The organism is Streptomyces mutabilis, from assembly GCF_046628145.1.
GTDB classification, from domain to species: Bacteria; Actinomycetota; Actinomycetes; order Streptomycetales; family Streptomycetaceae; genus Streptomyces; species Streptomyces mutabilis.
In genome coordinates this window covers 3,473,118-3,528,050 of sequence record NZ_CP176874.1, presented here as the reverse complement: position 1 = coordinate 3,528,050, position 54,933 = coordinate 3,473,118, and the positions used below count along the sequence as shown (strand labels likewise).

Genomic DNA, 54,933 nt, shown 5'->3' with positions numbered 1-54,933 from the left:
TCGGCGCCGAGCTGGTCAAGGAAGTCGCCAAGAAGACGGACGACGTCGCCGGTGACGGTACGACCACCGCGACCGTTCTCGCCCAGGCCCTGGTCAAGGAAGGCCTGCGCAACGTCGCGGCCGGCGCCAACCCGATGGCCCTGAAGCGCGGTATCGAGAAGGCCGTCGAGGCCGTCTCCGCCGCCCTGCTGGAGCAGGCGAAGGACGTCGAGACCAAGGAGCAGATCGCCTCCACGGCCTCCATCTCCGCCGCCGACACCCAGATCGGCGAGCTGATCGCCGAGGCCATGGACAAGGTCGGCAAGGAAGGCGTCATCACCGTCGAGGAGTCCCAGACCTTCGGTCTGGAGCTGGAGCTCACCGAGGGTATGCGCTTCGACAAGGGCTACATCTCGGCGTACTTCGCCACCGACATGGAGCGTATGGAGGCCGTCCTCGACGACCCGTACATCCTGATCGCCAACTCCAAGATCTCCAACGTCAAGGACCTGCTCCCGCTCCTGGAGAAGGTCATGCAGTCGGGCAAGCCGCTGCTGATCATCGCCGAGGACGTCGAGGGCGAGGCCCTGTCGACCCTGGTCGTCAACAAGATCCGCGGCACCTTCAAGTCCGTCGCCGTCAAGGCCCCGGGCTTCGGCGACCGCCGCAAGGCCATGCTCGGCGACATCGCCATCCTCACGGGCGGCGAGGTCATCTCCGAGGAGGTCGGCCTCAAGCTGGAGAACGCGACCCTGGACCTCCTGGGTCGCGCCCGCAAGGTCGTCATCACCAAGGACGAGACCACCATCGTCGACGGTGCCGGCTCGACCGACCAGGTCAACGGCCGCGTCAACCAGATCCGCGCCGAGATCGAGAACAGCGACTCGGACTACGACCGCGAGAAGCTCCAGGAGCGTCTGGCGAAGCTGGCCGGCGGCGTGGCCGTCATCAAGGCCGGTGCCGCCACCGAGGTCGAGCTCAAGGAGCGCAAGCACCGCATCGAGGACGCCGTCCGCAACGCGAAGGCGGCCGTCGAGGAGGGCATCGTCGCCGGTGGTGGCGTGGCCCTGCTCCAGGCCTCCCAGGTCTTCGAGAAGCTGGAGCTGACGGGTGACGAGGCGACCGGCGCCAACGCCGTGAAGCTCGCCCTGGAGGCCCCGCTGAAGCAGATCGCCGTCAACGGTGGTCTCGAGGGCGGCGTCGTCGTGGAGAAGGTCCGCAACCTGACCGTCGGCCACGGCCTGAACGCCGCGACCGGTGAGTACGTCGACATGATCGCCGAGGGCATCATCGACCCGGCGAAGGTGACCCGTTCCGCGCTGCAGAACGCCGCCTCCATCGCCGCGCTGTTCCTGACCACCGAGGCCGTCATCGCCGACAAGCCGGAGAAGGCCGCCGCGGCCGGTGCTCCGGGCGGCATGCCGGGCGGTGACATGGACTTCTGATCGACCGGTTCCGGTTGATCGACCGTCCAGCACGGACCGAGGGCGGCACTCCCCGACAGGGGGGTGCCGCCCTCGGGCGTTTTCCGGGGTCGTTCCCCCTGTTCAGGGTCGTTCCCCTATTCGGCCTCGCCTTCCGGGCCGTCCGTCCCCTGCGCCCCGCCGGTCTTGTCGGGCACCAGGGCGAGGCTGATGATGTGCCGGACGCGGCCGTCCCCGGCCCCGTGCCCGGTGCGGCGGGCGACCACGGCCTCCAGTTCCTCCACCAGCTCGGCGAACTCCTCGGGCGTCGCCCACACCGCGCCCTGCCGGTACAGGACGCCCTCGCGCGCGGGTTCGGTGTCCTCGCGCGCGAGGTAGCGGTCGAAGTCGGCCATCATCGCCCCGGTGAAGACGGTGAAGGCCTGCCGGTGGTCCTCCTTGGACATGGCGGTGCGGGCGTCCTCGTCGACGAGGGCCTCGTCCTGCCGGACCCGGTAACTGCGCTCGACGGTGCCGCGCACGCGTCTTTCGTGCACCACCTCCAGGATGCCCGCCTGGGTGAGGGTGGCGACGTGCCGGTACATGGTGGCCGGCGAGACGTCGGGCAGCCGGTCGCGCAGCTGTGCGGTGGTCAGCTCGCCGGCGCCGACCAGGGTCTGGAGGATGCGCATCCGGACGGGGTGGAGGAGGAGGTTCGCGGTAGCCATACTCTATGGTCTCACGTCTGATAACGTTCTCGCCGTTGAGAGTAATCGGTCGCGGCCGGTTGCGCGCACGAGAGCGGCGGAGCCTTGCCCGAGATCGACATGACGGTCGCCGCGGGCGACGGGACTCCGCTGGCCGGCACCCTGACGCTGCCGTCCGGCCCCGGTCCGCACCCCGCCGTCCTGCTGCTGCACGGCTCGGGCCCCCTGGACCGCGACGGCAACACGCCCAAGCTCGTGATGGACCTGGGCCGGCCCATGGCCGACGCCCTCGCCGCCGCGGGCATCGCCACCCTGCGCTACGACCGGCGCGGAGCCGGGGCGACCCCCGGCGACTGGCGGGCCGCCGGCTTCACCGGCAACCGCGAGGACGCCGCCGCGGCCCTGCGCGCCCTGGCCGCCCGCCCCGAGAGGACTGTGACCTGCGCCACTGATGGCGGGCGGCCGGAATGAGCGGGGCGGGTGGCCCGGTTGTCACCGGCAGGTTCATGCGTATGCACATACCGACCGGTACCTCCTGAGGAGCCCCCACGTGACCGTCACCGCCGTCGACGCCGCCTCGCGCGCCGCCCAGATCCTCGCCCGCCCGGCCACCATCAACGGCCTGACCGTGCCCAACCGCATCGCGATGGCCCCGATGACCCGGATGTTCTCCCCGGGCGGCATCCCCGGCGAGGACGTGGTCTCGTACTACTCCCGCCGCGCCGCCGCGGGTGTCGGCCTGATCGTCACCGAGGGCACCTACGTCGGTCACGACTCCGCCGGACAGAGCGACCGCGTGCCGCGCTTCCACGGTGAGGAGCAGCTGGCCGGCTGGGCGAAGGTCGCCGAGGCGGTGCACGCGGCGGGCGGCACGATCGTGCCGCAGCTGTGGCACATCGGCATGGTCCGCGAGCAGGGCGACCAGCCCTTCCCCGACGCCCCCGCCGTCGGCCCCTCCGGCCTGCGCATCGGCGCGGACGAGGCCACCGGCAAGGCGATGACCCAGCGCGACCTGGACGACGTCATCGGCGCCTTCGCCCAGGCCGCCGCCGACGCGGAGCGCATCGGCTTCGACGGCGTGGAGATCCACGGCGCCCACGGCTACCTCGTCGACCAGTTCCTGTGGGCGGGCACCAACCGCCGTACCGACGCCTACGGCGGCGACCCGGTCTCCCGCACCCGTTTCGCCACCGAGATCGTGGCCGCCGTGCGCGAGAAGGTCTCCCCCGAATTCCCGGTGATCTTCCGCTACTCGCAGTGGAAGCAGGACGCCTACGACGCCCGCCTCGCCGAGACCCCCGAGGAGCTGGAAGCCATCCTCGCGCCCCTCGCCTCGGCCGGCGTCGACGCCTTCCACGCCTCCACGCGCCGCTACTGGCAGCCCGAGTTCGACGACTCCGACCTCAACCTCGCCGGCTGGACCAAGAAGCTCACCGGCAAGACCGCCATCACGGTCGGCTCGGTGGGTCTGGAGGGCGAGTTCACCAAGTCCTTCCAGGGGGAGGGCGCCGCGCTGGGCAGTCTCGACAACCTCCTGGACCGCATGGAGCGCGACGAGTTCGACTTCGTCGCCATCGGCCGCGCGCTGCTCCAGGACCCGCAGTGGGCGGAGAAGGTCCTCTCCGGCCGCTTCGACGAGCTCGCGCCGTTCGACGCCACCGCTCTGAAGACCCTCAGCTGACCCCGGCGGGCCGGGCCCGCCCCGGCCCGCACCGGCTGCGCACCGCGGCGTAAGGTCCGTGGAATCACCAACTACTGCCGTACGTACGTCCAGCGGCGTCCAGTGAGGGAGTGATCCATGACCGACCCCGAGGTCCCGGAACCCGTGGTGCGCACCGCCGCCGGTGCGGTGCGCGGACGACGGGAGGACGGCCTGACCGTCTTCCGCGGCATCCCGTTCGCCGAACCCCCCGTGGGAGAGGCCCGGTTCGCCGCCCCGCGCCCCGCCCGCCCCTGGGACGGCGTGCGCGAGGCGTTCGCCTTCGGCCCGCCGCCCCCGCAGGACGTGGGGATCGCGGGCCCGGCCGCCGCCCTCCCCGAGGGCGACGACTGGCTGACGGTCAACGTCTGGACCCCCGCCCCCGACCCGGCGGCACGCCGCCCGGTGATGGTGTGGATCTACGGCGGCGCCTACCGGATCGGCCACGCCGGCAGCCCCGGCTACGACGCCCGCCGCATCGCCGAGGACGGCGACCTCGTCGTCGTCACCCTCAACTACCGCGTAGGCATGGAGGGTTTCGCCCGCATAGAGGGCGCCCCCGCCAACCGGGGCCTGCTCGACCAAGTGGCCGCGCTGGAGTGGGTACGGGACAACATCACCGCGTTCGGCGGCGACCCGGAGCAGGTCACGATATTCGGCGAGTCGGCGGGCGCCGGCTCCGTGGCCTCCCTGCTGGCCATGCCCCGCGCCGCCGGCCTCTTCCACCGCGCCATCGCCCAGAGCGTGCCGGGCACCTTCTTCTCCGACGAACTCGCCCGGGACATCGGCACCGTCCTCGCCGCCGAGCTGGGCCTGCGCCCCACCGTCACCGACCTGGCGGCCGTCGACCCGGCCGAGCTGGTCAAGGCGGGCCAGACCCTCGCCCCGCGGATGCCCCAGTACGTGGACCGCTGGGGGCAGGCCGCGCCCACGGTCACCCCGTACTCACCGGTCGTCGACGGCGACGTGCTGCCGGTGACGCCGTGGCAGGCGCTGGCGTCCGGCGCGTCCCGGGACGTCGACCTGATCGTCGGCCACAACCGTGACGAGAACCGCCTGTTCACCGCCATGGCGGGCAAGCTCGGCCAGATCTCCGACGAGCGCGCGACCAAGGCGCTGCGGCTGTACGCGCCGGGCGGTGAGGACGCCTACCGCGCCGCGTACCCCGGCCGGCCCGCGAACGACCTGTACGAACGCGTCCAGACGGACTGGCTGTTCGCCATGCCGTCCCTGCACCTGGCCGAGGCCCACCTCGCGGGCGGCGGCCGCTCCCACGTCTACGAGCTGACCTGGCCGGCCCCCGGCAACGGCGGCGCCCTCGGCGCGTGCCACGCCCTGGACGTGCCCCTGCTCTTCGGCACCTTCCGGGCCGACCTCGGCCCGCTCCTCTTCGAGGGTGGCGAACCCTCCGCCGAGGCGCTGGCCCTCTCCTCCCGCTTCCGCACCTCTTGGACGTCCTTCGCCCGCACCGGCGACCCCGGCTGGCCCGCGTACGACACGGAACGGCGCCTGGTCCAGGTCCTGGACGCGGAGCCGTCCGTCGCGCCCTACCCGGAGGAGGCGTCGCGGCGCCTGTGGGAGGACCACGAGTTCGCTGCGCTGCCCCTGCTGGAGTCGTAGGGCTCGAAGGCGTCAGGCCGGGGGTTTGTGGTGGGGGTGGTCTCGAAAACGGATGACACTTCGGGTCGAAGTGTCATCCGTTTTCGAGGGGTGTCCCCAGGCCCCCGGGCCCCTGGGCCTTCTTGCCCGCCCGGCGTCGCGCCGCCGAGACGGCGTGGCGTGCCGCCACCGGCCTGTCGCGCTCCCGTACGCCGGGTGGGTACGCAGTCGGCGTGAGGCCCGGCGTGGCTGGGCCACCACTTTTCCGGGCCGCTCGCTCGCTTCTGACCCGTGGTGGAGCGAGCCGAGTCAAGGGTGGGCCGCCAGGCCCATCGCCGAAGGCGACGCGCAGCGCCCTTTACTCGGGTCGCGGAGGCACGACACTGGCAAGGAAGCGAGTGGCCCCGACGGTCACTTGGGGGTTGGGGCTGCCTTGATGGCGCCGACGAAGGCCGACCAGGCTTCGGCCTGGAACGTGACTCTCGAGCCGGGGTTCTTGGAGTCGCGGACGGGGATGACCCCCGAAATGCCGGTGGCGATTTCGAGGCAGTCGCCGCCGTCACCTGCGCTGTGGCTGGACTTGCGCCAAGTGGCGCTTCGGGGGCTGGCCTCAGGGGTGCTGTTCATGTTCGTAAGTCTGCGCCACCGACTGGATCAGGGCCAGGGAATCGGGCGGGGAGAGCGCGGTGGCCTGGAGGAGGCTGAACGTCAGTGTGTGGCGCGCGACCGTGGCCGGGTCGTCCAGCAACTTCCCCGTGTCCAGTCCCTCCACGAAGCAGAGCGGCGGGGCGTCGGCGAACTCCATGAGCTTCAAGGAGCCTCCCATCGCGGCATGCGTCCCGGCGCTGAAAGGGAGTACCTGCGCAATGACCCGGCGGCGGCTCATCAGGCCCGCCACATGTCGGAGGGCCTCCGCCATCGCCGCGGCGCCACCAACCGGCCGCCGCAGCGCCGCCTCGTCAAGCACCACCCACAACAACGGAGTTGTTGGGTTGTCCAGCAGACGGGCCCGCTCCATGCGGATGGCCACCAGCTCCTCGATCTCGCGATCGGTGGCCAGGGGCCGGTAGACGCGGAACAGGGACTCGGCGTAGGCCGGCGTCTGGAGGAGGCCGGGGACGAGCAGCGGCAGATAGTGCCTGATCGTCGTGGCGACGGCCTCCGCCTCCGCCGCCTCCGCGAAGTGCTCGGGATACCTCGACTTCGCCGAAGCCGCGCAGTTGCGCCGGAAAAAGTCCTCCGTCCCGAGGACGTCGTCCAGCATCCGCGCGTACTCCGGTTGCATCCTCCGCGTACCGGACTCCAGTTGTCCGATGAACGAGCCGCTGACGAACAGCCGCCCGCCCAGCTCCTCCTGGCTGAACCCGGCCTTCTCGCGGGCGTGGCGCAGCTCCGCGCCGAGCAGGGCGCGAGGGGACGACGAGGGGTCGAGGTCCTTCGGTCCAGGCATGGTGACGAGACTCCCGGTCGTACAACGAGGGTTGTTGGGGCGCCCTGTATGGGCAGGTTAGAGCCGCGACCGCCACGCTGTGTCGCGAATCGGGAACTCTGTGTGGAGGTGAGGAAGCGTGCGGTCGACCGAAGAAGTCGTCGAGAGCCTGCGGCAGGCCCTCGTGGATGCCGGCATCGTGCTGCCGTCGCTGTGCGTCGATCCGGTGACCGGTGCGAGCGAGGAGCCGTTCGCGCTGGTGGACCTGGGGCGTTGCAACGTCCGGGTCGCGGAGCGGCTGGCGTCGGTGGTGCGGGGCGAGCGGCCGGCCGTCGGTACGCACGCCGTGGACGCGCGGGACGGCCGGGTGGGGGAGGTCCTGGCGCACGACGGCGGTGACGTACGGCTGCGTCCCGTCGGCGGCGGCCGGGAGTGGGACTGCCCGGCCGCCTCGCTGGTGGCCGCGCGGCCGGAGGAGGTGATGCGGGCCCGGCTGCGGCGGACCAACCACGAGAGCGCGCGGTCGTAGCGGGCACCGCGCCGCGTTGCCGTCAGGCGGGTGGCCAGCCCCGCAGGGCCATGTCCGCCACCCGCTGGAGGTCCTCCTGGGTCGCGCCGCCGGCGGCCTGGACGGAGATGCCGTTGGCGACGGTCATGAGGTAGCGGGCGAGGTCCACGGGGTCGGTGCCGGGGGGCAGGTCGCCCTCGTCGACGGCCTGCCGGAAGCGGTCGCCGAGGCGGGCGACGCCTCCGTTGCGCCAGTCGGCGAGCAGGTTCCGGACGGGGAGGCCCGTGTCACCGGCGGCGAGGGAGCCCTGGACGCCGAGACATCCGGGCGGGCAGCCGGGGCGCGTGCTGGTCCGGACGGCGCCGTTCAGGAACGCGGTGGCCACCTCGCGGGCGGTGGGCTCCCGCAGGGCCCGGGCCACGTACGCGGCGGGGCCCTCCTCGTACCGCTCCAGGGCCTTGCGGAACAGGTCCTCCTTGTTGCCGAAGGCCGCGTACATGCTGGTGCGGGTGATGCCCATGGCGCTGGTCAGGTCGGTGAGGCTGGCGCCCTCGTAACCCTGCTTCCAGAAGACCCGCATGGCCTGTTCGAGCGCCTCGTCGGCGTCGAAGCCCCTCGGCCTGCCGACCGGCCCCTTCCGTCGCGTCTCCATGGCCCCCAGTCTACGTCTTCGGTACCGGTCGGTGCAGATTGCGCTACGGTCGAATTCGGTACCGAGCGGTACTGAAATCTCGTGGAGGGTACTCGTCATGGGACAGCTGGAAGGCAAGACCGCCGTCGTCACCGGCGGCGGCACCGGGATCGGCCTCGCCACCGCGGAGCGCCTGGCGGCCGAGGGGGCGCACGTCTTCATCACCGGCCGGCGCAAGGCCGAGCTGGACGCGGCCGTGGAGGCCATCGGTGCGCAGAAGGCCACGGCGGTGGCCGGGGACGTGACGGACCTGGCCGACCTGGATCGGCTCTACGAGGCGGTCCGCGCCCGGGGCCGGGGGCTGGACGTGGTCTTCGCCAACGCGGCGACCGCCTCGCTGGTGCCGCTGGAACAGATCACCGAGGAGCAGTACGACCAGATCTTCGGCGTCAACGTGCGGGGCGTGCTCTTCACCGTGCAGAAGGCGCTGCCGCTGCTCAATGACGGCGCGTCGGTGATATTGAACGCCTCCACGGCCGGTGACAACGGTGCCGAGGCGTTCAGTCTGTACGCCGCTTCCAAGGCCGCCGTCCGGTCCTTCGCGCGGGGCTGGGCCAATGAACTCAAGGGCCGCGGCATCAGGGTCAACGCCGTCTCACCGGGCCCGGTCGACACCCCCGGGATCAGGAACCTCTTCGGTGCGCAGAACGCGTCGGACGTCCGGACGAAACTCGCCACGGACACCGCGATCGGGCGGATGGGGCGCCCCGAGGAGATCGCCGCGGTGGTGGCCTTCCTCGCCTCCGAACAGAGCAGTTTCGTCCTGGGGGCCAACTGGTACGTCGACGGTGGTGAGAACCAGATCTGAGAGCCGGATCCGACCGGGTGAGAGCCAGTCCTGATCCGGCGGGGGCCCGGCTCGGACGGCCCGGCTCAGATCCCGCCCATCGGCTCGATGTCCACCCGTACCGGCGTCCCCCACACCCGCAGCACCTCGTAGTCGGTGAACTCGTGGACCAGCCGGTACGCCATCGCCGCGCGGGGGGCCCGCAGTTGGGCCGCGATGTACAGCTCGGCCTCGCGGCGGTCCCGGCGCGGGGTGCCGCACAGTTGCCACGCCTGGCCGTTCCACAGCTCGGGCAGCCAGCGCTGCTGGGGCTGCGGCCGGTCGCCGCGGACGCCGTAGCGGGACTGGACCGGCTCGGTCGAGGGCCGGGCCGGGAGCGGGCCGCCGTTGTACTCGGCGCGGCGGGCGGTGCGGCGGCGGGTCTCGCAGAGGAGGCAGAGGTCGGGGGCGGCCTTGTCGACCGGGCCGTTCGGGTGCTCGGGGCAGCGGGTGCTGGGGGCCGCCGTCCCGACGCTCTCCTCCAGCAGGTCCAGCGCCCGCTTCAGGTCCGCGCGGACCTCGTGCAGCTTGGCGTCCGGGGTGTCGGTGCTCAGGGCCTCGCCGTGCTCACCGAGGAGACGCAGGGCGCGGCCCAGGGCGGTCAGCTGGGCGTGGTTCATGTTCCTCAGGGTCGCACACGGGGCGGGCCGCGCCGTCGGGCAGACCGAAGAAGTACGTCGCCAGGAAGCCGACCACGTACCCGGTGAGCAGCCCGCCGCCGTACACCCCGGCCGTCACCGCCCAGCCCCCGCCGCCCGCGAGGAGCGGGAACAGCGCCCAGCCCGACGGGCCGATCGCCGTCGCCCCCACGTCGGTGCCGAGCATCGCGAACAGGCCGACGAGGGCGCCGCCCGCCGCCCCGCCCACGCAGGCGGTGAGGAAGGGGCGGCCGAGGGGGAGGGAGACGCCGTAGATCAGGGGCTCGCCGACGCCGAGCAGGCCGGCCGGGAGCGCCGATCTGATCGTCGTGCGGAGCGTGGTGTCGTGGCGGAGGCGGACGTAGACCGCCGCCGCCGCGCCGACCTGGCCCGCGCCCGCCATGGCGAGGATGGGGAGCAGGACCGTGTGGCCCTGCTGCTCGATGAGGGTGGTGTGGATGGGGATGAGGGCCTGGTGCAGGCCCAGCATCACGAGGGGGAGGAAGAGGCCGCCGAGGACCAGGCCGGCCAGGGCGCCCGTGGTCGTCAGGAGCCAGTTCGCCGCTGTGCCGATGGCCGTGGCGACCTCGCCGGCCGCGTACATGAGGACGTAGAGGGTGACGAGGCCGGAGACCAGGACGGTGAGGGTCGGGGTGAGCAGGACGTCCAGGGTGCCGGGGAGGCGGGCGCGGCACCACTTCTCGACGTACGTGCCGAGCATCGCCGCGGCCAGTGCGCCGAGGACGCCGCCCTGGCCGGGGGCGAGTGCCGCCCCGAACGCCGTCACCTTCGCGACGCCCGGGTAGACGACGACGGCGGCGACCGCGCCGCCCAGCACGGGCGTGCCGCCGAACTCCTTCGCCGTGTTGTGGCCGACGAACACCGCGATCAGTGCCATGAAGGCGGAGGAGAGGGCGGCCAGGGCGGGGGTGAGGGCCGGGAGCCAGCGCAGGTTCGTCAGCAGGCCGGCGACGCCCGCGACGATGCCGCAGCCGATCAGGGCGGGGATGAGGGGGACGAAGATGTTCGCGACGCGGCGCAGGGCCGTCTTGAGCGGGGTCGCGTTGCGGGCCTTCTGGCGCGCCTTCAGTTCGGCGCCGCGCCGGGCGAGGGCGTCCGCCGTGCCGCCCGGTGACCGGTCGGTTCCGGCGCCCGCTAGGCCGTGGGGTGTCCCGTCCGTAGCGCCGTTCGGTGACCGGTCCGCCCCGATGTCCGTCGCGCCGTTCGGCGTCCCGTCCGTCCCGCCGCCGTCCTCCCCCGCCAGCAGCGCCTCGAAGGCCTCCGTCACCCGGCCTACCACCCCCGGACCCAGCACCACCTGGTACGAGTCGCCGTCCTCCACCACCCCGAGCACCCCGGGCAGCGCCCGCAGCGCCGCGTCGTCCACCCGGGAACGGTCGGCCAGGCCCAGGCGGAGGCGGGTCATGCAGTGGGCGACGGAGGTGACGTTCGCGGCGCCGCCGACCAGGGGGAGCAGCGCTGCGGCCGTGGAGTGGGGGTCCTTGTGCACTCCCCGAGCGTGCGGTCAGGCCTTGGCCGCCGCCAGCGCGGCACGCAGGTGGCCGCCGGAGTCCTCCAGAAGGCGGGCGGCCGTCGGGCCGTCCACGTCGGCCAGCAGGGTCAGGATCGCGTGCTTGACCTCGCCGTCGGTCGCGGTCAGGGCGCGCTCGATCTCGTCGTCGGCGGCGCCGGTGGCGAGGGCGACGATACGGCGGGAGCGGGCGCGCAGCTTCTCGTTGGAGGCGCGGACGTCCACCATCAGGTTCCCGTACGTCTTGCCGAGGCGGATCATCGTGATCGTCGACAGCATGTTGAGGACCAGCTTCTGCGCCGTACCGGCCTTCAGGCGGGTCGATCCCGTGATCAGCTCGGGTCCGGTGACGACCTCGATGCCGTGCTCGGCGGCGGCGGCCAGGGCGCTGCCGCTGTTGCAGGCCAGCCCGACGGTCAGGGCCCCCCGCGCGCGGGCGTGCTCGACGGCGCCGACGGCATAGGGCGTGCGGCCCGACGCGGAGACGCCGACCACCGTGTCGTCGGCGGTCAGGCCGAGGGCGTCCAGGTCCGCGCGGGCCAGCTCGGCCGAGTCCTCGGCGCCCTCGACCGAGGTCACCATGGCCTGAGGGCCGCCCGCGATGAGGCCGACGACCTGACCGGGGGCGGTGTTGAAGGTGGGCGGGCACTCCGAGGCGTCCAGCACACCGAGCCGGCCGGCGGTACCGGCGCCCGCGTAGACCAGCCGCCCGCCGCGCGCCATACGGGCGGCGATGGCGTCGACGGCGGCGGCGATCTCGGGCAGCCGCTCGGCGACGGCGGCGGGGACGGCGGTGTCCTCGCCGTTCATCACGCGGGCGATGTCGAGGGTGGGCATCCGGTCGATCTCGGCCAGCTCGGGGCGGAACGCCTCGGTGGTCAGCGTCTCCAACTGGGAGCGGAGGTCGGCGTGGTGGGGGGTTGAGGTCATGACGGAGCGGCTCTCTTCGGTCACGTGTCGAGTTTCGGTCGATCCAGCTTGCCCAGGGGCGCGGGGCCGCATCGACTGCGGCTCCGCCGCACGGGCGCGATCACCCACGGACGGCCCGCGGCCGCCCGCGACGATCGGCCCCTACGGTCTCCCGCGCGCCCCGTGCCGATGAGCCAGCGCCTCGTAGGACGCCGCCAGAGCCGGCGCGGCCGACTCGTACGTCCGCTGCGCCACCCCCACGAACAGGCAGTCCACCACCAGCAGCTGACTCGTCCGCGACGACATCGCCGCCGGCCGCAGCTCGCTCTCCCGGGACGTCGACGTGGTCAGCACGTGGTCGGCGTACTGGGTGACGGGGCTGTCGGGACGCCCGGTGACGGCGACGGTCGTCGCACCGCGCTCGAAGGCGACCCGCAGCGGTTCGATCACGTCACCGGTCGAACCGGAGTGCGTGATCGCGATGGCGACGTCCCCGGCCCGCAACTGCACCGCGTTGGTGACGGCGAGGTGCGGATCACCGGGCGCGTGGGCTATCAGCCCTATGCGCAGGAGCTTCTGGGTGAGGTCCTGGGCGACCAGGCCGGACGCGCCGAGGCCGTACACGTCGGTGCGGCGGGCGGCGGCGAGTGCGGTGACGGCCGCGCCGAGCTGGACGGTGTCCAGGCCGGCGGCGGTGTCGGCGAGGGTCTGCTGCTCGTCGTAGGCCAGCTTGGCCACGACGTCCGCGATCGGGTCGTCGACCGCGATGTCGGTGGTGATGGCGGGCGCGCGGCCGGACTGCTGCTGGGCGGCAAGCCCGGCGAGCGCGAGGCGCAGGTCCCGGTAGCCGGGGTAGCCGAGCAGCCGGGCGGTGCGTACGACCGTCGCCTCGCTGGTGCCGGTGAGTTCCGCGAGGCCGGTGACCGTGAGGGCCGCGCAGCCGGCCGGGTCGCCCGCGACGGCCTCGGCGACCCGCTGCATGGAACGGGTCATCGACGGTGCCAGCGTGCGGACCTTGGCCGCCAGTGCGCCGGGTGCGGGAGGAGAGGCGAAAGTTTCCTTCACGTCATCGGTCACTCGTGAAAGATATTTTCGTTTCTGTGCGGGGGTCAAGAGTGCGCACAATGGGTGCATGGACCCCATCAGCCCCCTGGAGCAGGCGCTGCACGCCGCGCGCGCCCTCGTGCTCGCCGACCTCGTGGCGGGCCAGGTCGCCGAGCCGGACGTCGTGTCGCTGGTGGAGGAGTCCGTCGCGCAGCGCCGCTGGTGGGTGGAGCAGTGGCCCGAGGGCACCGAGTTCGTCGCCGGACTGGTCGCGCAGGACGTGCAGGACGCCCTGCTGGAGCGGTACGGCCGCTGGCCGCTGTGCCCGGTGTGCGGCTCCGGCGACCCGCACGCCCTGGACGTCGAGCCGGAGTTGGGCCCCGACCCGCACTGGGTGTGCGGGAAGGCGGGTGTGAAGGTCGCGGCGGTCGGCTCGCTGGGCGGGGCCGGCGGCGGCCCGCAGCCGTCGTGAACGGATCGGGGGCGGCCCGGTGACCGTCTACATCGATCCGCCGACCTGGCCGGGCCACGGCCGCATGTGGTCGCATCTGGTCAGCGACGTCTCGTACGCCGAACTGCACGCCTTCGCCGAGACGCTGGGCGTGCCGCGCCGCGCCTTCGAACGCGACCACTACGACATTCCCGCCCATCGGTACGCCGACGCGGTGTCCGCCGGTGCGCTGGAGGTCAGCAGCCGCGAGGTGGTGCGGCTGCTGCACGGGGCGGGACTGCGCCGGCGCAAGGGGGCCGGCTCCGGCGCTCAGCCGCGCAGCTCGTAGGTGAGCAGTTCCTCGTCCTCGGCGACCAGGCGGTAGCCGGCACGGGTGACGACCGCCTGTGAGCGGACGTTGGTCCGGTCGATCTTCGCGCGGAGCGCGGTGCCGTTCCGCCGTGCCGGTGACCATGCCGACAGCGCGCGCAGCGCCTCGGTGGCGTAGCCACGGCCGCGGGCGTCCTCGGCGAGGTCGTAGCCGACCTCGGCCCGCCCCTCCTCGTCCGGCGGCCCGTGGAAGCCCATGGCGCCGACCGCGCGGCCGTCCTCGCTCCGTACGAGCACGAAGACACCCCACTCCGGCTGGTGCACACCCGCCTCGTACGCCTTCAGCAGCATCCCCGCGGCGTCCCGGGTGCCCTGGTAGGGGCCGCTGTCGACCCACGCGAACCCGCCGTCCCCACCGGCGGCGAGGTCGCCGGCGGACGCGGGGGTGACGCCCTGGAGGGTGAGCCGGCCGGCGGGGATCACGATGTTGTTCTTCCAGCGCCATTCGGTGACCGGGACGCGTCCGGGCAGCTCACCGCGGCCGGTGGCCCACAGCAGGGTGCACCAGGGGTCGGTGCCGGGCTGGACGTGCGGGAAGATCCGGGCGAGGACGTCGGCGCAGAGCCGGGCGGGCGGTTCGTAGGTGAGGCCCAGGCCCTCGGCGATGTCGTGGGTGTGGACCAGTACCTCGGTGACCCCCATCGCGGCGAAGCCCTCGCGGTTCGCGCTGCGGAAGGGGTACGGGTGGAAGGCGCGGACCTCGCGCGGGGTGGTGCGCAGGGTGGCGGCGAACAGGGCGCCGGCCGTCTCGATGACGTGCAGGCAGCCTTCGTTGCCGGTGCCGTCGTCGAGGGTGATGTCGAAGGGGACCCATGCCTGCGTGGCGCGTCCGGCGAGCTGGCCCGCGTAGGCGATGAGGACGCCCGCGATGTGCTCGGCCGTCTGCCGGCAGTTCCACTCCGGCCGGCCGGCCCGCACCGCCTCCCAGTCCCGGTCCGTCGCCGTCCGCAGCAGCGCCACGGCGCCCGCGACGGCCTCTTCCACCTGTTCCCCGCCCATGGTCAGCATGCGGGGCAGGCTACGGGGCCGGGTCGCCTCCGGGCGACAGCATTTCCAGCTCGCCGGTGAGGTTGTAGCGGGCGGTCGCCTCCCACTCGCGGCGGCCGTGCGGGGTGTGGAACAGCCGGGGGAGATCGAGGAGTTGGCGGAGGACCGCGGCGCGGCCCTCGCGGAAGGCGTCGTCCGGGACGAAGTGGTACTCCTGCCGCACGGCCGCCGTGTACGCCGCGTACGCCGACGGCGGCGAGGCGAGGATCGCCAGGTCCGCGTCGCACAGCACCTGCCCGTCGCGGTCGTCCCCGGCGGGGGAGTGGGTGACGGTGAGCCTCACCAGCCGGGCCACCTCGGCGGTCTTCCCCGCCGGGACCCCGGCCTCGGGCAGGGCGCGCTCGGCGAGACGGGCGGAGCGCTCCTCGTTCTCGGAGCGGTCGGGGAGGTAGACCGCGTCGTGGAACCAGGCCGCGAGCCGCACCGCGTCCGGGTCGTCGGCGTACTCCTCCAGTACGTCGACGTGGTCGAGCACCGCCGTGAGGTGCGCGAGCGTGTGGTAGCGCCGCTGGGGTTCCTGCCAGCGGGCGAGCAGGTTGTCGGCGTACGGCGCGGGGTCGGGGCCGGAACCGGGAGCGCGGGCTCCGTCCAGGGCGCGGGCGAAACGGGAGCGCAGGGCGTCGAGGTCGGCCATGGGCCCATTCTCCCAGCGGGGAGACCACCAGCTGCGGTGAAGCCTCTAACTGAATCTTGGCCTTGCAGGCACGCAGGCACGCAGGAGCGGAAAGGGCGGCGGCCATGACGCAGGCGCGCACCGGGACCCCGCGCGAGCGCTACCGCAGCCAGGTGCGCGCGGAGGTCAAGGAGCACGCGCGGGAGCAGATCGCCACGGCCGGTGCCTCAGCCCTCTCCCTGAACGCGATCGCCAAGCGGATGGGCATGAGCGGGCCCGCCCTCTACCGGTACTTCGCCGGCCGCGACGAGCTGATCAGCGAACTCGTCAGGGACGCCTACCGCAGCCTCGCCGACACCTTCCGGGACGCCGCCGCCTCCGGCGCCGACCTGACCGGACTGGCGCACACCATGCGCTCCTGGGCGCTCGCCGACCCCCAGCGGTACTTCCTGGTCTTCGGCACCCCCGTCCCCGGCTACCACGCGCCCGCCGACGTCACCCAGATCGCCTCCGAGACCATGGCCGTCATCATCGACGCCTGCGCCGCGCTGCCGGGCGAGGGTGACGCGCCGACGGCGTTCGACGCCCACCTCGACGGCCACCGGCAGTGGGCGGACGGACACCCGGCTCCCCCCGCGGCGCTGCACCGGGCCCTGTCCTTCTGGACCCGGCTGCACGGCGTCCTGTCCCTGGAGCTGGCCGGTCACTTCACCGGCATGTCCTTCGACCCGGCGCTCCTCTACGCCGCCGAGCTGGACGACCTGTCGGCACACTGACCGCGGGGCCGCCGCGCCCCTAACGTGGAGCCATGACGACTCCTGCTGACGTGCACGACGTACGCGACCCCGAACGGCCCGGGCGGCTGCTGGCCATCGAGCGGGACGAACTGGTGCCGCTGCTGCGGTCCCGGGCGGACGGCGACTTCGCGCTGCCGGTGGCCGCGTGTCCCGGCTGGACCGTGCGGGACGTGCTGGCGCACTGCTCCTCCGCGCTGATGAGGGCGGTGGAGAACCGCTTCGAGGACGGCGTCTTCTCGCCCGAGTCCAACGACCGCGACATCGCCGAACGCGCCGACTGGCCCAACGCCCGGGTCGTCGACGAACTGGAGCGCGGCATGGCCGAGGCCGGTCCGGTGATCGGCCGCGCGGGCGGCGCCCTCGACATGCTGGCGCTGGGCGAGTGGGTGCACGCGGGTGACGTGCGGGTGGCCCTCGGCGAGCCGGGCGCGTACGCGGGGCGCGGACTGCCGGAGGCGCTGGCGCTGCTGGGCACGCTCACCCGCGACCGCGGCCACGTACCGCTGCACGCCGACCTCGACGACGTGGACGAGCCGCTGAAGCTGGGCGGGGCGAGCGGTGAGCGGCCGCCGGGGCGGTTCATCGGGGACGCGGCGACGCTGGTGCGGCTGTACGCGGGTCGGCCGGTGGACGGCGCGGCCGGCTACGAGCTGGCCGGGGTGGAGGCGGCGGAGCTGAACCTCTTCGGCGGCTGAGCGGCGCCGGGTGGCGGCGCGGGGGAGTCCTGGCCGGCCATGGGGGCGTAGTCTTGGATTGGACTAGACCTGTAGCAGGCCGACGAATGGGGTCCCATGAGCAAGCGTGCAGTCCTGGAGGTGATCGCCCTCGACGTCGAGGACGCGGTCGCCGCCCAGGCCGGAGGCGCGGATCGCCTCGAACTGGTCACCGACATGGCGGCCGACGGACTCACCCCGTCGGCCGAGACCGTCGCCGCGATCCGCGCCGCCGTCGACATCGACCTGCGGGTGATGCTGCGGCTGGCGGACGGGTTCGCCGCCGGGGACGTCGAGCGGCTGGTGGGGGTCGCCGGGCGGATGCGGGAGGCCGGGGCGACGGAGTTCGTGCTCGGGTTCCTCGACGCGGACGGTGACGTCGACCTCGCGGCGGTGGAGCGGGTCGCCGGGGCGCTGGAGGGGTGCCGGTGGACCTTCCACCGCGCGATCGACCGCGCCGCGGACCGGGACGCCCTGCGCAAGCAGCTCGCGGACTTCCCCGGGCTGGACACGTACCTCACGGCCGGGTCGGCGGGCGGGGTCGACGACGGGCTGAGCGTGCTGCTCGCGGAGGCGCGGCGGCGGGGGGAGCCGGGGTACGAGCAGCAGCTGCTGGTGGGCGGCGGGCTGCGTCTGGAGCACGTTCCCGGGCTGCTGGACGCGGGGATCGACGGCTTCCACATCGGCGGGGCGGCGCGGCCCGCCGGGTGGGACGGGCCGGTTTCGGCGGAGGCGGTCGGGGAGTGGCGGCGGGTGCTGGGGGGCTGAGGGTCGGCTGCGGGACTGAGCGTCGGCCGGGGGTGCGCCTGCGTCGGTGCTCGCGTGGGGGGTGGGTTGCGCGGCCCGGCGTTGCGGGGTGCCTCCCCCACTCTCGGCTTCGCTCGAGCGGGAGGTGCCCCCACCGCCCACCCGTGCCGCCCCAGCGGCACGACTGCCCGCAGCTGCGGCAGCCACGGCAGCCACGGCAGCCACGGCAGCTACGGCAGCTACGGCAGCTACGGCAGCTACGGCAGCTACGGCAGCTACGGCAGCTAGGGCAGCTGCGGTAGCCAGGGCAGCCACGGCAGTTACCGCAGCTGCGGCGGCAGCTCCGTCGCGTGGGTCACGATCAGGCCCGACACCGCACGGGTCAGGCACACGTACAGCCGTCGCAGTCCCGTCCGTTCGTCCGGTTCGCCGTCGACCACGGCCCGTGGCTCGTCCAGGACCACGTAGTCGTACTCCAGACCCTTGGCCAGCGAGGCCGGGACCAGGGTCAGGCGGGTGGTCCGCGTCGTCTCCTCACCGGGACCGACGAAGCCGACCCCCGCCGCCCCGAGCGCCGCCGCCAGCTCCGGTACCCGCGCGTCGGCGGCGATCAGACCCACCGACCCCTCCCGCTCCAGCAGCTCGCGGCAGGCCGCCAGCACGTCCGCCGTGCCCTCGGCCGCCTCACGGACCTCGAAGAACCCCGGGTTCTCACGGATCGACGCCACCGGCGTCAGGCCCGGCGCGATGTGCGGCAGCAGCCGGGACGCGTACGCGATCACGTCCGTCGGCACGCGGAAACCGGCCGTCAGCTCCTCCACCACGGCTCCCTCCTTGCCCAGGTGGGCCAGCGCCTCGGCCCAGCTGCGGGTCGCCCACGGCGTCGTGCCCTGCGCCAGGTCGCCCAGGACGGTCGCCGAGCCGGTGGTGCAGCGTCGGCCCACCGCCCGGTACTGCATGGGGGAGAGGTCCTGCGCCTCGTCGAGGACGACGTGCCCGAGGGAGTGGGTGCGCTCGATCAGGTCGGCGGCCTCGTCGATCAGCACGGCGTCCGCGGGCGACCACTTGGCCGACTTCACCGAGCGGGCCGGCTTCACCCACAGCACCGCCTTCTGCTCCTCCCCGGTGAGGATGCCCTCGGCGTGCTCGGCGAGGAAGTCCGCGTCGGTCAGGAGGCGCAGGACCAGCTTCGCGGGGTCGACCTGCGGCCAGACGGTCTTCACCACCGCCTTCACGGCGGCGTTGCGCGCCACCGCGTTCTGCACCCGGTCGTCCGGCGCCTCACCGGCCCGCTCCATCTGCACCAGCACGGCGTGCGCGATCCGCTGCGGAAGGGCCTCGCGGGCGGCGCCGTAGCGGATGTCGCGGGCGAGCAGCTCGCGGACGATCTCCTCCAGCTCGTACGCCGCCACCCGCCAGCGCCGCGAGCCGCGCACCACCACGACGCCCTCGGTGGGCATGGTGACGTGCGAGTAGAGGGCCCGCCGCAGCACCCGCGCCATCCGCGCGTCGCCCTTGATCACCGCCGCCGTCGCCTCGTCCGCGCCGCGCACCTCGACGTGCGCCACCAGGTCGTCGACGGTGGCCTGGCGGACCGTCAGCTCGCCCAGGGCCGGAAGGACCTGCTCGATGTAGTGCAGGAAGGACTTGTTCGGCCCGATCACCAGCGTCCCGGTCCGGGCCAGGCGCTCGCGGTGGGCGTAGAGGAGGTAGGCGACCCGGTGCAGGCCGACGGCGGTCTTCCCGGTGCCGGGCCCGCCCTGTACACAGACCGACCCGGACAGCCCGGCGCGCACGATCTCGTCCTGCTCGGGCTGGATGGTCGCCACGATGTCCCGCATCGGACCGACGCGGGGCCGCTCGATCTCCTGCTGGAGCAGCTTGCTGGTGGTCGCGGCCTCGGTGGGGTCCGACAGGTGCTCGTCCTCGTACGCCGTCAGGTCGCCGCCGGTGTAGCCGAAGCGGCGGCGCAGGGCGACGTCCAGCGGGTTCTTCTTCGACGCCTGGTAGAACGGCTGCGAGACCGGCGCCCGCCAGTCGATCACCATCGGGTCGCCGTCCGCGTCGTGCACGTGCCGGCGCCCGACGTAGAAGCGCTCACCCTCCGCGCCCTCCGCCTGCTCGGCGCCGGGCGCGTGCAGGTAGTCGAGCCGGCCGAAGAACAGCGGGGTCTCGCTCAGGTCGGCGAGCGCCTTGACGCGCTCCTCCATCTGGTTCGCCAGCACGGCGGCGTTGACCCAGTTCGCGGTGACGTCGGTGATGTCGAGGGACTCGACGTCCTCCCGCATGGCGCGCAGGGCGGAGCGCGACGCGGCGAGGTGGGAGCGCTCCTTGGCGAGGGGGTCGTCGTGGACGGGCGTGGACAAGGGGGTGCCTCCGGATGACCTGCGGTGTGGTGGGCGCGGTTTCCGCGCGGTGGGCCGGCCGGTTTCCGTCCGGTCGGCGGCGCTCCGTGGGGAGGCGGGCAAGAGCGGAGATTCTAGGGGAGCGGCGGCGGCGCGGGCCAACGGTTTTTCCGTGTCCCGCCGTTCCGCCCCGTCCGCCCCCTAGGGGATCGCGTACTCCGCTCTGGGGGATGCGCTCCCTCCACGGTCGTAGCGGCAGGCGGCGGGGGTTCGGCCCGCAGACCGATGCCGGTCGGGGGCGGGCGGTCGCACCATGGAGACATGAGCGCAGCAACCATCTCCCCCGCCCCGGCACCGGGCCGCGCGTCCGGTGCCACGCCCGTGGCCGGCAGCCACCGGCACCGGCTCGGTGACGCTCTGCGCGCCGTGCGGGTGTTCGCGGGCGCCGCCTTCGACGTCGTCATCCTCGGCGAGTACGGCGAGGAGGCCGGCGTCCGCCGCCGGTGACGCCGCGTCCTTCGGCGGTGGTGCCCGTGTCCCTCGCCGGTGGCGCCGCGTCCGCCGCCGCGCGGACTGAGTAGGCACGCGTACCGGTCTGAGTACGCACGCCGGTGCGCGGGGCACGCCCGCGCGGCTTGACTGGCCGCATGAACCCACAGCACCCGACGGCATGGCCGCCGTACCCGGCCGCCTGGCGGAACCCACGGGACCGGCGGGACCGCACGGCGTGGATCGCGCCGACCGTCGCCACCGTGCTCCTGACGGTTCTGGTACCGGCGGCCGCGTTCCTCGGCCTGCTGTCGGTCATGGCGACCGACAGCTGCGGCACCGACTGCTCGCGGGCGCTGACGACCTCGCTGACGCTGATCTACGGCACCCTGTTCTTCGGCGCCTTCCTCACCCACGGAGCCTGGGTCACCGCCTGGGCTCTGCCCTGGACCCGGCGCTGGACCGCCCTGCGGATCTGGATGGCCGCGCTGTCGCTGCTGCCGCCGGTGTGCGTCCTGGTCCTGGTGTTCACCCTCCCCGGGGCCTGACCGTCCCGCCCGGAGCCCGGCCGGGCCTGACCCGGCCGGGTGTCCGCTCAGCTCTCCGTCAGCAGCTCGTCCGCGTCCACGATCCGGTACGCGTAGCCCTGCTCCGCCAGGAAGCGCTGGCGGTGGGCGGCGAAGTCCTGGTCGAGGGTGTCGCGGGCGACGACCGAGTAGAAGTGCGCCTGGTGACCGTCGGCCTTCGGCCGCAGCACCCGGCCGAGCCGCTGGGCCTCCTCCTGCCGGGACCCGAAGGTGCCCGACACCTGGATCGCGACCGTCGCCTCCGGCAGGTCGATGGAGAAGTTCGCGACCTTCGAGACGACCAGGACGCTGATCTCGCCCTGCCGGAAGGACTCGAAGAGCTTCTCCCGCTGGGCGTTGGACGTGTCGCCCTTGATCACCGGCGCGCCCAGGTGCTCGCCCAGTTCGTCGAGCTGGTCGATGTACTGGCCGATGACGAGGATCTGCTGCCCGGCGAAGCGCCGCACGATCGCCTCGGTGACCTTGCGCTTGGTGTCGGTCGTCGCGCAGAAGCGGTACTTCTCCTCCGCCTCGGCGGTGGCGTACGCGAGCCGCTCGGAGTCGGTGAGATTGACCCGGACCTCCACGCAGTCGGCGGGCGCGATGTAGCCCTGCGCCTCGATCTCCTTCCAGGGCGCGTCGAAACGCTTCGGACCGATGAGGGAGAACACGTCCGACTCGCGGCCGTCCTCGCGGACGAGGGTCGCGGTCAGACCGAGGCGGCGGCGCGCCTGGAGGTCGGCGGTGAACTTGAAGACCGGCGCCGGCAGCAGGTGCACCTCGTCGTAGACGATCAGACCCCAGTCCCGGGAGTCGAACAGCTCCAGGTGCGGGTAGACGCCCTTCCGCCGCGTCGTCAGCACCTGGTACGTGGCGATGGTGACCGGCCGGATCTCCTTCTTCGTGCCGCTGTACTCGCCGATCTCGTCCTCGGTCAGCGACGTGCGCTTGACCAGCTCGTGCTTCCACTGCCGGGCGGAGACCGTGTTGGTGACCAGGATCAGCGTCGTCGACTTCGCCTGCGCCATCGAACCGGCGCCGACCAGCGTCTTGCCCGCGCCGCAGGGGAGCACGACGACACCGCTGCCGCCGTGCCAGAAGTTCTCCACGGCCTGCTTCTGGTACGGGCGCAGCGCCCAGCCGTCCTCGGCCAGCTCGATCGGGTGCGCCTCGCCGTCGACGTACCCGGCGAGGTCCTCGGCGGGCCAGCCGAGCTTCAGCAGCGTCTGCTTGATCTGCCCGCGCTCGGAGGGGTGCACGGCCACCGTGTCGGGGTCGATGCGGGCGCCGACCAGCGGCGCGATCCGCTTCGACTTCAGGACCTCCTCCAGCACCGGCCGGTCGGTGGTCGTCAGGACCAACCCGTGCGCCGGGTGCTTGGAGAGGGTGAGGCGGCCGTAGCGGTCCATCGTCTCGGCGATGTCGACGAGCAGCGCGTGCGGCACCGGGTAGCGGCTGTACTCGACGAGCGCGTCGACGACCTGCTCGGCGTCGTGGCCCGCCGCCCGCGCGTTCCACAGGCCCAGCGGGGTCACCCGGTAGGTGTGGATGTGCTCCGGCGCGCGCTCCAGTTCGGCGAAGGGCGCGATGGCCCGACGGCAGTCGCCGGCCTGCTCGTGGTCGACCTCGAGGAGCAGGGTCTTGTCGGACTGGACGATGAGCGGACCATTCACGGGCGGCACCCTTTCGCGTGCGTACGGCCGACAGCGACTCGACGGATCGGCCAAACGTCCAGTGTGCCTGATCGCGCGGCCGGGCTACCTGAGACTGATGTTGTTGATCAGCGGGCCTTCGACGGTGACCCCCTCCGTGACCAGGGACTCCACACCGGTGGCCGGCAGCGGCAGGGGAAGTGCGGCGGCCTTGGGAGCGAGCGCGCCGAACAGCGCGGCGGCGGTGATCAGGGCGGCGACGGAGACGGCCACGGCGGAGCGGGCGGCGGAGCGCGCGGTGTCGTGTGCGGTGCCGTGGGCGCTGTCGTGTGCGGTGGTGTCGTGGTCCGGATCGCGGAGCTCGGAGCGCATGACGTGCCTTTCGGGAGAACCGGGAGAACCGGGAGAACGCGGGAGAACCGCGGGGGAGGGGATGAGGAGCGGGCCGGGCCCAGGGGGACTGAGACCCGGCCCGCCGTCAGGGGACGTACGCGAACGAAGGGGTCAGGAGGCGATCAGAGGGTCAGGCCTCCACCGAGGTCGATGCCGACCGCGGCGGCCTCGGCGGCGAACGCCGCGATCAGCGTGGCGGTGGAGGTCAGGACGGTGGCGACTCGACGTACGGCACGCATCGGATGGTTCCTTTCGGTTCGGTGAGCAGGACACCCGGTGGCTGCCCGACCGCCGAAAAATCGATGCGGAATATGAAAAAAGCTCCCTCGCAGGTGCTAATCACCCGGCGTGGCGTGCATGATCCCGCCGTTACCCCCGAAAGAGGGGCGCACCGGGGCGCGTTCAGGGCGCGTCGTCGGCGAGTTCGGCCACGCCGGTGATCCGGTGCAGCGGATACGTGCGCACCTCGTCCGCCGTGTGGTCGTACGCCGTCACGAAGCCGCCCTCCACCCGGATCGGGGCGATGACGCGCTGGCTGGCGGCGCCCTCCGCGTTCACGTAGCCGATCCACAGCGCCTCGCCGGTCAGCACGGCCGCCTGCACGGTGGCGAGGGTCTCGGCGGCACTAGTGCGGGGCAGCTCACCGCCCGCCGCCGGGCCGCCGTCCGCACCGTCCGCGTGCCCCGGCCTGCGCGGGGCCGTGGAGGCCAGGTCGCCGGCCCGGATGGCACGGATCGCGGCCGTCAGCAGCGTGTCGTCGGGGACCGGCGGACCGTCCGGAACGGGCTCCGGCGCCGCCCGCGGCGGAGTGCGGCGGGCGTCGGCGCGGGCGATCAGCACATCGCCCGCGGCGGACTCCGCGGCCGGCGCGAACCCCATCGCGCGCAGCCCCTCCAGCAGCGCCGCCGGGTCGGTCTGCGCGGCCAGCACGGTCGGCGCGAGGCGGCGCAGACCGAGACCGGCGGCCCGCTTGTCGGCGAGGATCTCGTCCAGCGTCGCGTCGTCGTCGCAGCGCACGTACGCCGAGGCCGCGCCCACCCGCAGCCGCCCGTGCCGGCGGGCCACGTCGTCGATCAGGTAGGCGAGCGGCTGCGGCACCGGCGTACGCGAGTGCCGGGCCAGGAAGGCGTGCAGGTCGGCGGCGGTCCGGCCGGCGTCCAGCGCGCGGCGCACCGAGCCCGGCGTGAACCGGTAGACGGTCGCCCCGCCCTTCGACTCCACGTCCGCGAGCACCCCCAGCACGTCGGCCAGCTCCCGCTCCAGGGGCCCCGGCGCCACCGCCGTCAGGTCGGCCTGGAGCAGCACGTGGTCCAGCGGCTCGGGGAACAGCGGCGCGAGCAGCCGGGCCGCGGCCGCGGTGGCGGCGGCCCGTTCGGCGGGGGTCGCGGGGGCGGGCGCGGGGGGCGTGCGGTGGTGGTGCACGGGGAGCTTGTCGCCGGGTCCCTCGGGCTCCGGCTGAGCCGCCGGGTGCGCGGGCTCCGGCGCGCCGATCAGCGCCCGGCCGGGCGCCGCCAGCGCCCCGCGCCCGGTGACGCCCAGCAGCTCGGCCTCGGACAGCGTCCACCGGGCGAGCCGGCTGCGCAGGTCGTCCTCCCGCTGCTCCCCCTGTTCCCGCTGCTCCCGCTGCTCCCGCTGCGGCCCGCGCAGGGGCCGCTCCCAGCGCAGCCTGGCCAGCACCGACTCCGCGTCGGGCGCGGCGCCCTCGGGCAGCCCCGCCAGCAGGGCCAGCACCCGGTGCCGTACCTCCGGCGCCGCCGAACGGTCCAGGTTCGGCCCGAGCGCCGAGAGCGTACGGTCCTTCGCGTCCCGCCCGCCGACCAGTCCCGAGGTGCGGGTGGCCGTCAGCCACGACTCGGCCAGCCGCGCCCAGCGCTCGGCGGGCGGCAGCTCGCGCCACTCGTCGTACGCCGGGGTCGCCGCGTACCGCTCGTCGGCCTCCCCGTCGGAGGCGACCAGCCCGGCCGCGTAGGCCAGCTCCACCCAGAAGGCGGCGACCGGCTCGGGCACGTCCAGGGCGACGGCCGTCCGCTTCAGGTCGCGCACGCTCAGCCCGCCGGCCCGCAGCACCGTCGGGCCGCCCTCGTCCCACTCCTTCAGCAGCTCCTCGACGGTCGCCAGCGCCGCCAGCGCCTGTCCGGCCGCGGTGGCGTCCACAACCTGTGGACGGTGCGTGGCCGCCGCCTCCACCGGCGGCGGCACCGGCTCGGGCGTACGGTGCGCCCGCCCCGCGCGCAGGTGCAGGGCGACCTCCCGGGGCAGGACGACGGTGCCGGGAGCGGTCGGCAGCAGCAGGCCCCGGTCCAGCAGCGCCCGCAGGTGCGGCGCCGGGTCGTGGGTGACCTGACCGTACGGCGGGCCCCACACCAGGCGGTCCAGCACCTCCCGGGACTCCCTGGGCAGCGCGGCCAGGAGCGCCGCCGTCCGCGTCCGGTCGGCGAACAGCTCGCCCAGCGCCGACACCGCGGAGACGGAGTCGTGGGTCGAGGCGAGACCGACCGCGGCGAGGATCTCCTGGATCCGCCCCGGCGACATCCCCGCCGTCGCCTCCCGCACGGTGGGGCCGAGCCCCGTCGGCGAGGGGTGCTGCGGGGAGGGCGCGAGCAGCTCGCGGGCGGTGCGCACCAGCCGCAGCCGGTCGTCGGCGCCCCACACCAGGGCCTGTTCGCGCAGCAGGGCCACGGCCCGGGGGAGGGCCGCGGTGACGGCCGGGTCCCCCTCGTCACCGGCCATGAGCCCGAGCAGCTCCGCGTACGGCGCCGGGTCCGCCGCCACCGCCAGCGCCTGGGCCGTCTGCAGCGCGAACCGGTCCAGCCGCTCCAGGGCCCGGACGACCGAGGCGCGGGTGCCGGCGCGGGTGGCGAGCTGCGTGAGGTCCGTGGGGACGGGGGTGACGAGGTCGGGACGGCTGCGCAGGAGGGCGGCCAGCGAGACGTCGTCCCTGACGCGGAGCGCCTCCGCGAGGGACCGGGGGGCCGCGGACTTCTCCTCGGTGCTCATCCGGCCCACGTTAGCGGGTGGGTACGACGGTGGGGTGGCGCGTGCGCCGGTGACGTGTGCGGTGGTGTCCGCCGGGCACGGGATGATTCGGTACCTTCGTCCGACGGGGTACCACAACACACCGCCCCGGAGGGGTCTGTGGGGATCGAGAGCGACCAGGTCGTCTTCGAGTATCTGAGCCGCGTCGGCGACGTGGCCCAGCAGCGGCAGCTGCCGTCGGCCACCCGCATGCGGCTGGTGTCCGAGCTGCGCAACGAGATCGACCGCAGCCGGGCGAAGACCACCGTGGACAGTCCCGCCGCCGTCCGTCGCATCCTGGACCGGCTGGGCAGCCCCGACGACGTCGTGGACGCGGCGGGCGGCGCGAGCGGTGACCGCCGGCCGCCGGTGCCGCCGCCCGCCGCCGTGCCCGAACAGCCGGACGGCGGGCCGCGCGAGAAGGAGAGGCGCAGGGGCCTGCGCCGCGCCGTCCCGCGCCCCACCGCACCCGAGGCCGCCCCCGCCGCCTCACCGGCGTCCGCCGCCTCCCCGCCGCACCTGGCGGGCGCCCACGAGCTGGGCGACAGCGCGGCGCGGCGCGACTGGTGGCGGGTGGACAGCGGCCCGTACGGGGGCATCGGCGACCAGGTACCCGGGTTCGTCGGCGGGGTGGAGATCCCGGACCTGCTCAAGCCCCCGCCGAAGGAGCGGGACGAGGCCGAGCGGAAGGAACGGGAGCAGCGGGCCGCCGAGAAGGCCGAGGCGGTGGAGGAGGCCGCCGAGCCGGTCGCCGCGGAGACGGTCGCGGTCCGGCGCCGCCGCCTGCCCCGCCTGTGGCCCGAAGGCGGCTGGAACAACCCCCTGCTGCTCCTGGCCGCCGCCCTGCTGATCGCCGGTGCCGTCATGGGCAGCCTGGTCCCGATGGGCCTGGGCTGGCTGATCGCCTACCTCTCCCGGCGCCTGACGCCCGCTCAGTCGAAGTGGGCGGTGCTGGGCCTGCCCGGCACGGTAGCCGCGGCCGGGGCCGTGTGGCTGTGGGGCCGCACGGAGGGCCGCTGGGGCGATCCCATCGCCGAGGGCCGGATGAACGAGGCGGTCACCGAGACCTGGCCCTGGGTCCTGCGCACCGCGGCCGTGGCCACGGCCCTGTACCTCCTGTGGCGGGCCCGTCGGCCACGGGGCTGAGCGTCGGGACGCGGTGCCGGGCGGCGCCGCGTACGGCGGACCGTCTCCCGGCGGGCCCGCACCGGCCCACTCGGCACCGGCCTTCGGCGCCGGCCCACCCGGCACCGGCGTACCACCCGGCACCGGCGTACCGCCCCGCGGGCCCCGTCGGCCCGCCCGGCACAATGGAGCCCATGGCCTCCACGACCCGCCCCGCGCCCACCGTCGGCTTCGATCTCGACATGACGTTGATCGACTCGCGCCCCGGCATCCGCGCCTGCTACGTGGCGCTGACCGAACGGACCGGGACGTACGTCGACGCCGACCTGGCCGTCACCCGGCTCGGGCCGCCGCTGGCCGAGGAGCTGGCGCACTGGTTCCCGGCCGAGGAGATCGAGGCCGTCGCCGACCTGTACCGGGAGATGTACCCGACGTACGCCGTCGCCGCCACGCCCGCGCTGCCCGGTGCCCGCGAGGCCATCGCCGCCGTCCGCGAGGCGGGTGGACGGGCGATCGTCGTCACCGCCAAGTACGAGCCGAACGCCAAGCTGCACCTGGCGCACCTCGGCATCGAACCGGACGCCGTGATCGGCGACCTGTGGGCCGAGCAGAAGGCCGTGGCGCTGCGCGAGCACGGCGCGGACGCGTACGTCGGCGACCACCTCGGCGACGTCCGCGGCGCCCGCGCCGCGGGCGCCCGCTCCGTGGCCGTGGCCAGCGGGCCGTGCAGCGCCGAGGAACTGCGCGCTGCCGGTGCCGACGTGGTCCTCGGCGACCTGACGGAGTTCCCGCAGTGGCTCGCGGACTACCGCGCGGCCGGCGCCGACGGGGCGGACGCCGCCCGGGCCTGACGCCGGCCCGCCGCGATCGACTGGAAGACCCCGGCGCCGGCGATGAGGAAGCCCACCCCCATCAGCATGCTCAGCACGAACATGTAGGTGGGGAACGGCGTCGTGCCCAGCAGCAGCGGGGCCACCGTGACCAAAGTGGCCACGGTGCCGATGAAGAAGACGATCGCTCCGGCGCGGATCAGTCGGTCACCGGGCGCGGCGGAATTCGTTTGGGTTTTGTCACGCACCCGACCAGGGTAGTTCCCAGCCCTGAGGAACAGCCGGGGGACGTCTTGTCACCGGCCCGAAGACCATTAGCCTGGGTACCGGCGGGTCGGACGACCCGCCCAAGTGCTATCAAGAGCCGTTTCCGAGCAGTTTTCCGACGAGTACGAGGACGAGGACAGACGTGCCTACCGGCAAGGTCAAGTGGTTCAACAGCGAGAAGGGCTTCGGCTTCCTCTCCCGCGACGACGGCGGCGACGTCTTCGTGCATTCCTCGGTCCTCCCCGCCGGAGTCGAGGCACTGAAGCCGGGGCAGCGAGTGGAGTTCGGCGTGGTCGCCGGGCAGCGCGGTGACCAGGCGCTCTCCCTCACCCTGCTGGACCCGGCCCCGTCGGTCGCGGCCGCCCAGCGCAAGAAGCCCGACGAGCTGGCGTCGATCGTCCAGGACCTGACGACCCTCCTGGAGAACATCACCCCGATGCTGGAGCGCGGCCGCTACCCCGACAAGGCCGCCGGCAAGAAGATCGCCGGCCTGCTGCGGGCGGTCGCCGACCAGCTCGACGTCTGACCTCCGCCCGCTACGGGAACGCGAGCGCGTCCGGGCCGAGGGCCGGTACCAGGCCCTCGGCCGCCGCGCGGGTCAGCAGGCCCCGGATCGCCGCGTAGCCGTCCTCGCCGAGGTCGGCCGTGAACTCGTTGACGTACAGCCCGATGTGCTGGTCGGCGACGGCCGGGTCCATCTCCTGCGCGTGCTCCATCACGTACGGCCGGGACGCCTCCGGGTCGTCCCAGGCGGCCCGGACCGAGGCGCGCACGGACTCGGCCAGCCGCGTCAGCGTCGCCTCGCCCAGCGACCGCTTGGCGATGATCGCGCCGAGCGGGATCGGCAGTCCGGTGGTCCGCTCCCAGTGCTCGCCCATGTCGGCGAGCTTGTGCAGCCCGTAGTTCTGGTAGGTGAAGCGCGCCTCGTGGATCACGAGCCCCGCGTCGACCTTCCCGTCCCGCACCGCCGGCATGATCTCGTGGAACGGCATGACGACGATCTCGCCGACCCCGCCGGGCACGGTGTCCGCGGCCCAGAGGCGGAACAGCAGGTAGGCCGTCGAGGTCTCGCTCGGCACCGCGACCGTGCGCCCGCGCAGGTCGGCGTCGGCCTCCCGGGTCAGCACCAGCGGGCCGCAGCCCCGGCCCAGCGCGCCGCCGCAGGGCAGCAGGGCGTACTCGCCGAGGACGTACGGCAGCACGGCGTACGACACCTTCAGCACCTCGAACTCGCCGCGCTCGGCCATGCCGTTGGTGATGTCGATGTCCGCGAACGTCACGTCGAGCGCGGGGGCGCCCGGGACGCGGCCGTGCGCCAGGGCGTCGAAGACGAAGGTGTCGTTGGGGCAGGGGGAGTACGCGATCCGAAGCGGCTCGGTCTGCATGGGCTCAGTCGTCATGTGGGTTCCAACTCGTGAGGACGGGTGCGAGCTTCCCGAAGGCGTCCGTCAGGGCCGCCAGCGCGTCGCCGATGCGCCAGGCGGCACGGTCGCGCGGGCCGACCGGGTTGGAGACCGCGCGCAGTTCCAGCACGGGCACCCCGTGCGCGGCGGCGGCCTCGGCGACGCCGAAGCCCTCCATGCCCTCGGCCAGGGCGCGCGGGTGGCGGGCGCGCAGCAGCGCGGCGCGTTCGGCCGTACCGGTGACGGTGGACCCCGTCAGGACGGTGCCGGGGCGGGCGCCGGTCGCGGCGGCGACGGCGGCGACGAGAGCGGCGGGCGGGTGGTGGGTGACCGTGCCGAAGCCGAGTTCGGTCACCGGCAGGAAGCCGTCGGCCGTCTCGGCGCCCAGGTCGGCTGCGGTGATCTCGTCGGCGACGACGAGCGAGCCGAGGGGCGCGTCAGGTGCGAAGCCGCCGCCGATACCGGCCGAGACGACCAGCCCGTAGGGGGCGCCGTCGAGCGCCGCGGCGGTGAGGGCGGCGGCGGTGGAGGCGGCGGCGAGGGCGGGACCGACACCGGCCGCCAGGAGGTCCCAGCCCTCCGGGAGGCGCCGCAGCGTCACCCCGGGACGGGGCACCTCGGCGCCCGGCTCCGGGAACGCCCGAGCCACCGCGTCCCGTTCGACGGGGACCGCGGTGGCCACGAGGACGCGCACGGGGGACGTGGTCAGTCGTCCTTCTTCAGCCGGAAGGACCACAGACCCGTGGCCTCCTGGCTGTCGTCCTTGCCGTCGCCGGCCTTGATGGTGACGAGCGTCGAGTCGCCCTGGGCGCCGTACTGGGCGTTGAAGAACACGCTGCCCGGCACGGTGCGGTAGGTGTTGTCCGTGTCGTCGGTCAGCTGCTGACCGTTCATCAGGATCGTCCAGCGCTCGTCCGCGACCTCCGGGTCCACGCCGAAGCGGACGGTGTCGTCGGGGTTGACCGTGATGGACTCGACGTCGTCGTTCTGGAGGCACTTCTGGATCTCGGCGGTCTCCAGGGTCTTGCCCTCGCCGCCACAGGTGGCCTCGGAGCTGACCGAGTCGCTGCCGACCGTGACCGTCGACATCGGGGTCGGCTGGTCGCAGGCGGACAGCAGGAGCAGTCCGGCGGATACGGCGCCGGCGGCGGCGACGGCGCGGCGGCGTCGCACAGCGGATTGCAACGTGGTCATGGTGCGAAGGCTATACGGCGCCCCCGGCCCGCCCCCCACCTGGGTACGGCGTGGCGTGGTCACGCCACCCTCGCCCGGGCCGCCCCCTTGTGCCGGGCCGAGTCGATCAGCCCCCGTACGGTCGTCAGCCACCCGGCGGCGATGATCGCCGCTCCCACCGCGAGGCCCAGCGTGCCGTTGAGCGGCAGCACGATGCCGACCGCACCGCCCAGCACCCAGGACACCTGGAGCAGCGTCTCCGAACGCGCGAACGCCGAGGTGCGGACCTGCTCCGGGACGTCCCGCTGGATCAGCGCGTCCAGCGACAGCTTGGCCAGCGCCTGCGCGAACCCGGCGACCGCCGCCAGGCACGCCACCAGCACCGTGCTGAAGAACACCGCGGCGATGATCCCCGTGCCCAGCACCACCGCGACCACGGTCACGATGATGATCTCCGGGGCCCGCGACCGCAGCCACGCCCCGACCGCCGTGCCCAGCGCGTTGCCCGCGCCCGCCGCGACCCCCACGATGCCCAGCGACACGGCCGCGCTCTGCCCGGACAGCGGATGCACCCGCAGCAGGAAGGCCAGGAAGAAGATCAGGAAGCCGGACAGGCAGCGGATCGCGGCGTTGGCGGCCAGCGCGTGGGTCACCGCCGGGCCCACCGTGCGCAGCCCGGGACGCTTGACGGGCTTGCGGTGCGGGCCGTGCAGGTGCCGTTCGTCGGCGGCGAGCAGCGCCCGGTCCTCGCCCCGCGCCGAGTCCACCTTCCGCGGCAGCGTGAACGACAGCACCGTCCCCGCCACGAAGATCACGAAGGCGCCGTACAGCGGCCAGCGCGGCCCCACCGCCTGCAGCCCCGCCGCGATCGGCGCGGCCACGCCGGTGGCGAGCAGCCCGCACAGCGTGACCCGCGAGTTCGCCTTCACCAGGGAGAACCGGGGCGGCAGCAGCCGCGGCACCACCGCGCTTCTGACCACGCCGTACGCCTTCGAGGCGACCAGCACGCCGAGCGCCGCCGGGTACAGCTCGATGCCGCCGCTGATGACCGCCCCGGACAGCACCAGCGCGAGCAGCGCCCGCGCGCCCATCGCGGCCGCCATCGCCGCGCGCCGGCCGTGCGGCAGCCGGTCCAGGAGCGGGCCGATCACCGGCGCGAGGAGCGTGAACGGCGCCATGGTGATGGCCAGGTAGAGCGCGACCCGCCCGCGCGCCTCGTCGGTCGGCACGGAGAAGAAGACGGTGGAGGCGAGGGCCACGGTGATCATCACGTCGCCGGCGCCGTTCACGCCGTGCAGCTCGATCAGCTTGCCGAGGCCGGACTCGCCGGCGCCGTGCGCGTGCGTCGCCTTCCGGATGCCGCGCGCCGTTCCGGTCACCGGCAGGCGCAGCGCCCGGCCGACCGCACGGAACCGGGAGCCGGGACCGCGTCCCCGGCTCCCGCCCTTGAACTCCGTACGTGCGGCTGCCACCCCGTCATAGTGCCCCGGAAGCCGGGGCTGTAGCGTCGATACGGCACGTATGGCGGCCATCGAGTCGGGTGACGGCGGCGCCGCCGCCGGGCCGGCGCGACCGGGGAACGTCAGGCCGTACCCCGCCGAAACTCCCGTCGGTGTAGGCCCAGCGCACAGGAGCAGGTAGCGTGCGTAGCGCGCCGTGGCGAACGTTCTCGGCCGCGCGCCTTACGGCCATCCCGCAGAATGGATGACGTAGGTGCGCCCGAGCGCGATCGGGCGCGGACGTCGACGCGGTCCACAGGTCCGCTCCGTCCGCCCCTCGCAGGCAGGGGCGCACTCGTGAGACGGCGTATGGAGAGAAGCGATACCTGTGAGCGCAGCGACAACGCGAAGCCGCACCCCTGACCGCCTGTGCGCCGAGGCGGTCGACCTCGCCCGCTCCGCCGCCGAGGAGGCCGCCGCACCCGGCGTCGTCGGCGAGCACGAGGGCATGGTGTCCGAGGGCGACCGGGTCGTCACCCACTACTTCGCCTGCAAGGAGCTCGGCTACCGCGGCTGGCGCTGGGCCGTCACCGTGGCCCGCGCCTCCCGCGCCAAGATCGTCACGGTGGACGAGGCGGTCCTGCTGCCCGGCCCGGACGCCCTCCTCGCCCCCGAGTGGGTGCCGTGGAGCGAGCGGCTGCGCCCCGGCGACATGGGCCCCGGCGACCTGCTGCCCACCGACGCGGACGACCTGAGGCTGGAGCCCGGCTGGACCGGCGAGGACGAGCCGCCGCCGAACTCGGCCGTCTCCCACGAGATGGCCGACCTGGTGGAGGCGGAGGACGCCGAGCTCACGGCCGGACCGCCCGCCGAACTGTCGGCGGTCCCGGCCCGCGGCACGATCTCCGCGGTCGCCGAGGAGCTGGGCCTGCGCCGCTCCCGGGTGCTGTCCCGGTACGGGCTGCACGTCGCCGCCGACCGCTGGGAGGAGTCGTTCGGGCCGAAGACCGCGATGGCCCAGGCGGCTCCCGCCTCCTGCGTGAGCTGCGGCTTCCTGGCGCGGATCGGCGGGTCGCTGGGGCAGGCCTTCGGGGTGTGCGCCAACGAGTTCTCCCCGGCGGACGGGCGGGTCGTGTCGCTGGCCTACGGGTGCGGCGGGCACTCCGAGGCCGCGGTGATGCCGAAGCCGCCGCGGGTGGCTCCGCCGGTGATCGACGAGACGCGGGTCGATCCGTTCCCGCTGCGGCCGGCGGCGGACTCCGGGTCGGTGTCCGTGTCCGAGGACGAAGCGGCGGATCTCGGGCACTCGTAGGTCCGGGGCGGTTCGCGTCCCGCGGGCGCGGGCGTGTCGTGGCCCGTGTCCCCGGGGGCCGAAACCCCGGCCCCCTTTCGGCCTCGACGGCCTCGTCCTCGAACGCCGGACGGGCTGAAATGCCCTGACCGGCGTCGGATCGGCGAGGGCGGGACCTCGCGGTACCTTCGTGGTCCGTCGATGAGGAGAGTCACCGTGAGCATGTTCGTGCGGCCTGCTGTCGAGGGCGCGGATCCGTTCGGTACGGCACGTCTGCGGCGCGGGGTGCTGGACGCCTGGGCGACGAGCCCGGCCCGGTTCCGTGAGGACGCCAACGCGGAGGAGGACCTCGTCCTCGGCGGCTACCGCGACCGGCTGGTCGTGGAGCTGGCGCAGAACGCCGCCGACGCCGCCGCCCGGGCCGGGACGCCCGGACGGTTCCGGCTCACCCTGCGCGACGGTGTCCTCGTCGCCGCCAACACCGGCGCCCCGCTGGACGCGGCCGGCGTCGAGTCGCTGTCCACGCTGCGCGCCTCCGCCAAGCGGGACGCCGGCCAGGGTGCCGTCGGCCGGTTCGGGGTCGGCTTCGCCGCCGTCCTCGCGGTCACCGACGAGCCCGCCGTCGTCGGCCGGCACGGCGGGGTGCGCTGGTCGCTGGCCGAGGCACGGGGACTGGCCGGCGACACCGCCCTGCACAGCCCCGGCCTGGGCGACGAGATCCGGCGGCGCGACGGACACGTCCCGCTGCTGCGGCTGCCGTTCCCCGCCGAGGGCAGCGCCCCGAGCCCGTACGACACGGCCGTCATCCTCCCGCTGCGCGACACGGCCGCCGCCGACCTCGCCGAACGGCTCCTGCACGGCGTCGACGACGCCCTGCTCCTCGCCCTGCCGGGGCTGGAGGAGGTCGTGGTGGAGGTCGGGGACGAGACGCGCACGCTCGCCCGCCGCACCGAGGGCGCGCTGACCGTCGTCGAGGACTCCCGGGAGGGCACCACCCGCTGGCGCACCTCCGTCGCGCACGGCCCGCTCACCCCCGACCTCCTCGCCGACCGGCCGGTCGAGGAGCGGCTGCGCCCGCACTGGTCGGTGACCTGGGCGGTGCCCGTGGACGCCGACGGCGGCCCCGAACGCCCCCGCACCAGCCCCGTCCTGCACGCGCCCACGCCCAGCGACGAACCCCTCGGCGTGCCCGCGCTGCTCATCGCCTCCTTCCCGCTGGACTCCACCCGCCGGCACGCCGCGCGCGGCCCGCTGACCGACTTCCTGGCCGAGCGGGCGGCGGACGCCTACGCCGGACTGCTCGCCGACTGGAGCCCGGTCGCCGCCGGCCTCATCGACCTCGTGCCCGGACCGCTGGGCAAGGGCGAACTGGACGGCACCCTGCGGCAGGCGATCCTCGAACGGCTGCCCCGCACCGCCTTCCTGCCGCCCGCCGCCGCACCGCGCGAGGACGACCCGGACCTGCCCGAGTCCCTGCGCCCCCGCGACGCCGAGGTGGTGGAGGGCGCGGGCGCCGACACCGTGCGGGTCCTGGCCGAGGTGCTGCCGACGCTGCTGCCCGCCGGTCTCGAGCGCCGCGTGGAGCTGCGCACGCTCGGGGTGGCACGGGTGCCGCTGACCGACGCGATCGACCGGCTGGCCGGCCTGGAGAAGGCCCCCGCGTGGTGGCGGCGGCTCTACGACAGCCTCGCCGGGGTCGACCCCGACCGGCTGTCGGGGCTGCCCGTGCCGCTCGCGGACGGACGCACGACCATCGGCCCCCGGCAGGTGCTGCTGCCCTCCCCGGACGCCGCCTCCCTCGACCCGGACGTCCTCACCCGCCTCGGCCTGAAGGTCGCCCACCCGGACGCCGCGCACCCGCTCCTGGAGAAGCTCGGCGCCCTCCCCGCCACCCCGCGCGCCGTGCTCACCACCCCGCAGGTGAGGGCCGCCGTCGCCGCCTCCCTGGACGACGAGGGCGGCACCAACTGGGAGGAGGACACCCTCGACGCCGACGAACTGGCCGAGACCGTCCTCGGACTGGTGCGCGACGCCGGACTCGAACCCGGTGACGAGCCCTGGCTGGGCACCCTCGCCCTCCCCGACGAGGACGGAGAACTCTCCCCGGCCGGTGAACTCGTCTTCCCCGGCGGCCCCTTCGCCAGGGTCATGCGCGAGGACGAACTCGCCGCCGTGGACGCGGAACTGGCCGAGAAGTGGGGCCCGGACCCGCTGGCCGCCTGCGGCGTCCTCGTCACCTTCGCCCTGGTCCGCGCCACCGACGTGGTCCTCGACCCGGACGAACTGGAGCCCCGCGAAGGGGACTTCGCCGAACCGGACGACGCGGGGCTGCTGGACGCCGTGGACGTGTGGAGCGAGGACGTCCTCGACCGCTTCCCCGACAGCCCGGTCCCGCCGGTCGCCACCGAGATCGTCGCCGTGCGCGACCTGGACCTCGTGGACGACGACCGCTGGCCCGAGGCCCTCGCCCTGCTGTCCCGGCCGCCGCTGCGGGACGCGCTGGTCCAGCCGGTGCGCATCCTGCTGCACGACGGAACCCACGAGGTCGTACGGCCCTACACCGCGTGGTGGCTGCGCGGGCACCCGGTGCTCGGCGGTCGCCGCCCGGCCGGTCTGCGCGCGGCCGGCGGCGACCCGCTGCTGCGCGGCCTGTACGACGAGGCCGACGCGTCCGGCTTCGAGGACGAGCAGGTGCTGCGGGCACTGGGCGTACGCACCTCGGTGGCCGCCCTGCTCGACGAACCCGGCGGCGCGGCCGAGCTGCTGGACCGCCTCGCCGACCCCGGCCGCCCGGTCACGGCCGCCCAGCTGCACGCCCTGTACGGCGCGCTGGCCGACCTGGACCCGGAGCAGGTCACGCTGCCGGACGAGGTGCGGGCCGTGGTCGACGGGCGGGTGGAGGTGGTGGACGCCGCCGACGCGGTGGTCGTCGACTCGCCCGACCTGCTGCCCTTCACGTCCGGTGTGCCCCTGCTGCCGGTCCGGCCGGCCCGCGCGGCCGAGCTGGCGGAGCTGTTCCAGGTGCGGCGGCTGAGCGAGTCCGTCACCGGTGCGGTGGACTCCGAGGGCACCGAGCACGACGTGCCGGAGCCGGTGCGGGTGCTGCTCGGGGCGCGGACCCCGGCGTCGTACGTGGAGCACGAGGAACTGGTCGTCGACGGCGTGGAGATCGACTGGCGGGTCACGGACGACGGTGTGCTGCACGCGGCGACGCTGGAAGGGGTTGCGGCGGGGCTGGCCTGGGCGGCGGGGCAGTGGCCGCGGCGGTTCGAGGTCGCGGCGCTCCTGGAGGACTCCTCGCGCACGGAGGAGCTGGCGCGGGACCGCTGGTTCGACTAGGTGTCCTTTTTCGCGTGAGCAGTTGGTGCGGTTGTGTCATCGGGGCGCTCAACTGAGCGCCCCGATGACAGCAGAGGCCGAAGTGCTCACGCTTTTCCGACGGCCAGTCCCCCGCGACGGAACCTCCGGCTAGGTGCTCTGTCCGGGAAGGCGGCGGTCGACCCACCGCCACACCAGCTCCAGGACCGCAGCCGCCGCCACGGCGATACCCACGGCGGCCCACGGCATCGTCACGCCCACGAGCTTGAGCGCGAAGAAGTCCTGCAGCCACGGCACCGCCAGTACCACCACGAATCCCAGTCCCATCGCCGCCACCAGCAGCACCCGCCACCACGTGTACGGGCGGGCGATGATCGCCAGCACCCACATCGACACCAGGAACAGCGTCAGCGTCGCCGCGCTGGTCTCCGCGTCCAGCGCGCCCGGACCGGAGTAGTGCTGCCGGGCCACGAGGTACGTCGCGAAGGTCGCCACCGCGGCCACCACCCCGCCCGGGATCGCGTACCGCATCACGCGCCGCACGAAGTGCGGTCTGGCCCGTTCCTTGTTCGGGGCGAGGGCCAGGAAGAAGGCCGGGACGCCGATGGTGAGCGTGGAGAGCAGGGTCAGGTGGCGGGGCAGGAACGGGTACTCGACCTGCGAGCAGACCACGAGGACCGCCAGCAGCACCGAGTACACGGTCTTCACCAGGAACAGGGTCGCGACCCGCGTGATGTTGCCGATGACGCGGCGACCCTCGGCCACCACCGACGGCAGCGTGGCGAAGCTGTTGTTCAGCAGCACGATCTGCGCGACCGCCCGCGTGGCCTCCGAACCGGACCCCATCGCCACGCCGATGTCGGCGTCCTTGAGCGCCAGGACGTCGTTGACGCCGTCGCCGGTCATCGCGACCGTGTGCCCGCGTGACTGGAGGGCGCCCACCATGTCCCGCTTCTGCTGCGGGCTGACCCGCCCGAACACCGTGCCCTCGTCCAGGGCACCCGCCATCTCCTCCCGGCCGGCGGGCAGCCGGCGCGCGTCGACGGTCGCGCCGGACAGCCCGAGCTTGGCGGCCACCGCGCCGACCGACACCGCGTTGTCGCCGGAGATGACCTTGGCGCGGACGTCCTGGTCGGCGAAGTAGCGCAGGGTGTCGGCGGCATCCGGGCGCAGCCGCTGCTCCAGGACGACCAGGGCCGTGGGCGTCACCTCCCGGACCACCTCGGGGTCGTCGAGGTCCCGCCGGGCGCGGGCCAGCAGCAGCACCCGCAGGCCCTGCTCGTTGAGCCGCCCGGTCTCCGCGAGGGCGGGGTCGTCGTCCGCCAGCAGTACGTCGGGCGCGCCCAGCAGCCAGGTGCTGGAGGCGCCGTCGCCCTCGCTGAAGGCGGCGCCGCTGTACTTGCGGGCGGAGGAGAAGGGCAGCGACTCGGTGCAGCGCCAGTCCTCGGGGGCCGGGTACGCCGCGATCACGGCCTGGAGGGAGGCGTTCGGGCGCGGGTCGGACTCGCCGAGGGCGCCGAGCACCGTACGCACGTGGTCCTCGTCGGCGCCGTCGAGGAGGCGCAGCTCGGTGACGTCCATGCCGCCCTCGGTGAGGGTGCCGGTCTTGTCCAGGCAGACCGTGTCGACGCGGGCCAGGCCCTCGATGGCGGGCAGCTCCTGGACGAGGCACTGCTTGCGGCCGAGCCGGATGACGCCGATCGCGAAGGCGACGGAGGTCAGCAGGACCAGGCCCTCCGGGACCATGGGCACGATGCCGCCGACGGTCCGGGCGACCGAGTCGTCCAGCTCGTTGTCCTTGGCGAGCAACTGGCTGAGGATCAGGCCGATCGCGGTCGGCACCATCATCCAGGTGACGTACTTCAGGATCGTGGAGATGCCGGAACGCAGCTCGGACTGGACCAGGGTGAAGCGGGACGCCTCCTCGGCGAGCTGGGCGGCGTACGCCTCGCGGCCCACCTTGGTCGCCTGGAACGCGCCGCCGCCGGCGACGACGAAGCTGCCGGACATGACCTGGTCCCCGGGCCGCTTGACGACCGGGTCGGCCTCGCCGGTCAGCAGCGACTCGTCGATCTCCAGCCCGTCCGACTCGACGCACACCCCGTCGACGACGGCCTTGTCCCCGGGGCCGATCTCGATGACGTCGTCCAGCACGATCTGCGAGGTGCTGATCTCGGCGGCCGTCCCGTCCCGGCGCACGGTCGGCCGGACCTCGCCGATCAGGGCCAGGGAGTCCAGCGTCTTCTTCGCCCGCCACTCCTGGACGATGCCGATGCCGGTGTTGGCGAGGATCACGAAGCCGAACAGGCTGTCCTGGATCGGCGCGACGATCAGCATGATCACCCAGAGCACGCCGATGATCGCGTTGAAGCGGGTGAAGACGTTGGCGCGGACGATGTCGGTCAGCGACCGGCTGCTGCGCACGGGCACGTCGTTGACCTGGCCGCGCGCCACCCGTTCGGCGACCCCGGCCGCCGTCAGGCCGGTCGCCGGGGTCGTGATGTGGACGGCGCGCGCGGAGTCGAGTCGGTCGTCCGCGTCGAGATGCGTCATGCATTCGACGGTACGTGCGGTTTTGGGGCGTCACCCGCCGAATGTGCGGAAGTTCCGACCTGGGGAGGACGGGCGGCCCGGCGAATGATGCCGTGGTACTACGGCTCGGGGTCGAGGTCCGGCTCCCGCTCGGGCGCGAGCGTCAGGCGGTGTCCCGTGCGGCCCGCTTGAGGGCGGCGTCGCGCTTGCGCACGTACCAGACGCCGATCAGGCCGAGCCCGCCGCCGGCCAGGCAGGTCCATACCCACCAGGTGTGCCCGTGGTCGTCGAACCAGCCGTAGAACGGCAGCTGCACCAGGAAGAGGACGAACCAGAGGACGGTGCCGCCGACGATGGTCGGAACCACGGGGCCCTCCAGGGGCGCCGGTGCCTCGTGCGTGGGTGTCCACTTCGTCATGCGTACAGCTTACGAGGCGGCCGGAGGCGGCCCCGCGGCGCGGCGCCACCCCGGGTCTACGCGCGGAGATAGCAAACCGGGGCTCATACGTTCATACTGAATCCGTTTGTCTCTGACCGCTTTCATTCGTAGGAAACACCAACAAGGCCGTGGGGGAACCTGTTGGTGATGAGGTCCACCCATGCCCACCTCGGCTTCCGCCAAGGTCCCCCCGTCCCCCGAGTCGCCGGAAGACCGGCGGCCCCCGCAGAACGGCCTCGACCGCTACTTCAAGATCTCCGAGCGCGGCAGCACCCTGCCCCGCGAGATCCGGGGCGGCTTCGCCACCTTCTTCGCGATGGCCTACATCATCGTGCTGAACCCGATCATCCTGGGCAGCGCGAAGGACATGTACGGCAACCAGCTCGACAACGGTCAGCTGGTCACCGCGACCGCCCTCACGGCGGCGTTCACCACGCTGCTGATGGGCGTCATCGGCAACGTGCCGATCGCGCTGGCCGCCGGTCTCGGCGTGAACTCCGTCGTCGCCCTCCAGCTCGCCCCGCGGATGTCCTGGCCGGACGCCATGGGCATGGTGGTGCTGGCGGGCTTCGTCGTGATGCTGCTGGTCGCCACCGGACTGCGTGAGCGCGTCATGAACGCCGTGCCCCACGGCCTGCGCAAGGCCATCGCCATCGGCATCGGCCTGTTCATCATGCTGATCGGCCTCGTCGACTCCGGGTTCGTCACCCGCATGCCCGACGCCGCGCAGACCACCGTCCCGCTCCAGCTCGGCACGGGCGGCCACCTGCTCGGCTGGCCGGTGCTGGTCTTCGTCCTCGGTGTGCTCCTGACCCTGGCGCTGATCGTCCGCAAGACCCCCGGCGCGATCCTGATCTCGATCGTCGTGATGACCGTCCTCGCGATGATCATCAATCTGATCGCCGACGTCCCCTCCTGGGGCCTGACCACCCCGGAGTGGCCCGGCAACCCCGTCGCCGCCCCCGACTTCGGCCTGGTCGGCGAGGTCAGCCTGTTCGGCGGGTTCGAGAAGGTCGGCATCCTGACCGGGGTGCTGTTCGTGTTCACCGTCCTGCTGTCGTGCTTCTTCGACGCGATGGGCACGATCATGGCCGTCAGCGACGAGGCGAAGCTGACCGACGGCGAGGGCCAGATGCCGGGCATCAACAAGGTCCTGTTCGTCGACGGCATCGCGGTCGCCACGGGCGGCGCCAGTTCCGCGTCGGCGACGACCTGCTTCGTGGAGTCCACGGCGGGCGTCGGCGAGGGCGCCCGCACCGGCTTCGCCAACATCGTCAGCGGCGCGCTGTTCGCCCTGGCCCTGTTCCTCACGCCGGTCGCGACGATGGTGCCGTCCCAGGCGGCCACCCCGGCGCTGGTCGCGGTCGGCTTCCTGATCCTGGCCGGTTCGATCAGGGAGATCGACTGGAGCGACTTCACGATCGCCGTCCCGGCCTTCGTGACGATGCTGATGATGCCGTTCACCTACTCGATCACCAACGGCATCGGCATGGGCTTCATCGCCTTCTCGGTGCTGCGCCTGGCCGTCGGGCGGGGCCGCGAGGTCCCGGTCACGATGTACGCGGTGTCGGCGGTGTTCGCCTTCTACTACCTGATGCCGGCCCTGGGTCTCACCTGACCGGTGGGGGTCAGGTGACCCCGTAGAACCGTTCCGTCTCCTCCACGGCGGACTGGAACCGCTCGTCGAAGTCATCACGGATGAGCGTCCGGACGACATAGTCCTGGACGCTCATTCCTCTTTTCGCCGCACGGTGCCGGAGCCGGTCGAGCAGCTCCCCGTCCATCCGCAGGCTGAGCACGCTGGTCCCCATGGCCACGAGGGTCACCCCCGCGCACCGGGTGATGCTCCGATTTCCGGAAACGACTCACTCGTACGGGTGAACTGCGGGTTTCAGTGGCGGGCGTCACGGGCACGCGGGCGGTTGTGCGGTGGTATTTCGCGAGACTAATGAGTTACGCTAAGGAACATGCCGGACCTCAAGCATGGCGACGACGCCGCCGCCGTGAACTCCCTGCGCTCCGCCGTGATGCGGCTGTCCCGTCGGCTCAAGCACCAGCGGGTCGACGAGTCGCTCAGCCCGACCGAGATGTCGGTGCTGGGCACCCTGTCCAACTGCGGCAGCGCGACCCCGGGCGAGCTCGCCCGCAAGGAACACGTCCAGCCGCCGTCGATGACCCGCATCGTGGCGCTGCTGGAGGCGAAGGGACTGGTCCGGCTGGAGCCGCACCCCGAGGACCGGCGCCAGAAGGTCGTGACGCAGACCGAGCAGGCCGTGGTGATGCTCGAGGAGAGCCGCCGCAAGCGGAACGCGTTCCTGGCCACGCTGGTCGAGGGACTCGACGAGGAGGAGTGGGCGACCCTGCGTGCCGCCGCCCCCGTGCTCGAGAAGCTGGCGCACGTGTAAGCAGTACCGACGAGGAGGCGAACCCTTTTGAGTACGGGACCCGGAGCAGCTTCCGCCCCCGCACCTGACGGCCACGACGACCCGACCACCCCCGACGCCCCTCGCAAGACCTCGATGTTCGCCTCCCTGAAGGTCAGGAACTACCGCCTGTTCTTCACGGGCCAGGTGGTCTCCAACATCGGCACCTGGATGCAGCGCATCGCCCAGGACTGGCTGGTCCTCAGCCTCACCGGCTCATCGGCCGCCGTCGGCATCACCACGGCCCTTCAGTTCCTGCCGATGCTGCTCTTCGGCCTCTACGGCGGCGTCCTCGTCGACCGGCTGCGCAAGCGGCCCACGCTGCTGGTCACCCAGTCGTCGATGGCCGTGACCGCGCTCTTCCTCGCCGTCCTCACCCTGACCGGTCACGTCCAGGTGTGGCACGTCTACGTCGCGGCCTTCGCGATGGGTCTGGCCACGGTCGTCGACAACCCGGCCCGCCAGTCCTTCGTCTCCGAGCTCGTCGGCCGGGACCAGCTCCAGAACGCCGTCAGCCTCAACTCGGCGAACTTCCAGTCCGCCCGCCTGGTCGGCCCCGCCGTCGCCGGCCTGATGATCACCGGGGTGGGCACGGGCTGGGCGTTCCTCGCCAACGGCCTGTCCTTCGTCGCGCCGCTGAGCTGCCTGCTGCTGATGCGCGCCCGCGAACTGCACGCCGTCGAGCGCGCGTCGCGCGGCAAGGGCCAGCTGCGGGAGGGCCTGCACTACGTCGCCGGCCGCCCCGAGCTGATCTGGACCATCGTGCTGGTCGGCTTCGTCGGCACCTTCGGCTTCAACTTCCCGGTGTTCCTGTCCGCCTTCGCCGACGACGTCTTCGACGCCGGTGCGGGCGCCTACAGCCTCTTCAACACCCTCATGGCCGTCGGCTCCCTCGCCGGTGCCCTGCTCGCCGCCCGGCGCGGCACGGCCCGGCTGCGCGTCCTGATCGCGGCGGCCTTCGCCTTCGGCGCCCTGGAGACGGTGGCGGCGACGGCCCCGCAGCTGTGGCTGTTCGCCCTGCTCATGGTCCCGATAGGCGTCTTCAGCATGACGGTCAACGTCACCGCCAACACCAGCATCCAGATGTCCACCGACCCGGCCATGCGGGGCCGTGTCATGGCCCTCTACATGATGGTCTTCCTCGGCGGCTCCCCGGTCGGCGCCCCGATCGTCGGCTGGGTCACCGACGCGTACGGCGCCCGTGCGGGCTTCGCCGCGGGCGGCGCGGTGGCGGCGACGGCGGCGCTCGTCATCGGCCTGGTCCTGGCCCGCGTCGGCAACCTGCGCCTGTCGGTCGGCTGGCACCGGGGGCACCCGCAGGTCCGCTTCGTGCCGCGGGAGCGCCGGGAGGAGCTGGCGCCGGCGGCGTAGGGGGGCCGGCGGTACGGGTCTGACAGGGTGAGGGCATGAGACTCTTCGCCGCCGTACTGCCCCCCGAGGACGTCACCGCCGCCCTCGCCGCCGAGGTGGCCGCGCTGAAGAAGCTGCCCGGCGCGGAGGGGCTGCGCTGGACCGGGCGCCCCGGGTGGCACCTCACCCTCGCCTTCTACGGCGAGGTCGACGACGACCTCGTACCGGACCTCTCGGCCCGCCTGGAGCGGGCCGCCCACCGCACCACGCCCTTCCCGTTGGCGCTGCGCGGCGGCGGGCAGTTCGGGCACGGGCGGGCCCTGTGGGCGGGCGCGGACGGTGACCTGGCGACGCTGCGGCTGCTCGCCGACCGTGCGGAGTCGGCGGGGCGCAAGGCGGGCGTCGAGATGGGCGAGCACCGGCGCTACAAGCCCCACCTGACGCTGGCCCGGGGCCGGGAGGCCTACGACGTGCGGCCGTACGTCGAGGCCCTGGACGGCTTCACCGCCCCCGCCTGGACCGTGACCGACCTCGCGCTGGTGCGCAGCAACCTGCCGAGGTCCGGGGTGCCGGGCGAGCAGCCCCGTTACGAGACGGTCGCCCGCAGCCCGCTCGGCGCGTCCGGTTAGGCTCGGGGTCGTGGACCCGAAGACCCGTAACCGGATCATGGCCGGTGTGCTCGTGCTGATGCTCGTGGTGGTGGCGGTGGCGGCGGCCCTCGGCTGACCCGGCCGTGGGCGGCCGCCGCCGCTCACCACGTCACCGCGCTGCCCGCCGGGCTACCAGGCGAACGCCTCCGGCGAGGGCCCGGGCCCCGGGAAGATCTCGTCCAGCCCGGCCAGCAGCTCGTCCGACAGTTCCAGCTCCACGGCCCGCAGCGCCGACGCGAGCTGCTCGGCCGTACGCGGGCCGACGATCGGGCCGGTCACGCCGGGCCGGGTCAGCAGCCAGGCCAGCGCGGCCTCGCCGGGCTCGACGCCGTGCTTGTCGAGCAGGTCCTCGTACGCCTGGATCTGGGCCCGCTTCGCGGGGTCGGCCAGGGTGTCGGCCGCCCGGCCGGAGGCGCGGCGCCCGCCCTGGACCTCCTTCTTGATGACCCCGCCGAGCAGTCCGCCGTGCAGCGGTGACCAGGGGATGACGCCGAGGCCGTAGTCCTGCGCGGCCGGGATGACCTCCATCTCGGCGCGGCGCTCGGCCAGGTTGTACAGGCACTGCTCGCTGACCAGGCCGATGGTGCCGCCGCGCCGGGCGGCGGTCTCGTTGGCCTGCGCGATCTTGTAGCCGGGGAAGTTCGACGACCCGGCGTACAGGACCTTGCCCTGCTGCACCAGCGTGTCGATGGCCTGCCAGATCTCGTCGAAACCGGTGGCGCGGTCGATGTGGTGGAACTGGTACAGGTCGATGCGGTCGGTCCGCAGCCGCTTCAGGCTGGCGTCGACCGCCCGCCGGATGTTCACGGCGGAGAGCTTGTCGTGGTTGGGCCACGCCTCGCCGTCGGCGCCCATGTTGCCGTACACCTTGGTGGCGATGACGGTCCTGTCGCGCCGGTCGCCGCCCTTGGCGAACCAATTGCCGATGATCTCCTCGGTGCGGCCCTTGTTCTCGCCCCAGCCGTACACGTTGGCGGTGTCGAAGAAGTTGATGCCGGCGTCCAGCGCCGCGTCCATGATCGCGTGGCTGTCGGCCTCGTCGGTCTGCGGACCGAAGTTCATCGTCCCGAGGACGAGCCGGCTGACCTTGAGTCCTGTGCGTCCCAGCTGCGTGTACTCCATGGTCCCCAAGCCAACGGCTTGGAGTGCGCTCCAGGCAAGCGGGTCGGGCAGGTCAGTCGCGGGGGAAGGTGTCGGTCCTGAGGGTGAGGCCGAGGACGGTGCCGGTGAGGTCCAGCTCCTGCCCGAAGGCGACGCGGGTCTCGGTCGTGTAGTCGCCGTCCTTGGGGTGCGTGAAGATGTGGCAGCGTCCCTGGTACGGGTCGGCGATGAGGTAGAGGGGGACCTCGGCCGTGGCGTAGGCGAGCTTCTTGGGGCCGTAGTCGTTGGCGGCGGTGCCCTGGGAGATGACCTCGGCGACGAACTCGACGTCCTGGTATTGCCAGTGGCCCGTTTCGTCCTGCTCCGCGCCGTCGCGGAGCTTGGCCACGTCCGGACAGAAGCCGTTCTCGGGGCCGGGGAAGTCGATGCGGACGTCCGAGAGGACCAATGCATCCATACCGAAACGGTCCTCGATGGACCGTACGATCCGGCGGATGATTGCCCAATGCGTGTCGCGCTGCGGTGTCATGTGGACGTTGCCCTCGACGATCTCGACCCGGAATCCTTCGGGGACGGGCATCCGCTCCAGCCGCTTGAACCACTCGTCCAAGCACTCCGTGTTGGCGTCGGCCATGGCGATCCTGTCGTCTACGACGGTCATCGTGGCGCTCCTCCCGGGCTGACCCAACGACGAGTACAGCCGCGCGGTACAACGATACGCACGGCACCCAGGGCACGGGAGGACGCGCATATGCCAGAGCGGGACCGGGACCGCACCGACCACCTCGTCGCCCTCGTCCGGCACCACCTCGGCGACGGCGACGTGCTCGGCGTCTACGCGCACGGTTCCGCCACCCTCGGCGGTCTGCGTCCGCACAGCGACCTCGATCTGCTCGTCGTCGTACGGCGCCCCACGACGCACGCGCAACGCGCCACCCTGACGGAGGAGTTGCTGAAGGTGTCCGGCGGCGAAGGGCGCCGCCCCGTCGAGCTGATCGTCGTCGTGCACGGCGACGTCCGGCCGTGGCGCTACCCGCCGCGCCGCGACTACCTCTACGGCGAGTGGCTGCGCGACGCCTACGAGCGCGGCCACGTCCCCGGGCCCGAGGACGACCCCGACCTCGCCCCGCTCCTGACCATGGTGCTGCGTGCCGACACCCCGCTGCACGGCTCGCCACCGGCCGCCCTCCTCGACCCCGTCCCGCACCCGGACCTGCGGCGGGCGATCGTCGCCGGGGTGCCGGAGCTGATGGCCGAGCTGGAGTCGGACACCCGCAACGTCCTGCTCACCCTCGCCCGGATCTGGAGCACGCTCGCCACCGGTGAGATCCGGTCGAAGGACGCGGCGGCCGACTGGGCCCTCGGGCGGCTGCCCGCCGGGCACCGCGAGCCCCTGGCCCACGCCCGTGCCGTGTACCTCGGGCACGAGCGCGTCGAGCGCTGGGACGAAGGCGTGCGCCCCTGTGCCGAGCACCTGGTCCGGGCGATCCGGGAGGCCTACGAGGAAGCGGCCGAGTAGGGCCCGCCCAACCCCCACCCCTCGTCCATCGCCTCCGCGAACGCGCGCGCGATGCGGTGCTCGCCGCTCGCGTTGGGATGCGTGCCGTCGTAGGTGTCGACGTGGAAGTCGTACGACGGGGGCGGCGGGACGAGGAGCAGGGAGGAGCCCGGTTCGTCGAGTTCGGCGACGGTCTTCGCGAGGAGTTCGTTGAAGCGGTGGACCTGCCCGGCGAAGGGCTCGTCGGCGTCCGCCCGGATGTTGTGCAGCACCGGCATCACGGCCATGCGGACACGCGGGTTCGCCGAGCGGGCGTCCGTCACGAAGGCGCGGACGTTGTCGGCGGTCTGCTCGGCGTTGGTGTAGAAGCCGAGGTCGATCAGGCCGAGGGAGACCAGGAGCACGTCGGCGCGGCAGGACCGTACCGTCTCGCCGATGACCGGGGTCATGTGGTGCCAGCCCTCGCCCCAGCCGGCCAGGTGGGCGCGGGGGAAGTCCGGGTCGGCGTAGGCGTACGAGGTCGGCTCGTCCGTCGACGGGTCGTGCAGCGTCTCGCGCGGGCCCACGAACGTGAAGGGGCGGCCGCAGGAGTCGCGCAGGTGCCGCCACAGCCGGTAGCGCCACGTGTGTTCGCCGGCGCTCCCGATCGTCATGGAGTCACCGACGAACATGAACCTGAGCATCCGCTCATCATGGACGATGGGCCTGACCGGCGCGATGTGAGTCCGGCCACGCAGCGTGACCGCCACCGTGAACGGCCGCGCGGGATGGCAGGCTTGGCGCATGCGCCGATCTCTCGCCCTCCTCGCCTCGGCCCTCCTCGTGGGCGCGTTCACCGTGCCCGCCTCCGCCGCCGACGGGGACGACGGGAGCGACGGCTTCACGATCAAGGACCCGCGCATCACCGAGTCCAGCGGCCTCGCCGCCTCCCGCCTCCACCCCGGCGTCTACTGGACGCACAACGACCAGGACAACGGGCCGTACCTGTACGCCGTGGACGGCTCCACCGGGGAGACCGTCGCGCGCGTCGCGCTCTCCGGCGTGGGCACGCCGCGCGACGTCGAGGCGATCTCCATCGGGCCGGGCAACAAAATCTTCGTCGGTGACATCGGCGACAACCTCGGCGGCACCTGGCCGCACGTGTGGATCTACGAGCTGCCCGAGCCGACGGAGCTCAAGGACCAGACGGTCAAGGCGACCCAGTACGTCGTGAAGTACGCGGACGGCGCCCGCGACGCCGAGTCGATGGCCGTCCACCCGAAGACCGGGCGGGTCTACATCATCGACAAGAACGAGGACGGCGGGCACCTGTACGAGGGCCCCGAGAAGCTCTCCGCCTCCGGTACCAACGTCTTCCGGCCCACCGCCCCCGTCGAGCTGTGGGCCACCGACGCCGCCTTCTCCCCGGACGGGGAGACGCTCGCCGTGCGCGGGTACCTCGGGGGCATCTGGTACGACTGGAACGGCGGGAAGATCCAGCGCAAGGGGCGGATCAGCGTGCCGTTGGGGCAGGGGGAGTCCGTCACCTACACCCCCGACGGGGAGAAGCTGCTGCTCGGTATGGAGGGCGTCAACAGCCCGGTCAAGGCCGACGACGCGCCGGGCCGGAGCAGCGGGTCGGGCGGGGGCGGGTCCGATGCCTCGGGCGGGGACGCCGACGGGGCCGACGGTCCGGGCGGGGGCACGCTCAAGGTCGGGGCGGTCGGGCTGCTCGTGGCGTGCGCCGCCCTGTTCGGGCTACGACGGCTGTTCCGCCGCCGCTGACCCGTCCGCCGCCGGGCCGTCTGCCGCTGACCCGTCTGCCGCTGACCCGTCCGCCGCCGGGCCGTCCGCCGCGCGCCGCGCGGCCACCAGCACCTCCAGCCCGTCCAGGATGCGCCGCAGCCCGAACCCGAAGTGGTCGAAGCCGGTGCCGAAGGCGTCCTCGGAGAGGGAGGCCAGCACGGGGTAGCGCCCGCTGGTCATGGCCTTCACCAGCGCCGGCTCCTGGGCCCGCCAGAACTGCGCGTCCGTCATCCCGGAGGTGCGTTCCGCCTCCTCCTGGTACACCTGCGTGCGGGCGGCCCCGACCACGTACCCGTCGATCATGACGATCGTCGACACCAGTTCCGGGTCGGTCAGACCCATCGGCCTGATCCGGGCGAGCACCTTCTCCATGCCGTCCAGCGCGGCCGGGCCGAGGACCGGGCGGGACTGGTTGACCTCCAGCAGCCAGGTGTGGCGGCGGTAGAGGGCGAGCGTGGCGTGGCCGAGGGCCTCCAGCGCCGAGCGCCAGTCGCCGTCGCCGAGGTCGTCGGGGTCCTCGGACGGGCGCTGCACGCGGTCCAGCATCAGGTCGATGAGTTCGGCCTTGCCGGGGACGTAGCGGTACAGGGACATGGTGCCGGTGCCCAGTTCCGTGGCGATGCGGCGCATCGAGACCGCGCCGAGCCCGTCCCGGTCGGCGACCTCGACGGCGGCCTCCACGATCCGCTCCAGCGTCAGCCCCGGTTTGGGCCCGCGGCTGGGGCGTCGGCCGGTGTCCCACAACAGTTCCAGGGTGCGGTTGATGTCGCCGCTGCCGCTGGTCTCCGTACCGCTTGCCATGGGGTCAGTCTAGGTCCGCGGAAAAAAACTGGGTACGGTGTACGCGCAATCGGGTACGGTGTACTCAATTAGGGAGTGGAAGGGGGACACCCATGAGCGACGGACACGCGGTACGGGCCGAGGGGCTGGAGAAGCGGTACGGCGACAAACGCGCCCTCGACGGCTTCGACCTGGCCGTCCGCGAGGGCACCGTGCACGGCCTGCTGGGGCCGAACGGCGCGGGCAAGACCACGGCCGTGCGCATCCTGTCCACGCTGATCCGGCTGGACGGGGGACGGGCCGAGGTGGCCGGTCGCGACGTCGCCCGGCAGGCGCGGGAGGTACGGGCGCGGATCGGCCTGACCGGCCAGTACGCGGCCGTGGACGAGGTGCTGACCGGCCGGCAGAACCTGGAGATGTTCGGGCGGCTGTTCCACCTGGGCGGCAGGCGGGCGCGGGCGCGCGCCGTCGAACTGCTGGCCCGGTTCGACCTGACCGACGCCGCCGACCGGGGCGTCGGCAAGTACAGCGGCGGCATGCGGCGCCGTCTCGACCTCGCCGCGTCGATGATCCTCGCCCCGTCCGTGCTGTTCCTGGACGAGCCGACGACGGGCCTGGACCCGCGCAGCCGCGGCGAGGTCTGGGACTCGGTGCGGGCGCTGGTGGCGAGCGGCACGACGGTGCTGCTGACCACGCAGTACCTGGAGGAGGCGGACAAGCTGGCGTCCCGCATCACCGTCATCGACCGCGGCCGGGCCATCGCCGACGACACCCCGGACGGGCTGAAGAACCTGGTCGGCGGCGACCGGATCGAGGTCGTCGTGGCCGAGCGGTCCGAGATCGGGCGGGTGGTGAAGACGGTCGCCCGGGTCTGCGAGGGCGAACCCGAGACCGACGAGGAGACGCTGCGCGTGCACGCCCCGGTCACCGACCGGGTGTCGGCCCTGACCGAGGTGGCGCGCACCCTCCAGGACGAGGGCGTCCGGGTGGAGGACATCGGGCTGCGCAGGCCGAGCCTCGACGACGTGTTCCTGCGCCTGACCGGACACCGGACGGACAGCACGGACCGTACGGACCAGGCGGACGCCGCGGAGAAGGAGGCGGTGGCGGCATGAGTGCCCTCGACCTGACGACGGTCCCGCGCGAGCGCGGGCGGCTGTACTGGCTCCTCGCCGACTGCGGCAACATCGTCCGCCGCGGCCTGACCCACTACCAGCGCCAGCCCGTCAACATCGCCTGGCAGCTGGGCTTCCCGATCCTGTCCGTCCTCCTCTACGGCTATGTCTTCGGCAGCGCGATGACCGTGCCGGGCGGCGGGGACTACAAGGACTTCCTGATGCCCGGCATGTTCGTGATGACCATGGCCTTCGGCTTCATCAACACCGCGACGGTCGTCGTCTACGACTCGACGAAGGGCGTCATCGACCGCTTCCGCTCGATGCCGATGTCATCGTCCGCGGTGGTCGCCGGGCGCGGGGGCACGGATCTGGTCGTCGCCTGCGCGGAGCTGGCCATCATGATGCTGACGGCGCTGGCCATGGGCTGGCGGCCGGACGGCGGCTGGGGCTTCCTGGCCGCGTTCGGGCTGCTGCTGTGGCTGCGGTTCGCGCTGATCTGGATCGGCGTGTGGCTGGGACTCCTCGTCCCCGACCCGGAGGCGGCGGGCGGTCTGTTCGCGGTGGCCTTCCCGCTGACGATGATCTCCAGCATCTTCGTCGCCCCGCAGCTCATGCCGGACTGGCTGGGCTGGGTGGCCGCCTGGAACCCGATCTCCTCCACGGCCGCGGCGGCCCGCGAGCTGTTCGGTACGCCGGTCGGCGGCGGCGACTCATGGGTCGAGCAGCACGCGCTGCTGATGGCGGGCGTGTGGCCGGTGGTGCTGACGGCGATCTTCCTGCCGCTGGCGGTGCGGCGCTTCCAGCGGCTCAGCCGGTAGGCGCGGGGAGCAGGAGCGGGGGAGCAGTGAGGGGCGCCCGGCTGATCGCCGGGCGCCCCTCACCGTCGTACTGCGGATGTGCCGCGTCAGAGCTTCTCGATGACGTAGTCGACGCACTTGGTCAGCGCCTCGACGTCCGCCGGGTCGATCGCCGGGAACATCGCGACGCGCAGCTGGTTGCGGCCCAGCTTGCGGTACGGCTCGGTGTCCACGACGCCGTTGGCGCGCAGCACCTTGGCGACGGCGGCGGCGTCGATGTCGTCGGAGAAGTCGATGGTGCCGATGACCTGGGACCGCTTGGCCGGGTCGGAGACGAACGGGGTGGCGTACTTGGCCTCCTCCGCCCAGGCGTACAGGCGGGACGAGGAGTCCTTGGTGCGCGCGGTGGTGAAGTCCAGGCCGCCCTGGCCGTTCATCCACTCCAGCTGCTCGTTGAGGAGGAACAGGGTGGCCAGCGCCGGGGTGTTGTACGTCTGGTTCTTGCGGGAGTTGTCGATCGCGGTCGGCAGCGAGAAGAACTCCGGGACGTGCCGGCCGCTCGCGTGGATCCGCTCGGCGCGCTCGATCGCCGCCGGGGAGAAGACGCCGATCCACAGGCCGCCGTCGGAGGCGAAGGACTTCTGCGGGGCGAAGTAGTAGACGTCGGTCTCGGCGATGTCGACGGGCAGACCGCCGGCGCCGGACGTCGCGTCGACCAGCACGAGGGAGCCCTCGTCGGCGCCGGCGACCCGCTTGATGGGCATGGCGACGCCGGTCGATGTCTCGTTGTGGGTGAACGCGTACACGTCCACGCCGGCCTCGGCCGCGGCCTCGGGGTGCGTGCCCGGGTCGGCGGAGACGACGGTCGGCTCGGCCAGCCAGGGCGCCAGCTTGGCGGCCTTGGCGAACTTGGAGGAGAACTCGCCGAAGCTCAGGTGCTGCGACTTGTTCTCGATCAGGCCGTGGGTCGCGACGTCCCAGAACGCGGTGGAGCCGCCGTTGCCGAGGACCACCTCGTAGCCGTCGGGGAGCCGGAACAGCTCGGAGATGCCCTCACGGACCTTGCCGACCAGGTTCTTGACCGGGGCCTGGCGGTGGGAGGTGCCGAGCAGGGACGTACCGGTGGCGGCCAGGGCGTCCAGCGCCTCCACCCGCACCTTGGAGGGACCCGCGCCGAATCGACCGTCCGCGGGCTTGATGTCAGCAGGAATCTGGATCTCAGCCACGTGCCGGAGCGTATCCCGTCGGCCAAACCGGACGGAGACATGTCCGTCCGATGAGACGAGATCTCCGCCTTGCGGACCTGTGCCAAGCCACAAGCGCTCATGCTGGACGCATGACCGATCTGGAGGCAGCACTGCGCAGGGCCGTACGCGGCGAGGTCGGATTCGACGTCACGTCCCGGGCGCTGACCACCATGGACGCGTCCAACTACCGGCGGGTGCCGCTCGGCGTGGTGGCACCCCGGGACGCCGACGACGTGGCGGCGGCGCTGGAGGTGTGCCGGGAGCACGGGACGCCGGTCGTCGCGAGGGGCGGCGGCACGTCGATCGCCGGGCAGGCGACGGGCACGGGCGTCGTCCTGGACTTCACCCGGCACATGAACCGGCTGCTCTCGCTCGACCCCGGGGCCCGCACCGCGGTCGTCCAACCCGGCCTGGTCCTCGACCGCCTCCAGGAGGCCGCCGCCCCGCACGGCCTGCGCTTCGGCCCCGACCCCTCCACCCACAGCCGCTGCACCCTCGGCGGCATGATCGGCAACAACTCCTGCGGCTCCCACTCGGTGGCGTGGGGCACGACGGCGGACAGCGTGCGGGAGCTGACGGTGCTCACGGCGCGGGGGCGGTCCCTGCGGCTCGGGCGGGACTGGGCGGGGGCCCCGCAGGGGCTGCGCGAGCTGGTCGACGGCGACCTGGCGCGTCTGCGCACCGGCTTCCCCGACCTGCCCCGCCGCATCTCCGGGTACGCGCTGGACGCGCTGCTGCCGGAGCGCGGCGCGGACGTGGCCCGCTCCTTCTGCGGCTCGGAGGGCACGCTGGGCGTGCTGACGGAGGCGGTCGTGCGCCTGGTCGAGGCCCCGCGGGCCCGTGCGCTGGCGGTCCTCGGATACGCCGACGAGGCGGGGGCGGCGGAGGCCGCGGCCGGGCTGCTGCCGCTCGGGCCCCTGACCGTGGAGGGCATGGCGGTGGACCTCGTCCCGTCCACGCGGGGGCTGCCGCGGGGCGGGGCGTGGCTGTTCGTGGAGACGGGCGGCGACTCGGATGCCGAGGCGCGGGCGCGCGCGGAGGCGGTGGTGCGGGCGGCGGACGTCGTGGACGCGCTGGTGGTGACCGACCCGGCCGGTCAGCGGAGGCTGTGGCGCATCCGGGAGGACGCGAGCGGCACGGCGACGCGGATGCCGGACGGTGCGGAGGCGTGGCCCGGCTGGGAGGACTGCGCGGTGCCGCCGGCCCGTCTGGGCGGCTACCTGCGCGACTTCCGTGCGCTGCTCGCCGCCCACGACCTGCGCGGCACCCCGTACGGCCACTTCGGCGACGGCTGCATCCACGTACGCGTCGACTTCGACCTGCTGACGGACGCCGGGGTCGCCCGCTTCCGCCGCTTCTCGGAGGAACTGGCGGACGTGGTCGTGGCGCACGGCGGCTCGCTCTCCGGGGAGCACGGGGACGGGCAGGCGCGGGCGGAGCTGCTGCCGAGGATGTACGGCGAGGAGACCGTCGACCTCTTCGAGCGGGCGAAGGGCGTCTGGAACCCGGACGACCTCCTCAACCCGGGCATGCTGGTCCGCCCGGCCCCGCTCGACGCGAACCTCCGCTTCTCCGTCCTGCCGCGCGAGCCGGTGCACGTGGAGTTCGGTTACCCCGCCGACGGGGGCGACTTCTCGGCGGCGGTGCGCCGCTGCGTCGGTGTCGCCAAGTGCCGTACGACGTCGGTGACCGGCTCGGGCGTGATGTGCCCGTCGTTCCGGGCGACGGGGGAGGAGGAGCACTCCACGCGGGGCCGCGCCCGCCTGCTGCACGAGATGCTCGCCGGTGAACTCGTGACGGACGGCTGGCGGTCGACGGAGGTCCGCGACGCCCTCGACCTGTGCCTGTCCTGCAAGGGCTGCCGCTCCGACTGCCCGGTCGAGGTCGACATGGCCACGTACAAGGCGGAGTTCCTGCACCACCACTACGCGGGCCGTCGCCGCCCCGCCGCCCACTACACGATGGGGTGGCTGCCGGTGTGGCTGCGCTGGGCGTCGCGGGCGCGGGTGGCGCCGGTCGTCAACGCGCTCGCGTCGGTGGGGCCGTTGGCGGCGGTGGCGAAACGGCTGGGCGGGATCGCGGGGGAACGGGAGGTGCCGCGGCTGGCGGGGGAGACGTTCAGCCGGTGGTGGCGCGGGCGCGGCGGGCCGCGCGGAGAGGGCGAGCCGGTGGTCCTCTGGCCCGACACCTTCACCGAGCACCTGTCC

Annotated in this window: 54 protein-coding genes and 1 pseudogene (2 of these 55 running past the window's edge); 28 read left to right on the top strand and 27 right to left on the bottom strand. The window is 73.4% G+C overall.

The window, feature by feature from the left end; genetic code table 11:
- A protein-coding gene (gene groL / locus ACLIN4_RS15670) for a chaperonin GroEL (RefSeq protein WP_019326648.1) crosses the window boundary here: on the top strand, positions 1-1,424 show its 3' portion. 202 nt of this gene lie to the left of the window's left edge; 1,424 of the gene's 1,626 nt are visible here — the last part of the coding sequence; its start codon lies beyond the left edge, outside the window; its stop codon occupies positions 1,422-1,424.
- Between the two features lie 116 nt (positions 1,425-1,540).
- On the opposite strand, the gene ACLIN4_RS15665 is transcribed toward groL, so the two are convergent.
- The gene (locus ACLIN4_RS15665; RefSeq protein WP_100047276.1) at positions 1,541-2,110 is read right to left on the bottom strand and encodes a helix-turn-helix domain-containing protein; all 570 of its coding nucleotides are present in this window, start codon (positions 2,108-2,110) and stop codon (positions 1,541-1,543) included.
- A gap of 84 nt (positions 2,111-2,194) precedes the next feature.
- Between ACLIN4_RS15665 and ACLIN4_RS15660 the strand changes: the two are divergent.
- The 3 genes and pseudogenes from ACLIN4_RS15660 to ACLIN4_RS15650 form a co-directional block, all read left to right on the top strand.
- Positions 2,195-2,518, top strand: a pseudogene (locus ACLIN4_RS15660) (alpha/beta hydrolase family protein); the annotation flags it as partial.
- A 121-nt stretch (positions 2,519-2,639) separates the two neighbouring features.
- Entirely contained in the window at positions 2,640-3,770 is a 1,131-nt protein-coding gene (locus ACLIN4_RS15655; RefSeq protein WP_107479495.1) for an NADH:flavin oxidoreductase, read from the top strand.
- Between the two features lie 117 nt (positions 3,771-3,887).
- A complete protein-coding gene (locus ACLIN4_RS15650; protein ID WP_107479496.1) occupies positions 3,888-5,408 on the top strand; it encodes a carboxylesterase/lipase family protein in 1,521 nt (506 codons plus the stop codon).
- Between the two features lie 390 nt (positions 5,409-5,798).
- Here the strand turns inward: ACLIN4_RS15650 and ACLIN4_RS15645 are convergent, their stop codons facing one another.
- Positions 5,799-6,014 carry a DUF397 domain-containing protein gene (locus ACLIN4_RS15645; protein ID WP_411575913.1) on the bottom strand — a complete coding sequence of 72 codons (216 nt, stop codon included), beginning with the start codon at positions 6,012-6,014 and terminating at the stop codon, positions 5,799-5,801.
- Entirely contained in the window at positions 5,998-6,837 is an 840-nt protein-coding gene (locus tag ACLIN4_RS15640; RefSeq protein WP_381913122.1) for a helix-turn-helix domain-containing protein, read from the bottom strand. The genes ACLIN4_RS15645 and ACLIN4_RS15640 overlap by 17 nt, the downstream gene beginning before the upstream one ends.
- 118 nt (positions 6,838-6,955) lie before the next feature.
- On the opposite strand from ACLIN4_RS15640, the gene ACLIN4_RS15635 reads away from it, so the two are divergent.
- Entirely contained in the window at positions 6,956-7,345 is a 390-nt protein-coding gene (locus tag ACLIN4_RS15635; RefSeq protein ID WP_100047281.1) for a hypothetical protein, read from the top strand.
- Between the two features lie 22 nt (positions 7,346-7,367).
- Here the strand turns inward: ACLIN4_RS15635 and ACLIN4_RS15630 are convergent, their stop codons facing one another.
- Positions 7,368-7,976 carry a TetR/AcrR family transcriptional regulator gene (locus ACLIN4_RS15630; protein ID WP_269960147.1) on the bottom strand — a complete coding sequence of 203 codons (609 nt, stop codon included), beginning with the start codon at positions 7,974-7,976 and terminating at the stop codon, positions 7,368-7,370.
- A 97-nt stretch (positions 7,977-8,073) separates the two neighbouring features.
- Between ACLIN4_RS15630 and ACLIN4_RS15625 the strand changes: the two genes are divergently transcribed.
- Positions 8,074-8,823, top strand: coding sequence for an SDR family NAD(P)-dependent oxidoreductase (locus ACLIN4_RS15625; RefSeq protein ID WP_107479498.1), 750 nt, complete (start codon positions 8,074-8,076; stop codon positions 8,821-8,823).
- 65 nt (positions 8,824-8,888) lie between these two features.
- On the opposite strand, the gene ACLIN4_RS15620 is transcribed toward ACLIN4_RS15625, so the two are convergent.
- The 4 genes from ACLIN4_RS15620 to ACLIN4_RS15605 all read right to left on the bottom strand — a co-directional run bounded on the left by ACLIN4_RS15620 (position 8,889) and on the right by ACLIN4_RS15605 (position 12,996).
- Entirely contained in the window at positions 8,889-9,461 is a 573-nt protein-coding gene (locus ACLIN4_RS15620; protein WP_100047284.1) for a hypothetical protein, read from the bottom strand.
- Positions 9,409-10,989: a PTS transporter subunit EIIC gene (locus ACLIN4_RS15615; protein ID WP_411575912.1), complete on the bottom strand. Its 1,581-nt coding sequence runs from the start codon at positions 10,987-10,989 to the stop codon at positions 9,409-9,411. The genes ACLIN4_RS15620 and ACLIN4_RS15615 overlap by 53 nt, the downstream gene beginning before the upstream one ends.
- 15 nt (positions 10,990-11,004) lie before the next feature.
- Positions 11,005-11,940, bottom strand: a complete 936-nt coding sequence (murQ, locus tag ACLIN4_RS15610) for an N-acetylmuramic acid 6-phosphate etherase (protein ID WP_107479505.1) — start codon at positions 11,938-11,940, stop codon at positions 11,005-11,007.
- A gap of 141 nt (positions 11,941-12,081) precedes the next feature.
- Positions 12,082-12,996: a MurR/RpiR family transcriptional regulator gene (locus tag ACLIN4_RS15605; RefSeq protein ID WP_107479500.1), complete on the bottom strand. Its 915-nt coding sequence runs from the start codon at positions 12,994-12,996 to the stop codon at positions 12,082-12,084.
- Between the two features lie 55 nt (positions 12,997-13,051).
- Between ACLIN4_RS15605 and ACLIN4_RS15600 the strand changes: the two genes are divergently transcribed.
- Together ACLIN4_RS15600 and ACLIN4_RS15595 are read left to right on the top strand one after the other, a co-directional pair.
- A complete protein-coding gene (locus ACLIN4_RS15600) occupies positions 13,052-13,435 on the top strand; it encodes a hypothetical protein (RefSeq protein ID WP_289908107.1) in 384 nt (127 codons plus the stop codon).
- Positions 13,436-13,454: 19 nt separating this feature from the next.
- Entirely contained in the window at positions 13,455-13,742 is a 288-nt protein-coding gene (locus ACLIN4_RS15595; RefSeq protein WP_100047288.1) for a DUF4031 domain-containing protein, read from the top strand.
- Here ACLIN4_RS15595 and ACLIN4_RS15590 read toward each other — a convergent pair.
- Entirely contained in the window at positions 13,724-14,791 is a 1,068-nt protein-coding gene (locus ACLIN4_RS15590) for a GNAT family N-acetyltransferase (protein ID WP_289908108.1), read from the bottom strand. The genes ACLIN4_RS15595 and ACLIN4_RS15590 overlap by 19 nt on opposite strands.
- A 10-nt stretch (positions 14,792-14,801) precedes the next feature.
- The gene (locus ACLIN4_RS15585) at positions 14,802-15,464 is read right to left on the bottom strand and encodes a hypothetical protein (protein ID WP_289908109.1); all 663 of its coding nucleotides are present in this window, start codon (positions 15,462-15,464) and stop codon (positions 14,802-14,804) included.
- Positions 15,465-15,568: 104 nt separating this feature from the next.
- Here ACLIN4_RS15585 and ACLIN4_RS15580 point away from each other — a divergent pair, with 104 nt between their 5' ends.
- The 4 genes from ACLIN4_RS15580 (at position 15,569) to ACLIN4_RS15565 (ending at position 17,988) form a co-directional block, all read left to right on the top strand.
- The gene (locus tag ACLIN4_RS15580; protein ID WP_307652611.1) at positions 15,569-16,219 is read left to right on the top strand and encodes a TetR/AcrR family transcriptional regulator; all 651 of its coding nucleotides are present in this window, start codon (positions 15,569-15,571) and stop codon (positions 16,217-16,219) included.
- A 32-nt stretch (positions 16,220-16,251) separates the two neighbouring features.
- Positions 16,252-16,935 (top strand): maleylpyruvate isomerase family mycothiol-dependent enzyme, encoded by a 684-nt coding sequence (locus ACLIN4_RS15575; protein WP_107479503.1) that lies wholly within the window; start codon positions 16,252-16,254, stop codon positions 16,933-16,935.
- Between the two features lie 96 nt (positions 16,936-17,031).
- Positions 17,032-17,721, top strand: coding sequence for a copper homeostasis protein CutC (locus tag ACLIN4_RS15570; protein ID WP_107479504.1), 690 nt, complete (start codon positions 17,032-17,034; stop codon positions 17,719-17,721).
- A 54-nt stretch (positions 17,722-17,775) separates the two neighbouring features.
- Positions 17,776-17,988, top strand: coding sequence for a hypothetical protein (locus tag ACLIN4_RS15565; RefSeq protein WP_411575911.1), 213 nt, complete (start codon positions 17,776-17,778; stop codon positions 17,986-17,988).
- A 32-nt stretch (positions 17,989-18,020) separates the two neighbouring features.
- On the opposite strand, the gene ACLIN4_RS15560 is transcribed toward ACLIN4_RS15565, so the two are convergent.
- On the bottom strand, positions 18,021-20,066 hold the full coding sequence (locus ACLIN4_RS15560; RefSeq protein WP_411575910.1) for a HelD family protein: 2,046 nt from the start codon (positions 20,064-20,066) through the stop codon (positions 18,021-18,023).
- Between the two features lie 300 nt (positions 20,067-20,366).
- On the opposite strand from ACLIN4_RS15560, the gene ACLIN4_RS15555 reads away from it, so the two are divergent.
- Together ACLIN4_RS15555 and ACLIN4_RS15550 are read left to right on the top strand one after the other, a co-directional pair.
- Positions 20,367-20,552, top strand: coding sequence for a hypothetical protein (locus ACLIN4_RS15555; RefSeq protein WP_179342777.1), 186 nt, complete (start codon positions 20,367-20,369; stop codon positions 20,550-20,552).
- Positions 20,553-20,692: 140 nt separating this feature from the next.
- A complete protein-coding gene (locus tag ACLIN4_RS15550) occupies positions 20,693-21,082 on the top strand; it encodes a hypothetical protein (RefSeq protein ID WP_107480255.1) in 390 nt (129 codons plus the stop codon).
- A gap of 47 nt (positions 21,083-21,129) precedes the next feature.
- Here the strand turns inward: ACLIN4_RS15550 and ACLIN4_RS15545 are convergent, their stop codons facing one another.
- The 3 genes from ACLIN4_RS15545 to ACLIN4_RS15535 form a co-directional block, all read right to left on the bottom strand.
- Positions 21,130-22,773, bottom strand: a complete 1,644-nt coding sequence (locus tag ACLIN4_RS15545) for a DNA repair helicase XPB (protein ID WP_100049637.1) — start codon at positions 22,771-22,773, stop codon at positions 21,130-21,132.
- A gap of 84 nt (positions 22,774-22,857) precedes the next feature.
- Positions 22,858-23,124 carry a hypothetical protein gene (locus ACLIN4_RS15540; protein WP_107480254.1) on the bottom strand — a complete coding sequence of 89 codons (267 nt, stop codon included), beginning with the start codon at positions 23,122-23,124 and terminating at the stop codon, positions 22,858-22,860.
- A gap of 423 nt (positions 23,125-23,547) precedes the next feature.
- On the bottom strand, positions 23,548-26,142 hold the full coding sequence (locus tag ACLIN4_RS15535) for a helicase C-terminal domain-containing protein (protein WP_411575909.1): 2,595 nt from the start codon (positions 26,140-26,142) through the stop codon (positions 23,548-23,550).
- A 138-nt stretch (positions 26,143-26,280) separates the two neighbouring features.
- Between ACLIN4_RS15535 and ACLIN4_RS15530 the strand changes: the two genes are divergently transcribed.
- Both ACLIN4_RS15530 and ACLIN4_RS15525 read left to right on the top strand, forming a co-directional pair.
- Positions 26,281-27,306, top strand: a complete 1,026-nt coding sequence (locus ACLIN4_RS15530; RefSeq protein ID WP_307652614.1) for a hypothetical protein — start codon at positions 26,281-26,283, stop codon at positions 27,304-27,306.
- Positions 27,307-27,479: 173 nt separating this feature from the next.
- Positions 27,480-28,136 (top strand): HAD family hydrolase, encoded by a 657-nt coding sequence (locus tag ACLIN4_RS15525; RefSeq protein ID WP_411575908.1) that lies wholly within the window; start codon positions 27,480-27,482, stop codon positions 28,134-28,136.
- Here ACLIN4_RS15525 and ACLIN4_RS15520 read toward each other — a convergent pair.
- A complete protein-coding gene (locus ACLIN4_RS15520) occupies positions 28,091-28,363 on the bottom strand; it encodes a hypothetical protein (protein ID WP_100048736.1) in 273 nt (90 codons plus the stop codon). The two genes, ACLIN4_RS15525 and ACLIN4_RS15520, sit on opposite strands and share 46 nt — an antisense overlap.
- Before the next feature lie 161 nt (positions 28,364-28,524).
- On the opposite strand from ACLIN4_RS15520, the gene ACLIN4_RS15515 reads away from it, so the two are divergent.
- A complete protein-coding gene (locus ACLIN4_RS15515; RefSeq protein WP_019326623.1) occupies positions 28,525-28,908 on the top strand; it encodes a cold-shock protein in 384 nt (127 codons plus the stop codon).
- 10 nt (positions 28,909-28,918) lie between these two features.
- Here the strand turns inward: ACLIN4_RS15515 and ACLIN4_RS15510 are convergent, their stop codons facing one another.
- The 4 genes from ACLIN4_RS15510 to ACLIN4_RS15495 are packed head-to-tail and all read right to left on the bottom strand — an operon-like array spanning position 28,919 to position 32,430.
- On the bottom strand, positions 28,919-29,782 hold the full coding sequence (locus tag ACLIN4_RS15510; RefSeq protein WP_269960161.1) for a 1,4-dihydroxy-6-naphthoate synthase: 864 nt from the start codon (positions 29,780-29,782) through the stop codon (positions 28,919-28,921).
- A complete protein-coding gene (locus tag ACLIN4_RS15505) occupies positions 29,772-30,479 on the bottom strand; it encodes a futalosine hydrolase (RefSeq protein WP_107477798.1) in 708 nt (235 codons plus the stop codon). The genes ACLIN4_RS15510 and ACLIN4_RS15505 overlap by 11 nt, the downstream gene beginning before the upstream one ends.
- 11 nt (positions 30,480-30,490) lie before the next feature.
- The gene (locus ACLIN4_RS15500) at positions 30,491-30,979 is read right to left on the bottom strand and encodes a DUF2771 domain-containing protein (protein WP_257003328.1); all 489 of its coding nucleotides are present in this window, start codon (positions 30,977-30,979) and stop codon (positions 30,491-30,493) included.
- A 59-nt stretch (positions 30,980-31,038) separates the two neighbouring features.
- Positions 31,039-32,430 (bottom strand): MFS transporter, encoded by a 1,392-nt coding sequence (locus tag ACLIN4_RS15495; protein ID WP_289908115.1) that lies wholly within the window; start codon positions 32,428-32,430, stop codon positions 31,039-31,041.
- 355 nt (positions 32,431-32,785) lie between these two features.
- On the opposite strand from ACLIN4_RS15495, the gene ACLIN4_RS15490 reads away from it, so the two are divergent.
- Positions 32,786-33,709 (top strand): DUF3027 domain-containing protein, encoded by a 924-nt coding sequence (locus ACLIN4_RS15490; protein ID WP_107477800.1) that lies wholly within the window; start codon positions 32,786-32,788, stop codon positions 33,707-33,709.
- 195 nt (positions 33,710-33,904) lie between these two features.
- Positions 33,905-37,027: a sacsin N-terminal ATP-binding-like domain-containing protein gene (locus tag ACLIN4_RS15485; RefSeq protein WP_411575907.1), complete on the top strand. Its 3,123-nt coding sequence runs from the start codon at positions 33,905-33,907 to the stop codon at positions 37,025-37,027.
- 129 nt (positions 37,028-37,156) lie between these two features.
- Here the strand turns inward: ACLIN4_RS15485 and ACLIN4_RS15480 are convergent, their stop codons facing one another.
- A complete protein-coding gene (locus ACLIN4_RS15480; protein WP_411575906.1) occupies positions 37,157-39,559 on the bottom strand; it encodes an HAD-IC family P-type ATPase in 2,403 nt (800 codons plus the stop codon).
- Between the two features lie 142 nt (positions 39,560-39,701).
- Complete coding sequence (locus ACLIN4_RS15475; RefSeq protein ID WP_382021318.1) at positions 39,702-39,956, bottom strand: DUF2530 domain-containing protein; 255 nt, start codon at positions 39,954-39,956, stop codon at positions 39,702-39,704.
- A 181-nt stretch (positions 39,957-40,137) separates the two neighbouring features.
- Between ACLIN4_RS15475 and ACLIN4_RS15470 the strand changes: the two genes are divergently transcribed.
- Positions 40,138-41,595, top strand: coding sequence for an NCS2 family permease (locus tag ACLIN4_RS15470; protein WP_107477802.1), 1,458 nt, complete (start codon positions 40,138-40,140; stop codon positions 41,593-41,595).
- A gap of 10 nt (positions 41,596-41,605) precedes the next feature.
- On the opposite strand, the gene ACLIN4_RS15465 is transcribed toward ACLIN4_RS15470, so the two are convergent.
- On the bottom strand, positions 41,606-41,794 hold the full coding sequence (locus ACLIN4_RS15465) for a ribbon-helix-helix protein, CopG family (protein ID WP_107477817.1): 189 nt from the start codon (positions 41,792-41,794) through the stop codon (positions 41,606-41,608).
- Positions 41,795-41,944: 150 nt separating this feature from the next.
- On the opposite strand from ACLIN4_RS15465, the gene ACLIN4_RS15460 reads away from it, so the two are divergent.
- From ACLIN4_RS15460 to thpR, 3 genes are read left to right on the top strand one after another with little or no spacing between them, the layout of a single operon-like run.
- Positions 41,945-42,382, top strand: coding sequence for a MarR family winged helix-turn-helix transcriptional regulator (locus ACLIN4_RS15460; RefSeq protein ID WP_100046087.1), 438 nt, complete (start codon positions 41,945-41,947; stop codon positions 42,380-42,382).
- Positions 42,383-42,409: 27 nt separating this feature from the next.
- Positions 42,410-43,771, top strand: a complete 1,362-nt coding sequence (locus ACLIN4_RS15455; RefSeq protein WP_289908118.1) for an MFS transporter — start codon at positions 42,410-42,412, stop codon at positions 43,769-43,771.
- Between the two features lie 35 nt (positions 43,772-43,806).
- Positions 43,807-44,379, top strand: a complete 573-nt coding sequence (gene thpR / locus ACLIN4_RS15450) for an RNA 2',3'-cyclic phosphodiesterase (RefSeq protein WP_382054201.1) — start codon at positions 43,807-43,809, stop codon at positions 44,377-44,379.
- Positions 44,380-44,529: 150 nt separating this feature from the next.
- Here the strand turns inward: thpR and ACLIN4_RS15445 are convergent, their stop codons facing one another.
- Both ACLIN4_RS15445 and ACLIN4_RS15440 read right to left on the bottom strand, forming a co-directional pair.
- The gene (locus ACLIN4_RS15445) at positions 44,530-45,522 is read right to left on the bottom strand and encodes an aldo/keto reductase (protein WP_289908119.1); all 993 of its coding nucleotides are present in this window, start codon (positions 45,520-45,522) and stop codon (positions 44,530-44,532) included.
- Positions 45,523-45,574: 52 nt separating this feature from the next.
- On the bottom strand, positions 45,575-46,162 hold the full coding sequence (locus ACLIN4_RS15440) for a Uma2 family endonuclease (protein WP_411575905.1): 588 nt from the start codon (positions 46,160-46,162) through the stop codon (positions 45,575-45,577).
- Between the two features lie 90 nt (positions 46,163-46,252).
- On the opposite strand from ACLIN4_RS15440, the gene ACLIN4_RS15435 reads away from it, so the two are divergent.
- Entirely contained in the window at positions 46,253-47,020 is a 768-nt protein-coding gene (locus ACLIN4_RS15435; protein ID WP_411575904.1) for an aminoglycoside adenylyltransferase family protein, read from the top strand.
- On the opposite strand, the gene ACLIN4_RS15430 is transcribed toward ACLIN4_RS15435, so the two are convergent.
- Positions 46,999-47,682 carry an SGNH/GDSL hydrolase family protein gene (locus ACLIN4_RS15430; protein ID WP_107477806.1) on the bottom strand — a complete coding sequence of 228 codons (684 nt, stop codon included), beginning with the start codon at positions 47,680-47,682 and terminating at the stop codon, positions 46,999-47,001. The genes ACLIN4_RS15435 and ACLIN4_RS15430 overlap by 22 nt on opposite strands.
- Before the next feature lie 100 nt (positions 47,683-47,782).
- Here ACLIN4_RS15430 and ACLIN4_RS15425 point away from each other — a divergent pair, with 100 nt between their 5' ends.
- Complete coding sequence (locus ACLIN4_RS15425; RefSeq protein ID WP_289908121.1) at positions 47,783-48,763, top strand: WD40 repeat domain-containing protein; 981 nt, start codon at positions 47,783-47,785, stop codon at positions 48,761-48,763.
- Here the strand turns inward: ACLIN4_RS15425 and ACLIN4_RS15420 are convergent.
- The gene (locus tag ACLIN4_RS15420) at positions 48,737-49,585 is read right to left on the bottom strand and encodes a TetR/AcrR family transcriptional regulator (protein WP_107477808.1); all 849 of its coding nucleotides are present in this window, start codon (positions 49,583-49,585) and stop codon (positions 48,737-48,739) included. The two genes, ACLIN4_RS15425 and ACLIN4_RS15420, sit on opposite strands and share 27 nt — an antisense overlap.
- A gap of 92 nt (positions 49,586-49,677) precedes the next feature.
- On the opposite strand from ACLIN4_RS15420, the gene ACLIN4_RS15415 reads away from it, so the two are divergent.
- Complete coding sequence (locus ACLIN4_RS15415; protein ID WP_381913147.1) at positions 49,678-50,679, top strand: ATP-binding cassette domain-containing protein; 1,002 nt, start codon at positions 49,678-49,680, stop codon at positions 50,677-50,679.
- Entirely contained in the window at positions 50,676-51,500 is an 825-nt protein-coding gene (locus ACLIN4_RS15410; RefSeq protein ID WP_411575903.1) for an ABC transporter permease, read from the top strand. The genes ACLIN4_RS15415 and ACLIN4_RS15410 overlap by 4 nt, the downstream gene beginning before the upstream one ends.
- An 86-nt stretch (positions 51,501-51,586) precedes the next feature.
- On the opposite strand, the gene serC is transcribed toward ACLIN4_RS15410, so the two are convergent.
- Positions 51,587-52,705: a phosphoserine transaminase gene (gene serC / locus ACLIN4_RS15405; protein ID WP_100046097.1), complete on the bottom strand. Its 1,119-nt coding sequence runs from the start codon at positions 52,703-52,705 to the stop codon at positions 51,587-51,589.
- A gap of 110 nt (positions 52,706-52,815) precedes the next feature.
- On the opposite strand from serC, the gene ACLIN4_RS15400 reads away from it, so the two are divergent.
- Positions 52,816-54,933, top strand: the 5' portion of a protein-coding gene (locus tag ACLIN4_RS15400; protein WP_411575902.1) for an FAD-binding and (Fe-S)-binding domain-containing protein. It continues 744 nt past the right edge of the window; 2,118 of the gene's 2,862 nt are visible here — the first part of the coding sequence; its start codon is at positions 52,816-52,818; its stop codon lies beyond the right edge, outside the window.

Bases quoted from the DNA above. Each gene is read 5' to 3' on its own strand.
- ACLIN4_RS15665 (WP_100047276.1), bottom strand. From the start codon at position 2,110: ATGGCTACCGCGAACCTCCTCCTCCACCCCGTCCGGATGCGCATCCTC.
- ACLIN4_RS15650 (WP_107479496.1), top strand. From the start codon at position 3,888: ATGACCGACCCCGAGGTCCCGGAACCCGTGGTGCGCACCGCCGCCGGT.
- ACLIN4_RS15645 (WP_411575913.1), bottom strand. From the start codon at position 6,014: ATGAACAGCACCCCTGAGGCCAGCCCCCGAAGCGCCACTTGGCGCAAG.
- ACLIN4_RS15640 (WP_381913122.1), bottom strand. From the start codon at position 6,837: ATGCCTGGACCGAAGGACCTCGACCCCTCGTCGTCCCCTCGCGCCCTG.
- ACLIN4_RS15630 (WP_269960147.1), bottom strand. From the start codon at position 7,976: ATGGAGACGCGACGGAAGGGGCCGGTCGGCAGGCCGAGGGGCTTCGAC.
- ACLIN4_RS15625 (WP_107479498.1), top strand. From the start codon at position 8,074: ATGGGACAGCTGGAAGGCAAGACCGCCGTCGTCACCGGCGGCGGCACC.
- ACLIN4_RS15620 (WP_100047284.1), bottom strand. From the start codon at position 9,461: ATGAACCACGCCCAGCTGACCGCCCTGGGCCGCGCCCTGCGTCTCCTC.
- murQ (WP_107479505.1), bottom strand. From the start codon at position 11,940: ATGACCTCAACCCCCCACCACGCCGACCTCCGCTCCCAGTTGGAGACG.
- ACLIN4_RS15600 (WP_289908107.1), top strand. From the start codon at position 13,052: ATGGACCCCATCAGCCCCCTGGAGCAGGCGCTGCACGCCGCGCGCGCC.
- ACLIN4_RS15590 (WP_289908108.1), bottom strand. From the start codon at position 14,791: ATGCTGACCATGGGCGGGGAACAGGTGGAAGAGGCCGTCGCGGGCGCC.
- ACLIN4_RS15585 (WP_289908109.1), bottom strand. From the start codon at position 15,464: ATGGCCGACCTCGACGCCCTGCGCTCCCGTTTCGCCCGCGCCCTGGAC.
- ACLIN4_RS15580 (WP_307652611.1), top strand. From the start codon at position 15,569: ATGACGCAGGCGCGCACCGGGACCCCGCGCGAGCGCTACCGCAGCCAG.
- ACLIN4_RS15575 (WP_107479503.1), top strand. From the start codon at position 16,252: ATGACGACTCCTGCTGACGTGCACGACGTACGCGACCCCGAACGGCCC.
- ACLIN4_RS15570 (WP_107479504.1), top strand. From the start codon at position 17,032: ATGAGCAAGCGTGCAGTCCTGGAGGTGATCGCCCTCGACGTCGAGGAC.
- ACLIN4_RS15555 (WP_179342777.1), top strand. From the start codon at position 20,367: ATGAGCGCAGCAACCATCTCCCCCGCCCCGGCACCGGGCCGCGCGTCC.
- ACLIN4_RS15550 (WP_107480255.1), top strand. From the start codon at position 20,693: ATGAACCCACAGCACCCGACGGCATGGCCGCCGTACCCGGCCGCCTGG.
- ACLIN4_RS15540 (WP_107480254.1), bottom strand. From the start codon at position 23,124: ATGCGCTCCGAGCTCCGCGATCCGGACCACGACACCACCGCACACGAC.
- ACLIN4_RS15535 (WP_411575909.1), bottom strand. From the start codon at position 26,142: ATGAGCACCGAGGAGAAGTCCGCGGCCCCCCGGTCCCTCGCGGAGGCG.
- ACLIN4_RS15525 (WP_411575908.1), top strand. From the start codon at position 27,480: ATGGCCTCCACGACCCGCCCCGCGCCCACCGTCGGCTTCGATCTCGAC.
- ACLIN4_RS15510 (WP_269960161.1), bottom strand. From the start codon at position 29,782: ATGACGACTGAGCCCATGCAGACCGAGCCGCTTCGGATCGCGTACTCC.
- ACLIN4_RS15500 (WP_257003328.1), bottom strand. From the start codon at position 30,979: ATGACCACGTTGCAATCCGCTGTGCGACGCCGCCGCGCCGTCGCCGCC.
- ACLIN4_RS15480 (WP_411575906.1), bottom strand. From the start codon at position 39,559: ATGACGCATCTCGACGCGGACGACCGACTCGACTCCGCGCGCGCCGTC.
- ACLIN4_RS15475 (WP_382021318.1), bottom strand. From the start codon at position 39,956: ATGACGAAGTGGACACCCACGCACGAGGCACCGGCGCCCCTGGAGGGC.
- ACLIN4_RS15470 (WP_107477802.1), top strand. From the start codon at position 40,138: ATGCCCACCTCGGCTTCCGCCAAGGTCCCCCCGTCCCCCGAGTCGCCG.
- ACLIN4_RS15460 (WP_100046087.1), top strand. From the start codon at position 41,945: ATGCCGGACCTCAAGCATGGCGACGACGCCGCCGCCGTGAACTCCCTG.
- thpR (WP_382054201.1), top strand. From the start codon at position 43,807: ATGAGACTCTTCGCCGCCGTACTGCCCCCCGAGGACGTCACCGCCGCC.
- ACLIN4_RS15445 (WP_289908119.1), bottom strand. From the start codon at position 45,522: ATGGAGTACACGCAGCTGGGACGCACAGGACTCAAGGTCAGCCGGCTC.
- ACLIN4_RS15440 (WP_411575905.1), bottom strand. From the start codon at position 46,162: ATGACCGTCGTAGACGACAGGATCGCCATGGCCGACGCCAACACGGAG.
- ACLIN4_RS15435 (WP_411575904.1), top strand. From the start codon at position 46,253: ATGCCAGAGCGGGACCGGGACCGCACCGACCACCTCGTCGCCCTCGTC.
- ACLIN4_RS15430 (WP_107477806.1), bottom strand. From the start codon at position 47,682: ATGCTCAGGTTCATGTTCGTCGGTGACTCCATGACGATCGGGAGCGCC.
- ACLIN4_RS15425 (WP_289908121.1), top strand. From the start codon at position 47,783: ATGCGCCGATCTCTCGCCCTCCTCGCCTCGGCCCTCCTCGTGGGCGCG.
- ACLIN4_RS15420 (WP_107477808.1), bottom strand. From the start codon at position 49,585: ATGGCAAGCGGTACGGAGACCAGCGGCAGCGGCGACATCAACCGCACC.
- ACLIN4_RS15415 (WP_381913147.1), top strand. From the start codon at position 49,678: ATGAGCGACGGACACGCGGTACGGGCCGAGGGGCTGGAGAAGCGGTAC.
- ACLIN4_RS15410 (WP_411575903.1), top strand. From the start codon at position 50,676: ATGAGTGCCCTCGACCTGACGACGGTCCCGCGCGAGCGCGGGCGGCTG.